This window comes from Dryocola clanedunensis (assembly GCF_038405435.1).
GTDB lineage: Bacteria > Pseudomonadota > Gammaproteobacteria > Enterobacterales > Enterobacteriaceae > Dryocola > Dryocola clanedunensis_A.
In genome coordinates, this window is record NZ_JBBYHZ010000004.1 from 224,281 (window position 1) to 281,951 (window position 57,671).

General features: G+C 52.1%; 52 protein-coding genes and 1 other annotated feature (2 of these 53 only partly in view). Of the genes, 10 read left to right on the forward strand and 42 right to left on the reverse strand.

Annotated features, from left to right (window positions below; all coding sequences use genetic code 11):
- From gabT to AAE045_RS11665, 3 genes are all read right to left on the reverse strand, one after another.
- Positions 1 to 422 carry the start of a 4-aminobutyrate--2-oxoglutarate transaminase gene (gene gabT, locus AAE045_RS11655; RefSeq protein ID WP_455547855.1) on the reverse strand. It extends 877 nt beyond the left edge of the window, so only the first 422 of its 1,299 coding nucleotides appear in the window; the start codon lies at positions 420 to 422; the stop codon falls past the left edge of the window.
- Positions 423 to 547: 125 nt separating this feature from the next.
- On the reverse strand, positions 548 to 1,474 hold the full coding sequence (locus tag AAE045_RS11660; RefSeq protein ID WP_455547856.1) for a LysR substrate-binding domain-containing protein: 927 nt from the start codon (positions 1,472 to 1,474) through the stop codon (positions 548 to 550).
- 38 nt (positions 1,475 to 1,512) lie between these two features.
- Complete coding sequence (locus AAE045_RS11665) at positions 1,513 to 2,340, reverse strand: SDR family oxidoreductase (RefSeq protein WP_455547857.1); 828 nt, start codon at positions 2,338 to 2,340, stop codon at positions 1,513 to 1,515.
- Positions 2,341 to 2,537: 197 nt separating this feature from the next.
- Between AAE045_RS11665 and hisL the strand changes: the two genes are divergently transcribed.
- The 9 genes from hisL to hisIE all read left to right on the forward strand — a co-directional run bounded on the left by hisL (position 2,538) and on the right by hisIE (position 9,787).
- Complete coding sequence (hisL, locus tag AAE045_RS11670; protein WP_202304721.1) at positions 2,538 to 2,588, forward strand: his operon leader peptide; 51 nt, start codon at positions 2,538 to 2,540, stop codon at positions 2,586 to 2,588.
- Positions 2,564 to 2,686 (forward strand) — a sequence feature (His leader region). (Overlaps the previous gene by 25 nt.)
- A gap of 35 nt (positions 2,687 to 2,721) precedes the next feature.
- Entirely contained in the window at positions 2,722 to 3,621 is a 900-nt protein-coding gene (hisG, locus tag AAE045_RS11675; protein ID WP_202304542.1) for an ATP phosphoribosyltransferase, read from the forward strand.
- A 4-nt stretch (positions 3,622 to 3,625) separates the two neighbouring features.
- Positions 3,626 to 4,948 (forward strand): histidinol dehydrogenase, encoded by a 1,323-nt coding sequence (hisD, locus tag AAE045_RS11680; RefSeq protein ID WP_455547858.1) that lies wholly within the window; start codon positions 3,626 to 3,628, stop codon positions 4,946 to 4,948.
- On the forward strand, positions 4,945 to 6,027 hold the full coding sequence (gene hisC, locus AAE045_RS11685; RefSeq protein WP_455547859.1) for a histidinol-phosphate transaminase: 1,083 nt from the start codon (positions 4,945 to 4,947) through the stop codon (positions 6,025 to 6,027). The genes hisD and hisC overlap by 4 nt, the downstream gene beginning before the upstream one ends.
- Positions 6,024 to 7,091: a bifunctional histidinol-phosphatase/imidazoleglycerol-phosphate dehydratase HisB gene (hisB, locus tag AAE045_RS11690; RefSeq protein WP_455547860.1), complete on the forward strand. Its 1,068-nt coding sequence runs from the start codon at positions 6,024 to 6,026 to the stop codon at positions 7,089 to 7,091. Before hisC ends, hisB begins: the two co-directional genes overlap by 4 nt.
- The gene (gene hisH, locus AAE045_RS11695) at positions 7,091 to 7,681 is read left to right on the forward strand and encodes an imidazole glycerol phosphate synthase subunit HisH (protein ID WP_455547861.1); all 591 of its coding nucleotides are present in this window, start codon (positions 7,091 to 7,093) and stop codon (positions 7,679 to 7,681) included. Before hisB ends, hisH begins: the two co-directional genes overlap by 1 nt.
- A gap of 5 nt (positions 7,682 to 7,686) precedes the next feature.
- On the forward strand, positions 7,687 to 8,424 hold the full coding sequence (gene hisA / locus AAE045_RS11700) for a 1-(5-phosphoribosyl)-5-[(5-phosphoribosylamino)methylideneamino]imidazole-4-carboxamide isomerase (RefSeq protein WP_455547862.1): 738 nt from the start codon (positions 7,687 to 7,689) through the stop codon (positions 8,422 to 8,424).
- Positions 8,406 to 9,182 carry an imidazole glycerol phosphate synthase subunit HisF gene (gene hisF / locus AAE045_RS11705; protein ID WP_455547863.1) on the forward strand — a complete coding sequence of 259 codons (777 nt, stop codon included), beginning with the start codon at positions 8,406 to 8,408 and terminating at the stop codon, positions 9,180 to 9,182. Before hisA ends, hisF begins: the two co-directional genes overlap by 19 nt.
- On the forward strand, positions 9,176 to 9,787 hold the full coding sequence (gene hisIE, locus AAE045_RS11710; protein WP_455547864.1) for a bifunctional phosphoribosyl-AMP cyclohydrolase/phosphoribosyl-ATP diphosphatase HisIE: 612 nt from the start codon (positions 9,176 to 9,178) through the stop codon (positions 9,785 to 9,787). Before hisF ends, hisIE begins: the two co-directional genes overlap by 7 nt.
- Positions 9,788 to 9,847: 60 nt before the next feature.
- On the opposite strand, the gene wzzB is transcribed toward hisIE, so the two are convergent.
- From wzzB to AAE045_RS11880, 34 genes are all read right to left on the reverse strand, one after another.
- Positions 9,848 to 10,834, reverse strand: coding sequence for an LPS O-antigen chain length determinant protein WzzB (gene wzzB / locus AAE045_RS11715; protein ID WP_455547865.1), 987 nt, complete (start codon positions 10,832 to 10,834; stop codon positions 9,848 to 9,850).
- Positions 10,835 to 11,113: 279 nt separating this feature from the next.
- Positions 11,114 to 12,526, reverse strand: coding sequence for an NADP-dependent phosphogluconate dehydrogenase (gene gndA / locus AAE045_RS11720; protein WP_455547866.1), 1,413 nt, complete (start codon positions 12,524 to 12,526; stop codon positions 11,114 to 11,116).
- Positions 12,527 to 12,854: 328 nt separating this feature from the next.
- Positions 12,855 to 13,664, reverse strand: coding sequence for a glycosyltransferase (locus tag AAE045_RS11725; RefSeq protein ID WP_455547867.1), 810 nt, complete (start codon positions 13,662 to 13,664; stop codon positions 12,855 to 12,857).
- Positions 13,661 to 14,731, reverse strand: a complete 1,071-nt coding sequence (locus AAE045_RS11730; RefSeq protein ID WP_455547868.1) for a glycosyltransferase family 4 protein — start codon at positions 14,729 to 14,731, stop codon at positions 13,661 to 13,663. The genes AAE045_RS11725 and AAE045_RS11730 overlap by 4 nt, the downstream gene beginning before the upstream one ends.
- Positions 14,732 to 14,733: 2 nt before the next feature.
- Entirely contained in the window at positions 14,734 to 15,909 is a 1,176-nt protein-coding gene (locus AAE045_RS11735) for an EpsG family protein (protein ID WP_455547869.1), read from the reverse strand.
- Between the two features lie 2 nt (positions 15,910 to 15,911).
- Positions 15,912 to 16,781, reverse strand: a complete 870-nt coding sequence (locus AAE045_RS11740) for a glycosyltransferase family 2 protein (RefSeq protein WP_455547870.1) — start codon at positions 16,779 to 16,781, stop codon at positions 15,912 to 15,914.
- Complete coding sequence (locus tag AAE045_RS11745) at positions 16,778 to 17,785, reverse strand: glycosyltransferase family A protein (protein WP_455547871.1); 1,008 nt, start codon at positions 17,783 to 17,785, stop codon at positions 16,778 to 16,780. The genes AAE045_RS11740 and AAE045_RS11745 overlap by 4 nt, the downstream gene beginning before the upstream one ends.
- Complete coding sequence (locus AAE045_RS11750; RefSeq protein ID WP_455547872.1) at positions 17,782 to 19,044, reverse strand: O-antigen translocase; 1,263 nt, start codon at positions 19,042 to 19,044, stop codon at positions 17,782 to 17,784. The genes AAE045_RS11745 and AAE045_RS11750 overlap by 4 nt, the downstream gene beginning before the upstream one ends.
- Positions 19,041 to 20,147 (reverse strand): DegT/DnrJ/EryC1/StrS family aminotransferase, encoded by a 1,107-nt coding sequence (locus tag AAE045_RS11755; RefSeq protein ID WP_455547873.1) that lies wholly within the window; start codon positions 20,145 to 20,147, stop codon positions 19,041 to 19,043. The genes AAE045_RS11750 and AAE045_RS11755 overlap by 4 nt, the downstream gene beginning before the upstream one ends.
- A gap of 3 nt (positions 20,148 to 20,150) precedes the next feature.
- Positions 20,151 to 20,690 carry a GNAT family N-acetyltransferase gene (locus AAE045_RS11760; RefSeq protein ID WP_455547874.1) on the reverse strand — a complete coding sequence of 180 codons (540 nt, stop codon included), beginning with the start codon at positions 20,688 to 20,690 and terminating at the stop codon, positions 20,151 to 20,153.
- A complete protein-coding gene (locus tag AAE045_RS11765) occupies positions 20,683 to 21,084 on the reverse strand; it encodes a sugar 3,4-ketoisomerase (RefSeq protein WP_455547875.1) in 402 nt (133 codons plus the stop codon). Before AAE045_RS11765 ends, AAE045_RS11760 begins: the two co-directional genes overlap by 8 nt.
- Positions 21,085 to 21,094: 10 nt before the next feature.
- Positions 21,095 to 21,958: a glucose-1-phosphate thymidylyltransferase RfbA gene (rfbA, locus tag AAE045_RS11770; protein WP_455547876.1), complete on the reverse strand. Its 864-nt coding sequence runs from the start codon at positions 21,956 to 21,958 to the stop codon at positions 21,095 to 21,097.
- Between the two features lies 1 nt (position 21,959).
- Entirely contained in the window at positions 21,960 to 23,036 is a 1,077-nt protein-coding gene (gene rfbB / locus AAE045_RS11775) for a dTDP-glucose 4,6-dehydratase (RefSeq protein WP_455547877.1), read from the reverse strand.
- A gap of 383 nt (positions 23,037 to 23,419) precedes the next feature.
- Complete coding sequence (gene galF / locus AAE045_RS11780) at positions 23,420 to 24,316, reverse strand: UTP--glucose-1-phosphate uridylyltransferase GalF (RefSeq protein ID WP_455547878.1); 897 nt, start codon at positions 24,314 to 24,316, stop codon at positions 23,420 to 23,422.
- A 177-nt stretch (positions 24,317 to 24,493) separates the two neighbouring features.
- Positions 24,494 to 25,864 carry a colanic acid biosynthesis protein WcaM gene (gene wcaM / locus AAE045_RS11785; protein WP_455548060.1) on the reverse strand — a complete coding sequence of 457 codons (1,371 nt, stop codon included), beginning with the start codon at positions 25,862 to 25,864 and terminating at the stop codon, positions 24,494 to 24,496.
- An 83-nt stretch (positions 25,865 to 25,947) separates the two neighbouring features.
- Positions 25,948 to 27,168, reverse strand: a complete 1,221-nt coding sequence (gene wcaL / locus AAE045_RS11790) for a colanic acid biosynthesis glycosyltransferase WcaL (RefSeq protein WP_455547879.1) — start codon at positions 27,166 to 27,168, stop codon at positions 25,948 to 25,950.
- On the reverse strand, positions 27,165 to 28,445 hold the full coding sequence (gene wcaK, locus AAE045_RS11795; RefSeq protein WP_455547880.1) for a colanic acid biosynthesis pyruvyl transferase WcaK: 1,281 nt from the start codon (positions 28,443 to 28,445) through the stop codon (positions 27,165 to 27,167). Before wcaK ends, wcaL begins: the two co-directional genes overlap by 4 nt.
- Positions 28,446 to 28,528: 83 nt before the next feature.
- A complete protein-coding gene (locus tag AAE045_RS11800; RefSeq protein ID WP_455547881.1) occupies positions 28,529 to 30,007 on the reverse strand; it encodes an MOP flippase family protein in 1,479 nt (492 codons plus the stop codon).
- A gap of 11 nt (positions 30,008 to 30,018) precedes the next feature.
- Positions 30,019 to 31,413, reverse strand: a complete 1,395-nt coding sequence (gene wcaJ / locus AAE045_RS11805) for an undecaprenyl-phosphate glucose phosphotransferase (protein WP_455547882.1) — start codon at positions 31,411 to 31,413, stop codon at positions 30,019 to 30,021.
- Positions 31,414 to 31,562: 149 nt separating this feature from the next.
- Positions 31,563 to 32,933, reverse strand: a complete 1,371-nt coding sequence (gene cpsG / locus AAE045_RS11810) for a colanic acid biosynthesis phosphomannomutase CpsG (RefSeq protein WP_455547883.1) — start codon at positions 32,931 to 32,933, stop codon at positions 31,563 to 31,565.
- A 73-nt stretch (positions 32,934 to 33,006) separates the two neighbouring features.
- Positions 33,007 to 34,443 carry a mannose-1-phosphate guanyltransferase gene (gene cpsB / locus AAE045_RS11815; protein WP_455547884.1) on the reverse strand — a complete coding sequence of 479 codons (1,437 nt, stop codon included), beginning with the start codon at positions 34,441 to 34,443 and terminating at the stop codon, positions 33,007 to 33,009.
- Positions 34,440 to 35,681, reverse strand: coding sequence for a colanic acid biosynthesis fucosyltransferase WcaI (wcaI, locus tag AAE045_RS11820; protein ID WP_455547885.1), 1,242 nt, complete (start codon positions 35,679 to 35,681; stop codon positions 34,440 to 34,442). Before wcaI ends, cpsB begins: the two co-directional genes overlap by 4 nt.
- On the reverse strand, positions 35,678 to 36,157 hold the full coding sequence (locus AAE045_RS11825) for a GDP-mannose mannosyl hydrolase (protein WP_455547886.1): 480 nt from the start codon (positions 36,155 to 36,157) through the stop codon (positions 35,678 to 35,680). The genes wcaI and AAE045_RS11825 overlap by 4 nt, the downstream gene beginning before the upstream one ends.
- 2 nt (positions 36,158 to 36,159) lie before the next feature.
- The gene (gene fcl / locus AAE045_RS11830; RefSeq protein ID WP_455547887.1) at positions 36,160 to 37,125 is read right to left on the reverse strand and encodes a GDP-L-fucose synthase; all 966 of its coding nucleotides are present in this window, start codon (positions 37,123 to 37,125) and stop codon (positions 36,160 to 36,162) included.
- A 2-nt stretch (positions 37,126 to 37,127) separates the two neighbouring features.
- Positions 37,128 to 38,249: a GDP-mannose 4,6-dehydratase gene (gene gmd / locus AAE045_RS11835; RefSeq protein WP_455547888.1), complete on the reverse strand. Its 1,122-nt coding sequence runs from the start codon at positions 38,247 to 38,249 to the stop codon at positions 37,128 to 37,130.
- A 119-nt stretch (positions 38,250 to 38,368) separates the two neighbouring features.
- On the reverse strand, positions 38,369 to 38,911 hold the full coding sequence (wcaF, locus tag AAE045_RS11840; RefSeq protein ID WP_455548061.1) for a colanic acid biosynthesis acetyltransferase WcaF: 543 nt from the start codon (positions 38,909 to 38,911) through the stop codon (positions 38,369 to 38,371).
- An 88-nt stretch (positions 38,912 to 38,999) separates the two neighbouring features.
- Positions 39,000 to 39,752, reverse strand: coding sequence for a colanic acid biosynthesis glycosyltransferase WcaE (gene wcaE, locus AAE045_RS11845; protein WP_455547889.1), 753 nt, complete (start codon positions 39,750 to 39,752; stop codon positions 39,000 to 39,002).
- Between the two features lie 18 nt (positions 39,753 to 39,770).
- Complete coding sequence (gene wcaD, locus AAE045_RS11850; RefSeq protein WP_455547890.1) at positions 39,771 to 40,991, reverse strand: colanic acid polymerase WcaD; 1,221 nt, start codon at positions 40,989 to 40,991, stop codon at positions 39,771 to 39,773.
- The gene (locus AAE045_RS11855) at positions 40,966 to 42,183 is read right to left on the reverse strand and encodes a glycosyltransferase (RefSeq protein ID WP_455547891.1); all 1,218 of its coding nucleotides are present in this window, start codon (positions 42,181 to 42,183) and stop codon (positions 40,966 to 40,968) included. Before AAE045_RS11855 ends, wcaD begins: the two co-directional genes overlap by 26 nt.
- A complete protein-coding gene (gene wcaB / locus AAE045_RS11860; RefSeq protein ID WP_455548062.1) occupies positions 42,180 to 42,665 on the reverse strand; it encodes a colanic acid biosynthesis acetyltransferase WcaB in 486 nt (161 codons plus the stop codon). The genes AAE045_RS11855 and wcaB overlap by 4 nt, the downstream gene beginning before the upstream one ends.
- 2 nt (positions 42,666 to 42,667) lie before the next feature.
- On the reverse strand, positions 42,668 to 43,516 hold the full coding sequence (wcaA, locus tag AAE045_RS11865; RefSeq protein ID WP_455547892.1) for a colanic acid biosynthesis glycosyltransferase WcaA: 849 nt from the start codon (positions 43,514 to 43,516) through the stop codon (positions 42,668 to 42,670).
- A 139-nt stretch (positions 43,517 to 43,655) separates the two neighbouring features.
- Positions 43,656 to 45,824 (reverse strand): tyrosine-protein kinase Wzc, encoded by a 2,169-nt coding sequence (wzc, locus tag AAE045_RS11870; RefSeq protein WP_455547893.1) that lies wholly within the window; start codon positions 45,822 to 45,824, stop codon positions 43,656 to 43,658.
- Between the two features lie 2 nt (positions 45,825 to 45,826).
- Entirely contained in the window at positions 45,827 to 46,270 is a 444-nt protein-coding gene (wzb, locus tag AAE045_RS11875; RefSeq protein ID WP_455547894.1) for a low molecular weight protein-tyrosine-phosphatase Wzb, read from the reverse strand.
- Between the two features lie 6 nt (positions 46,271 to 46,276).
- Positions 46,277 to 47,410 carry a polysaccharide export protein gene (locus AAE045_RS11880; protein ID WP_202304621.1) on the reverse strand — a complete coding sequence of 378 codons (1,134 nt, stop codon included), beginning with the start codon at positions 47,408 to 47,410 and terminating at the stop codon, positions 46,277 to 46,279.
- 769 nt (positions 47,411 to 48,179) lie between these two features.
- On the opposite strand from AAE045_RS11880, the gene AAE045_RS11885 reads away from it, so the two are divergent.
- Complete coding sequence (locus AAE045_RS11885; RefSeq protein WP_455547895.1) at positions 48,180 to 49,760, forward strand: TerC family protein; 1,581 nt, start codon at positions 48,180 to 48,182, stop codon at positions 49,758 to 49,760.
- A gap of 16 nt (positions 49,761 to 49,776) precedes the next feature.
- On the opposite strand, the gene AAE045_RS11890 is transcribed toward AAE045_RS11885, so the two are convergent.
- The 5 genes from AAE045_RS11890 to asmA form a co-directional block, all read right to left on the reverse strand.
- Positions 49,777 to 51,105: a TolC family protein gene (locus AAE045_RS11890; protein WP_455547896.1), complete on the reverse strand. Its 1,329-nt coding sequence runs from the start codon at positions 51,103 to 51,105 to the stop codon at positions 49,777 to 49,779.
- A gap of 2 nt (positions 51,106 to 51,107) precedes the next feature.
- A complete protein-coding gene (locus tag AAE045_RS11895) occupies positions 51,108 to 52,340 on the reverse strand; it encodes an HlyD family efflux transporter periplasmic adaptor subunit (protein ID WP_455547897.1) in 1,233 nt (410 codons plus the stop codon).
- Complete coding sequence (locus tag AAE045_RS11900) at positions 52,327 to 54,549, reverse strand: type I secretion system permease/ATPase (protein WP_455547898.1); 2,223 nt, start codon at positions 54,547 to 54,549, stop codon at positions 52,327 to 52,329. Before AAE045_RS11900 ends, AAE045_RS11895 begins: the two co-directional genes overlap by 14 nt.
- Before the next feature lie 106 nt (positions 54,550 to 54,655).
- Positions 54,656 to 55,921, reverse strand: coding sequence for a hypothetical protein (locus AAE045_RS11905; protein ID WP_455547899.1), 1,266 nt, complete (start codon positions 55,919 to 55,921; stop codon positions 54,656 to 54,658).
- A gap of 334 nt (positions 55,922 to 56,255) precedes the next feature.
- Positions 56,256 to 57,671, reverse strand: the 3' portion of a protein-coding gene (gene asmA, locus AAE045_RS11910) for an outer membrane assembly protein AsmA (protein WP_455547900.1). The gene runs 423 nt beyond the window's last position; only the last 1,416 of its 1,839 coding nucleotides appear in the window; its start codon lies off the right edge, out of view; the stop codon is at positions 56,256 to 56,258.

Here is a 57,671-nt window from a genome sequence, read left to right on the forward strand (position 1 = left end):
CCGTGGAACGCACCGCGAAACGCAATCACCGCCGAACGCCCGGTGGCAATGCGCGCCACCTTGATCGCATTTTCTACGGCTTCCGCCCCGGTAGTCAGAAATAGCGTCTGGCAGGGCTCGCTGATGGGCGCCAGTTCGTTCAGACGTTCCGCCAGCTCGATATAATTCCCGTAAGGCGTGACCTGGAAACAAGGATGGGTAAACTGCTCCAGCTGCTGGCGAACCGCTTCGATGACCGCCGGATGGTTATGTCCGGTATTCAGAACGGCGATGCCCGACGCAAAATCGATGTAACGCTTTCCCTCGACGTCCCACAGTTCAGCGTTCTTTGCTTTCTCTATATAGACAGGCAGTGAGTTACCGACGCCGTGCGGGACGGCCTGCTCACGCCGCAACTGCCACTGCTGATTGGTTTGCTTCATACGGACTCCTTGCGCACAAAAAACCTCTGCAAAACAACGCAGAGGAGAAAATTAAACGCGAAGACATTGTCAGAAGATATATCGATCCACTTTTAACAATAGATGTCCGTCCAGGGGTCCGCCACTCACCCGGAAGCATTATTTTGCGCGGTGCCGTAGACGGTGGCGATCTCCGGGCTGGCAACGATTTGCTCCCGCCACCACTCGCTGGCAAGCCCGGCTGTTTGTTCGTTCCAGCCTATCCAGACCGGTACAAACGGCACGTGGGAGACAATCTGTTTTTCCACCAGCACGCCGCTCTCGATAAACCGCTGCGCCATGTAGCGAGGCATGTAGCCGCAGCCGATCCCGCTGATTTGCAGCTCAAGTTTGGTTTTGAAATCAAAGACCGTTATGGCTTCCTGGTCTTCGAGCAGGTGCATCGCGCGGGAAGGTTCAAGACGAGAAGTGTCGCCCACAACCACAGCCCTGCTGCGTTTGATTATTCGGCGGGTGAGCGGCTCTTCCGCTTCGGCGAGAGGGTGATGAGGAGCGACGACAAAGACAATTTCCAGCTGACCCAGCAGCGTAAAGCCAAAGCCGCTTAACGAGGGCGGGTCGCTCATTGCGCCGACGATAATATCGGCCCTCCCCTCGGTCAGCGCTTCCCAGGAGCCGCCCAGCACGCCGTTAATGAATTTCAGCCGCGTCACGCTGTAGCTTTTATAAAACGCCTCGATAAGCGGCGTCAGCAGCGAAAACGGAAAGGAGTCATCGACGCCGATCACCAGCTCGTTTTCCCAGCCCTGATGAAGCTTAATCGCCTGCTGCTCCAGCTCGCGAACGGTATGCAGCACTTCACGGCCCTTTTCCAGCAGCAGTTGTCCGGTGCGGGTGAAGCGGGCGCGGTGCCCCGTCCGGTCGAGGATTTGAATGTTGAGATCGTTTTCGAGCTTCTGAACGGTGTAGCTGAGCGCGGAGGGTGTTTTAAAGAGCTTCGTTGCCGCCGCAGCAAAGCTCCCTTCTTTATCCAGGGCGTCGAGAATAATCAGTACATCCAGCAATGGTTTCATACTCGCCTCGACGATAACGAGCAATGCCCCCCGCTGCGCTATTGCATAGGCATCACTAAAGGATTTGGATACTGGTATTCAAATCCGAGTTCATTGCAAATTCGGCTGCCGTCCACCAGCTTTCCGCGTCCTGAAGCCTGCTGCGGGCGGAAACCTGGTACGGCCAGACCCAGCTGGCGCGCCATCTGCGAATAAAATTCTTCGCGTGACGGATGATCGGGTGCACATAAATTATAGATGTGTCCGCCCTTCGGAGCCTGCAACAACAGCGTAATTGCTGAAATTACGTCCTCCAGGTGGACCAGGTTGACGCCGTGACCGCCGTTGGCCACGTCGGCTTTGCCAGCCAGGAAACGACCCGGGTGGCGTTCAGGCCCCACCAGCCCCGCCAGGCGCAGAATATCAACAGAGGTGCCGGGCAGATCGTGCAGCCACTGTTCCAGCTCTTTAAGCACGCGGCCGCTGGCGGTAACCGGGTTAAGAGGAGAGCTCTCTTTTACCGTTCCTTCTTCATCGCCGTAGACCGACGTTGAGCTGGTAAAGATAATGCGCGGGATCTGGTGCGCCAGCGCGCTGTCCACGATTTCCTGCACGGCCTGACGATAATAATCGTCGCCCTCTCCGGTCCGGCGGGCAGGAAGCGTAATCACCAGCGCATCGGCGTTCAGTAACGCATCCAGATCGTCGCTTTCGCAGACCAGCTCCGGAGTCAGCTCAAGCTGATAACCGTCGATGCCGCACATGCGGGCGGCCTCCACGCCGTCCAGCGTCGTTTTGCTGCCGGTAACCTGCCAGCCCCGCGCTGATAATGACAGCCCTAACGGCATTCCCAGCCATCCCAACCCGACAATCGCAACCTTTTTCATGCCTTATCTCCTGGCGTGCAGCATATTCATCTGCGCTATTTTTCTGCCCTTGATTAAGGCTACGCCAGGATAGCGGAACTGACAATTACCATGGCTAAACATAATATTAACCCAGAAGGAAAAAAGCCCTTGCGCTCGGTGCTGCATCTGGTTTACGTTAAAAGCACACCATGAATAACCATTCATACGAGAATTTTATGACACGCGTTCAGACTGCAAGCCACCATCATCACCATCATCCTGACTAGTCTTTCAGGCGATGTGTGCTGGAAGATGAAAAGATCTTCCAGTGGCGCATAAACGTGTGAATAAGCCCCCGGAAGATTTCTTCCGGGGGCTTTTTTTTGGACGTCAGACAGGAATTGATAAGGGGTATCACCAATGTTAGATAACAAACGTTTACGCATAGCTATGCAGAAATCTGGCCGTTTAAGCGATGATTCACGCGAATTACTGGCGCGCTGCGGCATTAAAATCAACCTGCACACCCAGCGCCTTATCGCCCTGGCCGAGAACATGCCGATTGATATTCTGCGCGTGCGTGATGACGATATTCCGGGCCTGGTGATGGACGGCGTTGTCGACCTGGGCATTATTGGTGAAAACGTCCTTGAAGAAGAGCTGCTGAACCGTCGCGCTCAGGGCGAAGACCCGCGCTATTTCACCCTGCGTCGTCTGGACTTCGGCGGCTGCCGCTTCTCGCTGGCGGTATCCGTTGACGAACCCTGGGATGGCCCTGCCTCCCTTAACGGCAAACGTATCGCTACCTCTTACCCGCACATTCTGAAGCGCTACCTTGATGAGAAAGGCGTGCAGTTCAAATCCTGCCTGCTGAACGGCTCCGTTGAAGTTGCGCCGCGCGCTGGCCTTGCCGACGCGATCTGCGATCTGGTCTCTACGGGTGCCACGCTTGAAGCCAACGGCCTGCGCGAAGTGGAAGTTATCTACCGTTCTAAAGCCTGCCTTATTCAGCGCGACGGCGAAATGTCGACTGAAAAACAGCAGCTTATCGACAAGCTGATGACCCGCATCCAGGGCGTCATTCAGGCCCGCGAATCCAAATACATCATGATGCACGCGCCGAGCGAGCGTCTGGACGAAATTATCTCCCTGCTGCCCGGCGCCGAGCGCCCGACCATTCTGCCGCTGGCGGGTGACCAGCAGCGGGTTGCCATGCACATGGTGAGCAGCGAAACGCTGTTCTGGGAAACCATGGAGAAGCTGAAAGCGCTGGGCGCGAGCTCCATCCTGGTGCTGCCAATTGAGAAGATGATGGAGTAAGCCCATGTCGACCTTCAACACGGTAATTAACTGGAACGAATGCGATAAGGCCGGGCAGCAGGCGCTGCTGACCCGCCCGGCGATTTCGGCCTCTGAAAGCATCACGCGCACGGTGGCTGACATTCTCGATAATGTCAAAAGCAACGGTGACCAGGCGCTGCGCGAATACAGCGCGAAGTTTGATAAAACTGAAGTCCAGCAGCTGAAGGTAACGGCTCAGGAAATCGCCGCCGCCGTGGCGCGCCTCGGGCCAGAAATTAAAGAAGCGATGGCGGTTGCCGTCGCCAACATCGAAAAATTTCACGTTGCCCAGCAGCTCGCCCCCGTCGACATTGAAACCATGCCCGGCGTGCGCTGCCAGCAGGTGACCCGTCCGGTTGCCTCCGTTGGTCTGTATATCCCCGGCGGTTCCGCACCGCTGTTTTCTACCGTGTTGATGCTCGCGACTCCTGCCCGTATTGCAGGCTGCAAAAAAGTCGTGCTTTGCTCTCCACCGCCGATTGCCGATGAAATCCTTTATGCCGCGCAGCTTTGCGGCGTGCAGGAAGTGTTCCAGGTTGGCGGCGCGCAGGCCATTGCCGCCTTGGCGCTTGGCACTGAAAGCATCCCGAAAGTAGATAAGATCTTCGGGCCGGGCAATGCCTTCGTGACCGAGGCCAAACGCCAGGTGAGCCAGCGTCTGGACGGAGCCGCGATCGACATGCCAGCGGGCCCATCTGAGGTGCTGGTGATTGCCGACGGCGGCGCAACGCCAGATTTCGTGGCCTCTGACCTGCTTTCCCAGGCGGAACACGGACCGGATTCCCAGGTCATTCTGCTTACGCCGGATGCCGCCATGGCGCAGGCCGTCGCCGAAGCTGTAGAACGTCAGCTCGCCGCCCTGCCTCGTGCGGAAACGGCCCGTAAAGCGCTGGAAAGCAGCCGCCTGATTGTTGCCAGCTCGCTGGAACAGTGTATTGAGATCTCTAACCAGTACGGTCCTGAGCACCTGATTATTCAGACCCGCAACGCCCGAGACCTGGTTGAGAGCATCACCAGCGCCGGTTCCGTGTTCCTGGGCGACTGGTCGCCGGAATCTGCCGGAGACTATGCTTCAGGGACCAACCACGTCTTGCCGACCTACGGCTATACCGACACCTGTTCCAGCCTGGGCCTGGCGGATTTCCAGAAGCGCATGACCGTGCAGGAGCTGACGCCCCAGGGTTTTGCAAGCCTGGCGAAAACGATTGAAACCCTGGCCGCCGCCGAGCTGCTGGACGCCCACAAAAACGCCGTGACCCTGCGCGTTGCCGCACTGAACCGTAATAAAAACGAGGAGATGCAATGAGCATTGAAGAGTTAGCCCGCGAGAACGTTCGCGCCCTGACCCCTTACCAGTCGGCCCGCCGCCTGGGCGGCAACGGCGACGTCTGGCTGAACGCCAACGAATACCCGACGGCGGTTGAATTCGAACTGACCCAGCAAACGCTGAACCGTTACCCGGAGTGCCAGCCAAAACTGGTGATTGAGCGCTATGCCGAATACGCGGGCGTGAAACCGGAGCAGGTCCTGGTCAGCCGTGGCGCAGACGAAGGCATCGAACTGCTGATCCGCGCCTTCTGCGAACCGGGTAAAGATGCCGTGCTGTATTGCCCGCCAACCTACGGCATGTACAGCGTCAGCTCCGAAGCGTTCAACGTTGAATGCCGCACGGTGCCGACGCTCGAAAACTGGCAGCTGGATTTACCCGGCATTGCGGAAAATATCGAAGGCGTCAAAGTCATTTACGTTTGCAGCCCGAATAACCCAACCGGGCAGCTCATCAACCCGCAGGACTTCCGTGTACTACTGGAGATGGCGCGTGGCAAGGCGCTGGTCGTTGCCGACGAAGCCTATATTGAGTTTTGCCCGCAGGCGACGCTGACGGGCTGGCTGGAAGAATATCCGCATTTAGTCGTGCTGCGCACGCTCTCGAAAGCGTTCGCGCTTGCTGGTCTGCGCTGCGGCTTTACCCTTGCCAATGAAGAAGTCATCAATCTGCTGATGAAAGTTATCGCGCCTTATCCCTTGTCCACACCGGTTGCGGACATAGCCGCTCAGGCGTTAAGCCCTCAGGGGATCAACGCAATGCGCGAGCGCGTGGCGGAAGTGCTGCTCAACCGTCAGTATCTGATTGCCGGACTGCGAGAAACCGCCTGCGTTGAGCAAGTTTTCGACTCAGAGACCAATTACGTGCTGGCGAGAATAACCGCCTCCAGCGCGGTATTTAAATCTTTGTGGGATCGGGGCATTATCTTACGCGACCAGAATAAACAACCCTCGTTAAGCGGCTGCCTGCGGATCACCGTTGGCACCCGTACCGAGTGCGAGCGCGCCCTCACCGCGCTGCGCCAACAACCCGGCCTGACGGCCACGGAGGCTGTGTGAGCCAGAAAATTTTATTTATCGACCGCGACGGCACCTTAATTTCCGAACCACCTTCTGATTTCCAGGTGGATCGCATGGACAAACTGGCCTTTGAGCCTGCCGTGATCCCGGCCCTGCTGCAATTGCAAAAGGCTGGCTACAGGCTGGTGATGATCACTAATCAGGACGGTCTGGGCACGGCAAGTTTCCCGCAGGCCGATTTTGACGGCCCGCATAACCTGATGATGCAGGTGTTCACCTCGCAGGGCGTGACGTTTGACGACGTGCTGATCTGCCCGCATCTGCCTGCGGATGAGTGCGACTGCCGCAAGCCGAAAATTGCCATGGTGAAGGGTTATCTGGAAGAAGGCGTGCTGGATAAACCGAACAGCTACGTGATTGGCGATCGCGCCACGGACATTGAGCTGGCGGAGAATATGGGCATTCAGGGGCTGCGTTATAACGCTGAGACGCTGAACTGGCCAATGATTAGCGAACGACTGACCAAACGCGACCGCTACGCGCACGTCGAACGCGCCACCAAAGAAACGCAGATTGACGTGCAGGTCTGGCTGGATCGTGAAGGCGGCAGCAAGATTAACACTGGCGTCGGCTTCTTCGACCATATGCTTGATCAGATCTCCACGCACGGCGGCTTCCGTATGGAGATCAGCGTTAAAGGCGATCTGTATATTGACGATCACCACACCGTGGAAGATACCGGCCTGGCGCTGGGAGAGGCGCTGAAAATCGCGCTTGGCGATAAGCGCGGCATTACCCGCTTTGGCTTCACCCTGCCGATGGACGAATGCCTGGCGCGCTGCGCGCTGGATATCTCCGGCCGTCCGCACCTGGAGTACAAAGCCGAGTACAACTTCCAGCGCGTGGGCGACCTGAGCACCGAGATGGTCGAACACTTCTTCCGCTCGCTCTCTTACACCATGGGCGTCACGCTGCACCTGAAGACCAAGGGCAAAAACGACCACCACCGCGTCGAAAGCCTGTTCAAAGTCTTTGGCCGCACGCTGCGCCAGGCCATTCGCGTTGAGGGCGATACGCTGCCCTCCTCGAAAGGAGTGCTGTGATGAACGTGGTGATCCTTGATACAGGCTGCGCAAACCTGCTGTCGGTAAAATCATCCATTAAGCGCCTTGGCTACGATCCCGTCGTCAGCCGCGATGCGGATGTTGTGCTGCGTGCCGACAAATTGTTTTTGCCGGGCGTGGGCACGGCACAGGCAGCGATGGACCAGATCCGCGAGCGTGATTTAATCGAGCTGATTCAGGCCTGTACACAGCCGGTGCTGGGCATCTGCCTCGGCATGCAGATTCTGGGCAGCCACAGCGACGAAAACCAGGGCGTAAAAACCCTGGGCATCATCGATGAACCGGTGCTGAAAATGACCGACCACGGCCTGCCGCTGCCGCACATGGGCTGGAACCGCGTCTACCCGAAAGCGGGCGACCGCCTGTTCCGCGACATTGAAGACGGGTCATATTTTTATTTTGTTCACAGCTATGCGATGCCGGTTTGCTCAAGCACTATCGCACAGGCCAGCTACGGCGAACCGTTCACCGCGGCGGTACAGAAAGACAATTTCTACGGCGTGCAGTTCCACCCGGAACGCTCGGGCGCGGCCGGTGCGAAATTGCTCAAGAACTTCCTGGAGATGTAAGCACGATGATTATTCCCGCTCTCGATTTAATTGACGGCAAAGTGGTGCGTCTCCATCAGGGGGATTACGGCCAGCAGCGCGACTACGGCAGCGATCCGCTCCCTCGTTTACAGGACTATCAGGCCCAGGGTGCCGAAGTGCTGCACCTTGTAGATTTAACCGGTGCCAAAGATCCGGCTAAGCGCCAGATCCCATTAATCAAAACGCTGGTTGCCGGAGTGACAATCCCCGTGCAGGTTGGCGGCGGTGTACGTACCGAAGAAGATGTTGCTGCGTTATTAGAAGCTGGCGTTGCGCGTGTAGTTGTTGGCTCAACGGCGGTGAAATCCCCCGAAATCGTCAAAGGCTGGTTTGAACGCTTCGGCGCAGACGCGCTGGTGCTGGCTTTAGATGTCCGTATCGACGAGCAAGGCAATAAGCAGGTGGCGGTAAGCGGATGGCAGGAAAACTCCGGCGTGTCGCTGGAAGAGCTGGTGGAAACTTATCTGCCGGTCGGCCTGAAACACGTGCTGTGCACGGATATTTCCCGCGACGGCACGCTGGCTGGCTCTAACGTCTCATTATATGAAGAAGTTTGTGCGCGTTATCCACAGGTGGCGTTTCAGTCATCCGGCGGCATTGGCGATATTAATGACGTAGCCGCACTGCGCGGAACCGGCGTGCGCGGCGTGATTGTCGGGCGGGCTTTGCTGGAAGGTAAATTCAACGTAGCGGAGGCGATTTCATGCTGGCAAAACGGATAATCCCCTGCCTGGACGTGCGTGACGGCCAGGTCGTAAAAGGCGTGCAGTTTCGCAATCACGAAATCATCGGCGACATCGTGCCGCTGGCAAGCCGCTACGCGCAGGAAGGTGCAGACGAATTAGTCTTCTACGATATCACTGCATCCAGCGACGGCCGCGTAGTCGACAAGAGCTGGGTATCCCGAGTGGCGGAAGTAATCGATATTCCTTTCTGCGTGGCGGGCGGTATCAAATCGGTGGACGATGCGGCAAAAATCCTGTCGTTTGGCGCGGACAAAATCTCAATCAACTCCCCTGCCCTGGCAGACCCTGAGCTGATCACCCGCCTGGCCGACCGCTTTGGCGTGCAGTGTATTGTAGTAGGCATTGATACCTGGTTTGACAGCGAGACCGGCAAGTATCACGTTAACCAGTATACTGGCGACGAAAGCCGTACGCGTGTGACGCAGTGGGAAACTCTGGACTGGGTGCAGGAAGTCCAGAAGCGCGGCGCCGGGGAAATCGTGCTGAATATGATGAACCAGGACGGCGTGCGGAACGGTTACGACCTCGAACAGCTGCGTAGAGTACGTGAAGTATGCCATGTGCCGCTTATCGCATCCGGTGGCGCGGGAACAATGGAGCATTTCCACCAGGCATTCCGCGACGCGGACGTTGACGGTGCGCTGGCAGCTTCCGTGTTCCATAAACAGATTATCAATATTGCTGAACTGAAGGCCTACCTGGTTCAGCAGGGAGTGGAGATTCGAGTGTGTTAACAGAACAACAGCGTAACCAGCTGGACTGGGAAAAAACGGATAACCTGATGCCGGTCATCGTCCAGCACGCCGTATCCGGCGAAGTTTTAATGCTGGGCTATATGAACCAGGACGCGCTGGCGCAGACGGAACAGAGCGGCAAAGTCACCTTCTTTTCGCGCACTAAGCAGCGCCTGTGGACAAAAGGCGAGACCTCCGGCAACTTCCTGAACGTTGTCAGCATCACGCCCGACTGTGATAACGATACGTTGCTGGTGCTCGCAAACCCGATCGGCCCGACGTGCCATCTGGGCACATCCAGCTGCTTCGCTCCCGCTAAGCATGACTGGCATTTCCTGTATGAACTGGAACAGCTTCTGGCCTCGCGTAAAACCGCCGATCCGGAAAGCTCATACACGGCAAAATTGTACGCCAGCGGCACCAAGCGTATCGCCCAGAAAGTGGGTGAAGAAGGCGTTGAAACCGCACTGGCTGCAACAGTGAATGACAGGTTTGAACTGAAGAATGAAGCGTCTGACCTGGTCTATCACCTGCTGGTACTGCTGCAGGATCAGGATCTGGATTTAAGCGCGGTGATTGAGAATTTGAAGCAGCGGCATAAATAGCTGTTTGATAGATGCAAAAAAGGCCGCTGATGCGGCCTTTTTTCTGTTCTTACAGAATAGTTAAACGTTCTGCTTGTAGTTGCGGAGAGCGTTGCGGCCCAGCACAACGCCTGCACCAATCATCCCACCGAGCAGTGCCGCGAGAATCAGCGTTAAGCTCTTTTTCGGAGCATCACGGCGAATAGGCAAAGTCGGTTTCATGACGTAGCGGTAGGCATGAATGGTTTTAGGGTCGATTTTCAAAGCCTGAATCTGAATAAGATTTTTTCGGGTTTGATAATAATCGCTGGCGAAAACCAGCGGGCGCGTCGCTTCATTTTTAACCATAGAGGAGAGCGCTTCCGCACCAAGCAAAACTAACGTGTCCTGTGTCACATCAGATCCCTGCTGCATTTGCGGAGACGTGATGTTCGCCTCTTTGGCAAATTTCAAAGCCTCTTCAATTTGCTTAATGCGCAGTTCCTTCTGCTCCTGCGCGACTTTTTCCTGAGTCTGCAGCGAGTCAGTAAGGATTGTGGTTTGTAGTTTGACGTTATCTACCAGGTCAACGGCTAACTCTTCACCGATTTCAACATCAATCTTTTGAATATATTGAGCAAGTTTTGTCTGCGCGTTTTTTGCACTGTCGCCAACATAGGTAACCTGCAACGGCAACGCCTGCCCTTTTACGGAGGAATCAATTGTCAGTTTTTCTGGTTCTTCCTGATTATTGAGAGTCTCAGAAAGAGCAGCAAAAGACGAGTTAAAGCGCCCAATCACGCGTTGTTGAACATCAGAAATGTTCGGCGCAGCAGCACCATATATCATATTTAATGCGTTGTTGTAGGTTGCAATTTGCGCAGCATCTGGCTGCGTAATCACGGCTGTAGAGGTCCATTTCTCTTTAGCTACCAAAAGGTAAACACCTGCAAGGATTATCATCACAACGGTAACGGAGATGATAGTCATCTTACCTTTCCACAACTGAATAATAATATCAATTAAATCAATAGATTCAGGTGTACTTCCAATATGATTGCGCATCATATTATTGTTATCTTGGTTCATGGTTACCCTAAGAAAAATGTTGCACAGAAAGCGAGGTTTCACGCAGCATTAGTATAATCGGATAATCAGGAAAATGCCTGAGAGGAATTGCTTATTTTTTTCAGAATTGACTGAAAAGACAGGAAAAAACAAGGGGATTGAAGGCTAAAAATTGAGCATGAATTTATTAAGACCGGGGGGAAAGCGACGAAGTATTAAAGGAAGAATTTACAAAAGGAAAAAAACCAATGATATTCATATCACTGGTTTTTTCAATTAATTATAACTTATTGAAAGATTTTACTTTTCCATCCACTCGGTATGGAATACACCTTCTTTATCTGTGCGCTTGTAGGTATGCGCACCAAAGTAGTCACGCTGCGCCTGGATCAGGTTGGCAGGGAGAACCGCAGAGCGATAGCTGTCGTAGTAAGAGATAGCAGCGGAGAAGGTTGGCGTAGGGATACCGTTTTGAACCGCATAGGAAACTACGTCACGCAGTGCCTGCTGGTATTCATCAGCAATTTTCTTGAAGTAAGGTGCCAACAGCAGGTTAGCAATTGCTGGGTTCTCAGCATACGCATCGGTAATTTTCTGCAGGAATTGGGCACGGATGATGCAACCTGCACGGAAAATTTTAGCGATTTCACCGTAGTTGAGATCCCAGTTATTTTCTTCAGATGCGGCACGAAGCTGTGAGAAACCCTGAGCATAGGAGACAATTTTACCCAGATAAAGCGCGCGGCGTACCTTCTCACCGAACTCAGCTTTATCGCCTGTGAAAGGCTTAGCCTGTGGTCCGCTCAGCACTTTAGAAGCGGCAACACGCTGCTCCTTAAGGGAAGAGATATAACGCGCGAACACTGATTCAGTGATCAGTGACAGCGGCTCACCGAGATCCAGTGAGCTCTGGCTGGTCCACTTACCGGTACCTTTATTCGCTGCTTCATCAAGAATAACGTCAACCAGGTAGTTACCGGCTTCATCTTTCTTGGTGAAAATGTCTTTCGTGATATCGATAAGGTAGCTGCTCAGTTCACCTTTATTCCACTCGGTAAAGGTAGTTGCCAGCTCTTCGTTAGACAGATTCAGACCGTGCTTCAGCAGGGAATAGGCTTCCGCGATAAGCTGCATATCACCGTATTCGATGCCATTGTGAACCATCTTCACGTAGTGACCAGCACCATCCGCACCAATATAAGCTACGCAAGGCGCACCGTCTTCCGCAACTGCGGCGATTTGCTTAAGGATAGGAGCTACCAGCTCATATGCCTCTTTCTGGCCGCCAGGCATAATGGATGGCCCTTTCAGCGCCCCCTCTTCCCCACCGGAAACGCCTGTACCGATGAAGTTGAAGCCTTCAGCAGACAGTTCACGGTTGCGACGAATGGTATCCAGGAAGAAGGTGTTACCACCATCGATTAGAATGTCACCTTTATCCAGGTAAGGCTTGAGAGACTCGATGGTTTTATCCGTGGCCTCACCGGCCTTCACCATCAACAGAATACGACGAGGCGTTTCCAGGGATTCCACAAACTCTTGCACTGTGTAGTAAGGAACCAGCTTCTTGCCCGGGTTCTCGGCGATAACTTCTTCAGTCTTGTCGCCAGAGCGGTTGAACACGGAAACGGTATAGCCACGGCTTTCGATGTTGAGCGCCAGGTTGCGCCCCATCACTGCCATACCAACAACGCCGATTTGTTGCTTGGACATTACATACTCCTGTCTAAAATAGATGTTAAAATTTCAACCCCCACTGTCTGAGTTAAATATTATCCTAAACTAAAATAATTTTATAGCGTAGAAGAAAATCATCAGATTAAAGAGTATCCATCAAAATGCAATTTTTTGCTCATCAGTGTTATTGAGCCATTTCATCTAACTTTCCGCAGAAAATTTTATGAGCATATCGAAAATATCAATTTCTAGTAGAAATAACGTTAATGAACAAAAAATACACAAAGATTAAAAAACGATAAACTGCCAAGGTATGTAGCCATTGAGAGCGTATTCCCCTGACGATTACAAGCCATCACTGAAATTATTTTCGAGAGTATTTATATATGTAAAAGAGAATTTTGGCTGGCATTATTCTTGGTAATGAACGGATAATACCAACATAAGCAGCTTGAAAAATATTTTGAATTCCGAGACTATATTTCAACCTAGCTAATTGATATTCGCTTTTGATGTATGTCAACCCCTTCCGCCTCAGAATCATGGCATTACCAGTCCTGGCTAATAGCAAAACCTCCTGCAAATTCTTCGTTTTATAACCATTTGATATAATTCTTAACCAGAGATTGTAATCTTCCATAAAATGATGATGTTTATATCCACCAACTTTTTGTACTACAGATTTCTTAAAAATCACGGTCATATGGTTAAAAGGGTTTTTATACTTTGCAAAATTTAAAATTTCACTAGGCGATTCAGGTACAGCACGAGTACCGACAATATTATTTATATCACCATCAAACTCTTGTATTGCAGTACCAATTAAAGCAAGCGAATCATCATAAATAAATTCTTGGATCTGTTTTTCAAATCTTGTAGTCAAGCAAATATCATCAGTATCCATTCTGGCAACTAAATCATAATTACAAAAACCCAAGCCATAATTAAGAGCTCGACCTAAGCCAACATTTTTATCAATTTGAACTGATATGATATTCAATACATCTATCCATAATTCAATGACTTTTTTTAGCGACTCTCCAATGGGGCCATCTAAAACTAAAATTATTTCTGTCGGCCTCAGTGTTTGGCGATTTAAGCTTTCTAGACTTGCCATTAAATTGTTTGGACTTTCGTTTTTATACAACGACATCAGAACGCTAAATTTGGTCATTTGGATATGAGCTCATTATATAAACTATAGTATTTTTTACTTATAATCGAAACATCATAATTCAGGAGTAAATAATCAAATGCGCGACGTTCCCGCTTATTATTGTTGCTCCTAAGTACTTTTGCAGAAAAATCACTCGGAGAACCATCATAAAAGCAAACTAAATCATCACTTAATAATTCTTCAAATACTGGAATTCTATTACATACTATTGGAACTTGACAAGCTATTGCCTCAAAAAGGCTTAAGCCGAAAGCTTCACTGCTACTTGTCATAGCATATATATCGAAGAATCGCATGAAAAAAATTGGATTTTTTTGGAAGCCCAAAAAAACAACTCGTTCTGATACCCCTAATTCTACACTTAAATTTTGTAGGGATTTTTCGTCAGGCCCACCTCCGACAAAAACAGCGGCATGATCCGTGAGATTAACTAAGCCTTTTATAACGACTTCGAGACCTTTAACTTTAGAAATAACAGATGTTGAACCAATTATTTTTAATCCTTTTGATCTAAAATCAAAGATGGTCTTAATGGATTCAGTTTCATAAGAAGAGGAATCTCTCAAAAGGTTAAGTATTCTATCAACAGGAACTCCACTCCCAACGATATGTAACTTGCCAGGTATTTTTTGTAGATAATAGCGCCTGGCAATTTCAGTAAAAACTATTTTATTTGGTATAAATCGTAAGATGCATAGCCAAAAAGAAGAAAACAACCAGCATTTAAGTGGGGGGTACCGGTTTGCAAAATCTTCAGTAATAAAATTATGTAGTGTAGTTACACGAATGATACGTTTGTGCACGAGTCCAATAATAACATTTATAATATCTGGAAAAAAACCATTCGTATGAACCACATCGAATTTTTCAAGCTGTTTTTTTAACCTTAATGGAACAATTTTTTGACACCTAATTCCTTTTGTGTCGAGGACTACTCCATCGGTGTCCCTGAAATAAAATATCTCAACTTCAGCACCTAACTTTATGAGCCAGGGGATCAAAGTGTTAATTTGAATTCCAGGGCCACTCTGCTGCATGCTTGGTAAAACAAAAGCAATCCTCATATCTATTTTCCCTGTAAATCTTTGTACTCATTTAAGTTTTCGTAATTTTTAAGATAAATATCAGAAACCAATTGTTGATAGTCAAAATCATTACTAAGGAATGAGACTAAATGAGTAGAATATTCATTAAATTTGATAGGTGCGATAGGATTTTTGTAATAAGAAAGAATGTTTGTTGTTATAAACAAAACCACTACACAAACTAAATAGCATTTGGAATAACTGAACTTTGTCGGTGTGTCTACCGTAAATCTCAGAGTACTTATATATAAGAATAAAAAAATCGTGTAGAATATACTGAATCTTGCTGCAAAAGGCACATACAAACCGATCATGAAAATTAACAAACCGATAAATATTTGACGAAATATCAACCAGTCAACTCCAAAGTCAGGCGACATTTTTCTTATGTTCAAAATGAAATAAATCAAAGCGCACGTAGATATAATCAGTGACGGACCAAGATGCAAACCCATAGCAGTAATTTCTAAATACTGATTTAATTTCAACGCTAACTGAGGGACGAACACCAGTATCGAAGTGAGGGCTGAAGGAAAAACAAATAAGATCAATATTAGCGCAGAACACACTAACGAAATAGTCACGAAAATAAAGACGTTTTTTATCCTCGACAGGAAGAAAGACAAAAATAGAATCACAGCAGACGTATGAAAACTCAATGCAAGGAAAAGAAATAATAAATACTTCTTTCTCGAACCAATACTATTTAACAAATAATAATAAATGGAATAAAGAGCAAAAATAATTGCATAGAATTGCCGTAACTGTTCAAGGACAAGAGTATTCCCATAACACATTATCAAAAGCACAAAAAATAATGGAGAATTTGAATAATGCATTTTACTTAGTAAATTCACTAGCAAAACGAAAGCAATCAAATAATATATTAGAATAGCAAAACCAAAATTCCCAAACGAAAAAAAATTCAGCGCTTTAAAAAACAAATAGAATCCTGGTTCAAACCATGAACTGCCTTCACTTGTATAAAAGTTCACATAATAGTTAGCCCAATCTTCTCCATTTGGATAGAACCCAGTATAACTAATTGTTAAATATATAACAATTATAATATTCAGGAAGTATAAACTCCCACTATTAAACCTTCGCCAAAAAATCAAGAGGAAAAAAAAAGGACAACACACTAATAGATTAAACATATTTAAAAAAACCTATTATAGAGTGAGATTAGCCATTGGAATATGTTGATATATTTAAGTTTTGAGATTCTTTTATTAGACAATATATATATTTGAAATCTGTTATGCCAGTAAGGAATAAAATACTTCTTCCTTTTTTCTGATGTGAATTTTAATAAGTCTTTTTTTAGCAATGGACTAATCCCGAAACTAGTTGCTTGCTTAAGATGAATTCTGTAACAAACAGTTATTGACTCACAATGCTTAACTTTGTAATTTTCGGAAAATAACTTGTACCACAAGGGCAGATCTTCTAATAAGTAATAAGACTCATCATACCCCCCCAATGCATGAAAAGCAGAACTACGTATAAAAGCTCCCGGTGCAACGTTAGAAAACCCTAAAAGAAATAGCCATTCTCTTTTTTTGTCCCAACAATTTTCGGCACTCTTAATTAGGTTCCAGGTAAATGAATAAGGAAATATTTCACTATGCCGTATATTTTCTCCAAAGGTTTCAAATTTGGAGAAAACTAAATCTGTGTTCGCATCAGTTGCATTAATCAAATTTTGTATAGCATCTAGCTTCAATATGTCATCTGCACCTAAAAATTTTAACCATTGCCCATTTGCTGCGTTTGCGCCCCGATTACAATTTGCAGGAATTCCTCTTCGCTCATTAGATGTAATAATATTTATATTTTTATTGGTAGCTATATTTTTTTTCCATGCATGGCATAATTCCAATGTATTATCAGTTGAGCCGTCATCACTTATAATAATTTCAATTGGTACATAAGTTTGGTTTAAACAGCTTTCTAAAGTATCGATGACATATTCTGATGAATTATATGTTACTATAATGATTGAAACCAAATCATGTTGGCTACTCATTTGGATCGGCAACCATAAAGTACTTGTAATACGACATATTTCAAAATACTCCAGATAAGCAAAGTTGGTTTTCTATAAGTACTTTTTACTATATTTTGAAAATGAATTTCAGATAAACCCTTCGCTATTCCATCACTCCAATATTCATAATTACAAAGTACACGTCGCCATTTATAATGCTTTAAAGACAAGTTAGTTAGCACTCTTAAAATATATAGATCTACTGCTGGTATGAGGTCATGCAAATTTATATTACTGGAGATCAATCTTTTAAGTACAAGGGCTGTATAGATCATACGATAGAGTTTTTCGTTAACTCTTCTTGTTGTAGATAATGGGTTATCACTATAGTAATATCTGCCAGTTGATAACATAACTTGTTGTGATTTAAGCATGGAACAACGAGCTATTAATTCATCATCATTTATATTATTCTCAGCATTAGAAAGCAATTTAAATGCCTCTAAATAACCATCTAAAATAATTTTTTTCCTATAAATCCCGAAAGCATGTATTCCCCAACAATCAATAGTGTTTTTAAAAGCATCCAGCCCTGATATTGGCCATTCATTAATTGAGTACTTGAATCTCGTGGCCTTATTTGTTCCACCAATAGAGTAATAGTCAAATAAAACCAAATCAATCTCAGGTCTATTTATAAATTCAGAAAGAGCACGTTCTATAGTTTCCTCATCAATTGCATCATCACAATCAACAAAAGCTATAAATTCACTTTTAGCAATTTTAATACCTTCTAATCTTGCCTTTGCCGCCCCTGAGTTCGTTTTTGTAATTAATTCGAAATTTTTAATATCATGCTCAACAATATATCGAGATGTTATTTGAGCTGTATTATCAGTTGAACCATCATCGACAATAATTAGTTGATGATTGCTATTAAGATGTTTACTAAAGCCTATCAAGCAGTCCTTTATATTATGTTCTTCATTATATACAGGAAGCACTACAGTACAATCATAGCTTCCTACGGACATTCTATTCATGTACCAATCCTTAATCTTTTCAAATGGAGAGAATATATTACTACAACACACGCAAAATATGAAACATATGTAATTAAATAAGCCAAGCTTACACCTTTAAAACCTATAGCTTTAATAAACCACATGGTCAGGCATGGAAATAATAATGAGAAAAAAACTTCTAGAAAAGCATTAGTTTTAAAATACCCTTTGGCCAACAATATTGTTGCAAACAACCAGCTGGAAATCCTAAAAAAATCCCCAATGTTTTGGAAAAGAAAAAGTTCTTTTGCTTTGATAAATTCCTGACTGAAAAGTATATGGATTACCATATCTTTCGATAGAAAGATTATACTTGAAAATACTATAGCACACGGTACAACAACCATCGCCCCCACTTTTAATGTAGACAAATACTCATCTATAGTTTTGGCTGCTGCCGTCCTTGGGAAGTAATATACCGTGAGAGCGGTTGTTAGTACGGCTAAATATGCTTCTGAAATTTTAAATACTGCTTGCCAATATCCAGCATAGTCTTGTGATAGTTCACTAGTTACAATACTTCTAACTAAGATCAATGAAATAGGTCCGGTTAAAGCGCCGATTATTCCCATGGCGAAATAATTTCGCATCTCTTTGTTATATTTAGGAGCGACGGAACCAAACCAGTATTTAAATTTAAACCATTCACATCTCCTAACTATTGCTAAAAGCAAGATACCTGAAATCGCGTTGTTAAGCGCTGTGGAAATGAGAGCTCCAACTAAGCCGAAGTAATATACTAATAAAACCATTGACACTACAGAAGATAATATTGTGCAGGCATTAGCAATGAAAAACTTATTATGTTCTCCAAGTCCATTAAGCACTCCTAAAAATATATTATTAATAACATTTAAAGGGACTACGGATAGTGCAAGGATTACTATCCAGAAATACATCTTATTATTAAAAAGATAATTTGAGATAGCTGGTGAACAAACAACTCCAATACAAACAATGAAAAAACAGGCAACTATCGATAGTTTTACAGCAGCTCGCCAATAGTATTTAGCCTCTTCATAATTTTGTTTATACTCCGATGAATATCTATTTATCCCTTGTGAAACTTGAGAGGATACAAACCCATTAATGAATGTAACTAAGTTTTGTAATTGTCCTAAGCTAGCCATCCCAGAGGGGCCAGTAAAAATAGCTACCATTTTAGAAATAAAAAAACCACACAACAATTTTAAAAGAGTAAGCACTCCACTTAGTATTGTGATTTTTGCGAAATTCACCGCCCCCACCTATTTAATATGTCGATTACAAAATTGACAGATTTATCAGTCATAGTTGGATCGATAGGCAATGACAAGACCTCCCTGTGTAGAAGTTCAGAAACAGGGAATACAAGATCTTTAATCTCACAATATGCTTTTTGATGATGAGGTGGTATAGGATAATGAACTAAAGTTTGAATATTATTTTCCAACAAGTATGTTTGCAATTCTTCCCTTGCATGAGACCTAATTACAAACAAATGCCATACATGGTTACTTTCATCGGAAGGCAAAGTTGGTAAAATTACATTTTCATTACTTATATTATGTAAATATTTCAGTGCAATTTCACGCCTTTTTTTATTATCCTCATCTAATGAATTTAGCTTTATTTTTAATATAGCAGCTTGTAACTCATCTAAACGACTATTCGTACCTTTATATTTATTTTCATATTTTTTGTGGGATCCATAGTTTCTTAAAGCCAAAAGTACTTCAGCTAATTCATCATTATTGGTGGTAATAGCTCCAGCATCACCAAGTGCGCCCAGATTTTTTCCCGGATAGAAACTAAAACCCGCCGCATCCCCCCAGCTACCAACTTTTTTACCTTGCACCATTGAACCATGTGCCTGAGCGCAATCTTCTAAAACTAACAAATTATTATCTTTAGCAAAAGACATTATATTATCCATTTCACATGCAGCACCGTAAAGATGAACTGGTAAAATAGCTTTAGTTTTACTACCCACACTTTTTTTAATATTTTTCAAAGATATATTAAATGTTGTCGGATCCGGTTCAACTAATATAGGGATCAAATTATTTTCAGAAATAGCCAAGATTGATGCGATATATGTATTCGAGGGGACGATTACCTCATCTCCATCATTCAAAAGCCCCATTTCTTTCCACGCTCTTAAAACAAGAACTAAAGCATCTAAGCCATTTGCAACACCAATACAGTGTCGAACACCACAGTAACTTGCAAAAGCATTTTCAAAATCCGATAATTCTTTTCCCATGATATACCAACCGGAATCTACAACTCTGGTTATAGCCTCGATGATTTCACTTCGATGGTTTGAATTGATTGCTTTAAGATCAAGAAAGTTTACCATTTATTAGCCCTTAATTAATTTATTATATTTTCTAGTTAATGTTTTATATGCTTCTTGTGAAAATTCATAATTATTGCTCACTTCATCTTCAAATATAAATTTCGCGCCAGTTTTTAGATGAAAAGTGATAACGCTTAAGTTTTTTCTATCGACTTGAAAATATGCCGAAGTTAATTTTTTAATTTCAAAAGCAAATTTATATACTAAGAGAGCGCTTTCAATGGCAGCTGTTACAGTTTTATTGTCATTCAAAATCCAACTACCCCAACAGAATTTTTTATCTTCTGTAATGCCATAAACACGTACGGTACCTATAGCATTATTGGTATCATTCCTTGAAATAATGAAATAAAACTCTTCACCTTTAGATTCTTTTTCTTTATAGTTCAACAGCCATTTTTCTTGGTCTTCCACCGTCCCTTTAATGCTTGAAATATGCTTGTTAAGGGTTTCATTGCGACGTAAAGAATAGATAAAAGCGGCATCATGCTCATTTGCGAGTCGTAGGTTAATCGTTCGGCTCTTTAAAATATTATCACTCATGAGTTACCCTAGCTTTGAAGTCTTCATAGTTTCGGATGTAATCATCTTCATTATAGAAATCGCTTGCCAAAACCATCAACACACAGTCCTCTGAGTAATCAAACATTTCATGCCAAATATATGGTTCAATTATCAAACCACAGGAAGCATTATCTAAAGTTACATTTACTTTCTCTCTGCCATTGTCTAATAAAAACCTACATGACCCTCTCACTGGTATAGCGAGTTGCACTAGTTCCTTATGAGCATGAAAGCCTCGTCTTACTCCCCCCTGAGTATTAAACATATAATAAACTCGTTTTATGGAAAAAGGGACGTTTTTTGTTTCTTCAAGAGCGATTAATGAACCACGTTCATCGCCATGTATTTGAAGAGGTATCATTTCAATTTTCATTTAAATATTCTTATTTGAGGAGTTTTAATAAATACTGTCCATAGTGATTCTTCTTTAAGAAATCACCACGCGATTGTAATTGGCTATCACTGAGCCAGCCATTACGCCAGGCAATTTCTTCTGGGCATGCTACCATCATTCCCTGCCTTTTTTGAACAGTTTCAACAAAGCTTCCCGCTTCAATCAGGCTGTCATGCGTTCCTGTATCAAGCCATGCAAAGCCGCGTCCTAAAAGCTCAACATTTAGTTTGCTGCGTTTCAGGTACTCATCATTAATAGCTGTTATCTCTAATTCCCCTCGAGGAGAAGGCTTAACATTCTTGGCGATTTCGATCACGTCATTATCATAAAAATACAAACCTGTAACTGCCCAATGTGATTTTGGTCTGGAAGGTTTTTCTTCAATCGACAGTGCTTTGTAATTTTCATCAAATTCGACTACACCAAATCGTTCAGGATCCATTACCTGATAGCCAAATACGGTTGCACCATCACTACGTTCCGCAACCGCTTTTAGTCTAGGACTAAATCCTTGGCCGAAGAAAATGTTATCTCCGAGTACAAGGCAAACAGGATCCTTTCCAATAAACTGTTTACCTATAATGAAGGCTTGAGCCAATCCATCTGGAGTTGGTTGAACCTCATATGACAAATTAATGCCTAAAGCACTACCATCACCCAATAATCTCCTGAAACTGTCTTTATCTTCCGGTGTAGTAATAATTAGAATATCCTGAATACCTGCAAGCATTAGTACGGAAAGTGGATAGTAAATCATTGGTTTGTCATAAATAGGAAGAAGCTGTTTAGAAACCCCCATGGTTATAGGATATAACCGCGTTCCTGACCCACCAGCAAGAATAATTCCTTTCATATTATTTCACCAATCCTAAACGTTCACGTTGATAACTTCCGTCTTGCACTCTTTGGTACCATATTTTATTATTCAGGTACCATTGCACCGTCTGACGAATCCCGCTCTCGAAGGTTTCCTGCGGCTTCCAGCCGAGCTCACGACTGATTTTATCTGCGTCAATAGCATAGCGGCGATCGTGGCCTGGGCGGTCGGCCACGTAGGTGATTTGATCGCGATAAGAGTTGGCCTTTGGCACAATTTCATCCAGCAAATCACAAATGGTATGTACGACATCGAGGTTTTTCTTCTCGTTATGCCCACCGATGTTATAGGTTTCGCCAATCGCGCCTTTGGTCACTACGGTGTAAAGCGCACGAGCGTGATCTTCTACGTAGAGCCAGTCGCGAATCTGGTCCCCCTTCCCATATACCGGAAGATTTTTCCCCTCCAGTGCATTAAGGATTACCAGCGGGATTAATTTTTCCGGGAAGTGGTAAGGGCCATAGTTGTTCGAGCAGTTTGTAACAATGGTCGGGAAACCATAAGTACGAAGCCACGCGCGAACCAGATGATCGCTGGAAGCTTTTGAAGCAGAGTATGGGCTGCTCGGCGCGTAGGAAGTCGTTTCTGTGAACAGGGGTAATTCTTCGCCTGCTGGACGTTCATCAGGATGCGGTAAATCACCGTAAACTTCATCGGTGGAAATGTGATGGAAACGGAATGCCGCTTTGCGCTTTTCATCAAGCTGTGACCAGAATGCTCTTGCAGCTTCCAGCAAGGTATAGGTGCCAACAATATTGGTTTCAATAAACTCGGCTGGCCCGGTAATTGAACGATCGACGTGACTTTCTGCCGCCAGGTGCATTACCGCATCGGGCTGATGATCTGCAAAAATCTTATCCAGCGCAGCTCTGTTGCAAATGTCAGCCTGTACAAACGCATAACGCTCGTTCCCAGAAACTTCTATTAGTGATTCCAGATTACCCGCATAGGTTAATTTATCGACGTTAACGACGCTGTCTTGTGTGTTATTAATAATATGTCGAACGACCGCAGAACCGATAAAACCGGCACCACCAGTAACAAGAATTTTCACGAAAAGCTTCTCTCTGTAATTATGAAGTGATTATCGTCTTAAATAAGACTTGAAGTGATAATCATGAAAGGAATTAAATAAGCAACTGGAACAGGTGGGATTACCCACGCTACCGCCCCTGGCTCGACAGCTACCAGAGTACTGATTTTGTACGTTCACAGATTTGGCCTCGGCAGGCTTCCGCCCGAGGGGAACACATTAGGATAAGTTATGTTACCTGTTGCTCATGACCTATTCTAATGGGCTCGAAGAGAATCGGATTATGCTAACTTTTTAGCCAAAAAAAACGGCAGCAAGTCCCAACGAAGCCGCATTTCGCAAGCTTGTCGCCACTATCCACTGCCGTTCTTCTCATTGAGCTTGTTCAGACATTGATGGTTAAATCAACGAGCCAGCATCTTCTGGATGCTTTCCCTGAACTTCTGCCCTTCTTTATGGTTACGCAGGCCGTACTGTACGAACGCCTTCATATACCCCATTTTTTTACCGCAGTCGTAGCTTTCGCCCGTCATTAGCGCGGCTTCTACCGGTTGCTTTTCGTTCAGCGCAGCGATGGCATCCGTTAACTGGATACGGCCCCATGCGCCCGGCTCAGTTTTTTCCAGCTCCGGCCAGATATCCGCGGACAGGACGTAGCGGCCAACGGCTGCCAGGTCGGAGTCGAGCGATTGTGGTTCATCTGGTTTTTCAACAAAGTTTACGATGCGGCTGACCTGCCCGTCGTTGTCCAGCGGCTCCTCGGTGGTAATCACGGAGTAGGCGGAAAGATCTTCATTCGGCATGTGGCGCGCCAGCACCTGGCTGCGGCCGGTCTCGTTAAAACGGGCCACCATCGCTGCTAAATTATAGCGCAGTGGGTCCGCACTCGCGTTATCGAGCACCACGTCCGGCAGTACGACTACAAACGGGTTGTTACCTACTGCCGGTTGAGCACAAAGGATTGAGTGGCCCAGACCAAGCGGCTGCGCCTGGCGAACGTTCATGATGGTGACGCCCGGAGGACAAATGGACTGCACCTCGGCCAGCAGCTGACGCTTAACGCGCTGCTCCAGCAGGGCTTCCAGCTCGTAAGATGTGTCGAAGTGGTTCTCAACGGCGTTCTTGGAGGAGTGGGTTACCAGCACGATCTCTTTGATGCCAGCAGCGACGATTTCATCGACGATATACTGGATCATCGGCTTATCGACAATCGGCAGCATCTCTTTCGGGATCGCCTTTGTGGCAGGCAACATATGCATCCCAAGACCTGCTACTGGAATAACTGCTTTCAAATTAATCATATTCAGTCCCACCTCAAAATGGTTGAAGGATTATAGTCTTTTCGTGCTCTGATGCCAGCATGAATTGATCACCAAAATTTGTACTTCATCTTATCCCCCGCGTCGGGGGATACAAAATGAAAAAGCCCTTATAAGTGGGGCTAAGGGCTCAGAAAACTCGCAAAGTGGCCTGATTGTTTATTTACGCAACGCAGGCAGCGCAAAGTTTAGCTCGCTGGTGTTTACATGGACCTGGTCTACCCTATCGATGTCCACGGAGCTTTGCCCTTTCTCGTTGACCGCATGCACGTTGGCGAGCGACAGCAGCGTGTCATCCTTCGCCATGAAGCGGCCCCGCACGTCTTTGCGCAGGTCGAAGTGCAGCTTCAGCGCCGGGCCAACAGCCGCGCGCTGCATCACGTTTACGTTCCTCAGGAACAAATGCTGAGGCTTGTTGTGCAGCTCAAGCGTCGCGCCTTTTATCGTCACGTTGGTGATGGCCACAAACGAAGTCGCGTTTCCAGAAGAGACCTGAATACCACGAGCTTTATACGTCATGGCCGTATTATCAAGGGTGATATTATTTAGTTTAAAATTTTGTGGGATGGATAAATAGTTGCCCTTAATCGTGCCGTAGCCAATCAAAAATCCCGCGCTGTTGACCATATCGATATTATCAATAACGAAATTATCACAGCCATAAATAGCTACCGTCGCGTTATCAATTCCGGCTTTCTTGCTGAATGTATGGTTAATATTTCTGGCTTTTACATTGCGAATAATAAAGTGCTTGCCGTTTTCAACATGCACCAGCTGCCGACAGTTGCTGCCGGTGATATTCGCCACCACAAAGTTTTTTACCGCCTGGTCTTCAGGGTAGTCGTTATTATAGGTGCTTCCCGCCAGGCCAATGCCGATGCCCCAGTTGATCTTGCCGTTGGTGCAGTCGATGTTATCAATCACATGGTCGGAGATAAGCAGGTCGTGGTCGTTGATCGCCACGTTCCACTCGATGGCATCCCCCTGCAGGTGGCTGAACCGCCCGTTGGTGATGCGAACGTTTTCCATACGGTTATGGAAGCCCTGCCGCAAAATGCCGTAGTTGGCATCGTGCACGGTAATGTCATCGATTACCAGGTTACGCATGGTGCGCTTGTCCCTGCCGCCGATATAGATCTGCATTACCGGCACAAAGCCGCTCATGTCGATACCTTTAATGGTGATATCGGAGCCGCGCACGTCGAGAATAATATTGTTAAACCGCCCGCCCTTCTCGCCGAGGATTTTACAGCCGTCCTGCAAAACGAAGCGGCCTTTACCGTTGCCTTTCAGGCCCCCGGCAACCTTCAGCGTCTTGCCTTCCGGCATAAAAATAGCGGTGTTGATCTTGTCACAAACCAGCCCGACCGGCACAACGACCGTGTCGGCAGAATCAAAGGCTTGTTTGAAAGCGGCGATCCAGTCGCCGCTGTAGAATTTCTGGACGTTTACCTCGCCTTTGCTGGCGGCCAGCACCGCGCGGGGTAACGTTAAAGGCACCGCGGCCAGCACGGAGCTGGCCCATAACATCTTACGGCGGGAGGGGGAAAACGGCAGGATTGTGGATTCAAATCTTTTTCGCATACGTCCTCGTGAAGCTTCACTCGGTGGATTTACAGCGTATGGAGCTGATGGGCTAACTTTTGATAAATAACTTTCTGATTAAATTCGCGTTCTACCTTTTCACGGGCGAGCGTGAGCATCGGCCTGAGCTGCTCTTCTTCTACGCTGGCAAAAGCCTGCAGCTGGTCTGCCAGGGCAACGGCGTCATACTCCGGCACCAGCCAGCCGGACTCACCGGCGTCAATCAGTTCTGGAATGCCGCTGTGAACGGTTGAAACAACGGGAATGCCCACCGCCATCGCCTCCATCAGCGCAACCGGGATACCTTCCATGTCGCCATCTTCGCCGGTTACCGACGGCAGCAGGAACAGGTCGGCCTGGTCGAGCATGGCCTTTACTTCGTGGTTCGGCTTAAAGCCCGGCATAAACACCACATCGTCGAGCTGATTCTGCTCGATAAGTGTACGCAGCCGCGTCTCCCAAGGCCCGATGCCAAGAATGTTGTAACGAAACGGTACGCCGCGCTCTTTCAGCAGGCGGCAGGCTTCAATCGCCACGTGCAGCCCTTTTTTCTCGGTCAGCCGCGCAACGGAGATGATATCCAGCGTTCTGGCGGGCGCTTTTACCGGGCGCACCGAAAAGCGGTCCATGTCCACGCCCATGCGGGAGACGGCAATTTTCTGCGTCGGGCAGCCCATCTTCTCGAGCCGGCTGGCCCAGAGGTTGCTGATTGGCAGCATGAGATCGCCACGCGTGAAAAGCTTCTGATATTCCGGCGTGTAATGGGCCAGCGCCTCGCGCCCTGAAATATCAATGCCGTGGAAAACGGTGGCAATTTTACCCCTCAGCAGGCCCAGCTCGCGCAGCTTGGCGGCGGTAACGCCCGCCGGGCCAAAATGAGCGATATAAACATCAGCCTGTAATGGCCGTGGGTTACGCCCACAGATAGCAGACAGAATAAGATTGCGGGCCTCGTCACCATAGCGCTTCGCGTTTAGTGCTCGCCAGGTGCGTGGCCGCAACGAACCACGCAGTGTGTTCAACGCGCGGGACTGCAGCTTGGCCACCTTCCCTTCCGGTTCGTCCATCAGCCAGGTGGTTTTCTCCGCCAGGCGGTACTCCTTGAACGCCGCGTGGGTATTGGTCAAATCGCCCTTCTGGATAGCGACGATCTCCACCTCGTAGCCCATATCGATAAACGCCACGATCTGATTCAGGACGAAGGTTTCGGAGGCGACCGGGAACTTGAGCAGGAAGAAACCAACCTTCATTTCGCCTCCCTGACCCGCGTGAGTACGGATTCGACCATGTGCAGGCCGGTCTGGCGCTCTGCCTGTACCGCAAGCGAAAGCCGCTCGTTAATCACCGGCAGCTGGCCAAGCACATCTGCCACCACGCCCTGCAGCGACCCGTCCAGCAGCTGGCGGATATCAATCGCCATTTCCGGCATGCCGAGCTGCTGCATGATGCCCGCAGACTTGTGCTCGTAGTTGATGGCGATGGCTGGGGTACCAAAGTTCATGGAGATAATAGCGGAGTGCAGGCGCGTGCCCACGGTCAGCTCGCATTCTGCCAGCAGCTTGCCCATTTCCAGGTCGTTCAGCTCGTCCATCACCACGTGGTACTGGTCCGGCTGATTCACATACTGCCTGAGGTTGAGCGCAATCATGCGGTCATCCTTGTTGTAGCTGTCGATGCCCGTACAGGTTGATAGCGCCAGCACCTGATAGCCCTGCTCAATCACGCGGTTAACCACGGCGGCAAAGGCCTGCTCGTAGGCCTTCTGCGTGGTGCCCAGGCGCTTATCGAACGGCGCAAGCTCGCGCAGAGTGATGGCGACGGTTTTCTTACCCTTGATGATGTCAAACCAGTGGCGCACCGCGTAGCTCGGCACAAACGTTTCGTTGTGATGATCGACCAGCCAGGCCGTATCCACGCCCATCTCCACTTTACTGGTGTCGATGTTGCTCTGCTTCATCAGGTCGAGGCTAACGGATTCGCGCAGGATCAGCGACTTCGCGCTGCCGAACGCGTAGCTCGCCAGCTGGTTAAACTGTGGATCCTGGAATGGCCCCACGCTGTGGCCGATCATATACACCGGCTTCTTCGCCATAAAGCTGCACAGCGCGTGTTCGAACTGGGAAACGCCGTACAGATCGACAAAGAACGAGCCGCCAACCTGGATTATCGCGTCGTATTTATGCAGCGATTTCACGAAGTCGATAAACCCCTGCGGAACGGAGATATTACGCAGGCGGCCGCTGTCGGTCGCCTTCGCCATCAGCACCTGGTGCTGATACTTACGGCGCAGTACTTTCTTAACGCGGCCCATCAGCCCGACTGCGTTGTTGTGCTGTTTCATCTGCTTATAAAGGCCGTCGCCCAGAACCGGGCGGCCCAGCAGCCAGGCGGAGCTGACCGGATAGCGGCTCATCACGTCAACCTGCACGCTGTCGTCAACGGTAGTAATGGCATCAATCAGGCCGCGCAAAATGGCGCTGTCGCCGCGGTTGCCGCAGGTGTGGTTACCCAGAATCAATAATTTCATACAGACCTCTTCTTTAAATTGGGTTCCTTTGTTCCCTCGCCCTTGAGGGAGAGGGTCAGGGTGAGGGGGAAATTAGCCCACCCTCATCCCGGCCTTTTCCCTAAGGGAGAAGGGGAATAACGGATAAACTGGCGCTTAAGCTCCACCACCAGCGCGTTGCGGGACAGTGCGAGCATGACGATAAAAGCGGCGGCACCGGCGGCAATCTGCACGGCAAGCAGAGCGGCGAGGGGTAAATGGCCCTTCAGCGCCACGCCAAGTGCGGCGCTGACCACAAGCGTTGGAATCGAGAGATAAAACGGCAGCCAGATGCTGGCGATATACTCGCGATAGCTCGATCCCAGCACCGGTTTAATCATGATGAAGTAGCTCAGCACCGTGTTGACTACCTGCACAAACAGGAAGCCCAGGGTCACGCCCAGCGCGCCAGCCAGATGCCCGCCGACGATAATCGCCGGGATAAACAGGCAGGTTTTGAAAACGTTAAATTTAAAGCTGATGTCCACGCGCGCCTTCGCCATCAGCAGCGAGCCAATCGGGTTACCGATGGAGCGCAGCAGGCCGACCACGCACAGCAATTGCAGAATGGGCGTGATGAAATGCCACTTCTCACCGAAGACCAGCGGCACGAAGTTATTCGACACCACCAGCAGGCCGAGCAGCGCGGGGAAGTTGATGATGCCGACAATCGACAGCAGCTTGTAGAAGTTGACGCGCAGCTTGTCGGTATCGTCCTGGATCTTGGCAAAAGCCGGGAACAGCACGCGGGTAATGATCGGGTTGAGCTTCATAGGCGGGATCACCGCCACGTTGTAAGCCAGGTTATACCCCCCCGCCACGCCCGCGCCGAGAATACGCGCCAGCACCAGGGTCGACAGGTTGGTATTCACATAGTTAATGATGCTGTCGGCGGTCAGCCAGGCACCAAATTTGAGGTTGGAGCCAACCGACCTGAGCGAGAAGTGAAGCCCAGGACGGTAAATCTTGCGGCCAAAGAAGCCAAACAGAGAGGTACGCACCACGGTATTGACCAGATAGCCAATAATGGCCGTCATGGCGAACGGGTAGAACATCGCTGCACTCACCGTGACCGAAAAGCCCGCCATCACGGAGACTGTTTCAATAGAGCCAATCTTCGCGAACTCCAGCTCCTTTTGCATCAGCGCGCGGAACTGCTGCCCGTGGGGAATAATGATAAACGCGAACGACAGCGTTTTAACGAGCGGCGCCAGCGCGGGCGTATGCAGCACGTCAGCAATAAAATCACTCAATAAAAACACCAGCGCGAACACCACCAGACCAAGGCCGACGTTCAGCCAGTACAGCGTGGTCAGCTCCAGGTGGCTTATCTCTTTGCGCTGGATAATCGAGTTAGCGATGCCGAAATCCGACAGCGTATCCGCCAGCGCGATGATCACCAGCGACACCGTCAGCAGGCCGAACTCATGGTTATCAACAATCCTCGCCAGCACGGTCATCTGTACCAGCCCAAGGCTGATGATAATGACCGTGGCGATAGCAGACCACTTGGCGCCGCTGATGGTTTTTTCTCTAAGGCTCATGGCAGCTATACTCAGTACGCGGCTTTGTTAACAAAGCCTTTGAAAATGGTCAGGAAGACGATTTTGATGTCGAACCACAGGCTCCACTCGCGGATATACTCAAGGTCGAACTCGACGCGCTTCTCCATTTTCTCCAGCGTGTCGGTTTCGCCGCGCCAGCCGTTGATCTGCGCCCAGCCGGTAATGCCTGGCTTGACCTTGTGGCGCAGCATGTAGCCCTCAATCAGCGAACGATACTGTTCGTTATGGGCCACCGCGTGCGGACGCGGGCCAACAATCGACATCCCGCCCAGCAGCACGTTGATAAACTGCGGCAGTTCGTCAAGCGACGTCCGGCGCAGGAAGTTGCCGACCGGCGTAATGCGCTTATCCCCTTTCGTGGCCTGCACGACCACCGCGTCGTTCTCCATCACCTTCATAGAGCGGAATTTCCACACCTTAATCGGCTTGCCGTCCATGCCGTAACGCGTCTGGCGGAAGATAACCGGGCCGGGCGAGGTGGCTTTTACCGCCACGCTGATAGCCAGCAGGACCGGAGAGATCAGCAGCAGGATCAGGGAGGCCAGAACGATATCCTCCACGCGCTTCAGGATGCGGTTAATCCCGTTGAGCGGGGTATCAAACAGCGGCACGACCGGCACGCCGTTCACCTCATCGGTACGGGCATGAAGGATATTGAACGTGAAAACGTCGGGGATCAGCAGCACGGAGCAGGTGGTATCGGTCAGATCGCGCACCAGCTTCTTGATGCGTGACTCTTCGCTCATCGGCATAGCGATATAAACGTTATCGATGCGGCCAGAGCGCGCCTCTTCTACCAGCTCGGCGAAGCTTCCGGCGTAGTCGCCGTCCGCCGTCTCCGGCTGTAAATCATCAAACACGCCGACCACTTCAAAGCCTAACCACGGCTCGCTGCGGAAGCTCGACGCCAGCGTGCGCCCAGCCGGCATGGAACCGGCGATGGCAATGCGGCGGGTGTTGTAGCCCATGTTGCGAAGCATGCCCGCGCCAAAGCGGATGAACGAGCGGCAGACGACCAGGCCGAAGCCGGTTAATACGTACCAGGCCAGATAAACCCAGAACGAGCCGTCAAAATCAGGGTTAAACGCCAGCAGACCGGCGCTGAAGATCAGCGCCAGGGTCCAGTTTTGCAGCAGCAGCGCCAGCTCGCTGGCAATTTTCACCCCGCGCCAGGAGCGATAGAAATCGGTGATGCCGCCAATCATCTGGAACACAGCCAGGGTAAGCAGAGCCATTAACAGATGCATGTAGATAAACGGCAACGCGTTGACTTTGCAGACCACCCACAGCCCGACAAACATGATGGTGATGTCGGAGAAACGCTGCACCATTGAGATTAACGATGCGTTCGTTTTTGGCAGCTCGCGCTTTGTTAGATTTGTCATCGTTTTACCTTTATTGAAAGGATCCCGGCTATCTCTTCGCTCGACGTAGGGTGGATAAGCGACGCGCCATCCACCTCCGTTGTTCCCGAAAGCGGCGGATGGCGCAGGCTTATCCGCCCTACGAAAACCGCGAGATTGCCGATCCCAGATTACTGATTCAGAAGCGCCATGATTTCCTGCGTTCGCGCCTGCATCAGCTGCTCGTTGCTGCGGGACTCCACGTTCAGGCGCACCACCGGCTCGGTGTTCGAGCTTCTCAGGTTGAAGCGCCAGTCGCCGAACGCCATGCTCACGCCGTCCGTGTTGTCGATTTCATCCGCATGCGGGGCAAAATGCTGGTGCACGCGCTCGATGGCGACTTTCGGGTCAGCAAGCTTGCTGTTGATTTCCCCGCTTGCGGGCCACGCCGCCATGCGGTCGCGCACCAGCTCGCCCAGGGTTTTCCCCTTCAGGCACAGCAGCTCCGTCACCAGCAGCCACGGAATCATCCCGCTATCGCAGTAGGCGAAGTCACGGAAATAGTGGTGGGCGCTCATCTCGCCGCCGTAAATCGCGTCTTCCTGACGCATGCGCTCTTTGATAAACGCATGCCCTGTTTTTGACATCACCGGCGTGCCGCCCGCGCGCTCCACGATATCCACCGTGTTCCAGGACAGGCGCGGGTCGTGAATGATTTTTGCGCCCGGCTGTTTTTCAAGGAACGCCGCCGCCAGCAGGCCTACGATGTAGTACCCCTCGATAAACTGCCCTTTCTCGTCGAACAGGAAGCAGCGGTCGAAGTCGCCGTCAAAGGCGATGCCCATGTCCGCGCCGTGTTCGATGACCGCGTTGCGGGTGTCGTCGCGGCACTCCGGAAGCAGCGGGTTAGGAATGCCGTTCGGGAAGTTGCCGTCGGGCGTGTTGTGCACCTTAATAAAGGTCAGCGGCACGTTCATCGCCTTAAAGCGCGCTTCGATGGCATCCACAATTGGGCCAGCCGCGCCGTTGCCGGAGTTAATCACCAGCTTCAGCGGTTTGATGTTCTGCACGTTGATGTAGGAGAACAGGTGGTCGATGTAGGCTTCCACCACGGAAATCTTCTTGTAACTTCCGCGCTGCGCTTCGTTCACCGGCGGGAAGTCGTTCGCTTCCGCCAGGCGCTGCACGTCGCGCAGGCCGGTGTCGCCGCTGATTGGGCGCGCGCCCTCGCGCACCAGCTTCATGCCGTTGTAGTCCATCGGGTTGTGGCTGGCGGTCACTTCGATGCCGCCGTCAACGCCCAGATGCCAGGTGGCAAAGTAAATCTCTTCGGTGCCGGACAGGCCGATATCCAGCACGTCCACGCCCGCATCCTGTAAGCCGCGCGCCAGCGCCAGCTTCAGGGTTTCGCTGGTCAGGCGCACGTCGCCGCCCAGCACGATAGTTTTCGGCTTCAGGTACTCGCCGTAGGCGCGGCCAATGCGCCACGCAATGTCTTCGTTCAGCTCTTCGCCCAGGCGGCCACGGATGTCGTAGGCCTTAAAACAGGTCAGTTTTTGCATCAGTTTCACTCCTTCGGGCAACGGTTACCCAACCCACAGGGCTGGCCTGCGGGGAATATTTATTTAATGAGCGTTAAACGCGCCCGTACCGGTCTTTAAAACGAACGATATCGTCTTCTTCGAGGTAGGTGCCGGAACGCACTTCGATCAGGTCGAGCGGGATCTTGCCGGGGTTTTCCAGGCAGTGGGTCATGCCCAGCGGGATGTAGATGGACTCGTTTTCACCCAGCAGCTTGATCTCGTCGCCCAGCGTCACTTTTGCGGTGCCCGCCACCACGATCCAGTGTTCGGCGCGGTGATGGTGCATCTGCAAAGACAGCCCCTCGCCCGGTTTCACGGTGATGCGCTTCACCTGGTAGCGGTCGCCGGAGTCGATAGAGTCGTATTTGCCCCACGGGCGGTACACTTCGCGGTGGTTGTGGTGCTCGTGACGGCCATCGTGTTTGATCTGCTCGACGACTTTCTTCACGCTCTGCACGTGGTCGCGGTCGGCGATCAGCACGGCATCTTTGGTCTGCACAACGATCAGGTCTTTGACGCCAACCGTGGTCACCAGGCCGGACTCGGCGTAGATATAGCTGTTTTCGGTCTCGTGGCTGATCACGTCGCCGTGGTGCACGTTACCCTCATTCGTTTTAGCGCTGATGTCCCACAGGGAGGACCAGGAGCCCACGTCGCTCCAGCCCGCGTCCATCGGCACAACCACCGCATCGGCGGTTTTTTCCATTACCGCGTAGTCGATGGACTCGTCCGGGCAGGCCAGGAACGCGGCTTCGTCCACGCGCACAAAGTCCAGGTCCGGGTCGACGTTCGCCATCGCGTTTTCGCAGGCCTGGAGAATATCCGGGCGGTATTTGCCCAGCTCTTCCAGATAGCGACCGGCGCGGAACAGGAACATGCCGCTGTTCCAGTAGTATTCGCCGCAGGCCACGTACTCTTCGGCGGTTGCCAGGTCCGGCTTTTCAACGAACTGCGCAACGCTGAACGCCACCGCGTCCACGCCCGCCGATTCGGCCTGCCCACGGCGGATATAGCCGTAGCCGGTTTCCGGCTGGTCAGGCACGATGCCAAAGGTCACCAGCTTGCCCGCCTCGGCGTGCGGCAGCGCGTTACGCACCGCGTCACGGAAGGCATCTTCGTTCTGGATAACGTGGTCGGCGGCGAGGATCAGCATCAGCGGATCGCTGTCCGGCTGGTTGCGTAATGCGGCAAGCGCCGCCAGCGCGATAGCGGGCGCGGTGTTACGACCGGCAGGCTCCAGCACGATATTATCAGTCAGCTTGTTAAGCTGGCGCAGCTGTTCCGCGACGATAAAACGGTGCTGCTCGTTGCAAATCACCACCGGGCTTTCGCACTCCACGCCGTTCAGGCGGTTAATGGTGGTTTGCAGCATGGTCAGCTCCCCTTTCAGGCAGAGGAACTGTTTCGGATAGAGGACGCGGGACAGCGGCCACAGGCGGCTGCCGTTTCCGCCAGCCATAATGACCGGATAAAGCTGGGAATGACTCATGGTTTAACCCCGACATCTGGTGCTGATAAGGCAGCGATAAATTGACTCAGCACGTTCTCTTTCTCGAGCGTGCGTTCGGCGTATTCACGGGCGACGGCGTTGTCAGCCGGCAGCTGCAGGCAGCGGACGATGCCGTCGCTCAGCGCGTCGGCGGATTCAGGCTCGACGCAGACGGCAATTCCTGGATACAGCTCGCAAAGCTGGCCGAGCTCGGTTTCCGGCTCTGCGGTAATCACCGCGTTTCCGCCCACGGCCAGAATGTTGGTCAGTTTGGACGGCAATACCGCATCGGCCGCGCCGCGACGCTGGATAACTAAATGGCAGTCCGCCAGCTTCAGCAGCGCGGGCAGCGCGTCATACGGCTGCAGCGGATGGAACACCACGTTGTGTAGATTGCGATCGGCCACCAGTTTTTCGAGGCGGGTTTTGCCGCCGCCCTGGCCGACAATCACGAACACATAAGGCTGGTCGCTGAAGCGGGCAGCGACCTCAATCACCGTCTCCAGGCCCTGCTTTTCGCCGATGTTGCCGGAATAGAGAATGATTTTTTTGTCGGCTGGCAGCCGCAGGCTTTCACGCACGGCCTGCACGTCCTGCGGCGCGATGTCGCGAAAACGCTCTACTTCCGACCAGTTCGGGAAGAAGATCACGCGCTTTGGATCGACGCCTTTCTCGATGGCTTTGTTCATCATCGAGCGGGAGATGGTCGACACGTTGTCGACGTTGTGCAGGCAGCTTTGTTCAAAGCGCTGGGCGAGCTTCGCCACTTTGCTCGTGCTGCCGCCCGCCATGCCGAGGCCCAGCATGGCGTCAACTTCGTAATCCTGAACGTGCAGCAGCGTGCGCGCGCCGCTCAGTTTTGCCAGCAGGCGCATGCCCGGGACGCAAAAGAGCGTCGGCACCACGCCAATAATTTGGTCCGGCTTCCAGCGGCGCTGCGCCATCAGCGGGAAGAAAGAGCTCAGGGCAAAGCTGCCCAGGTGGATCAGACGCTTTAAAGTTGAAGGCTGCTTTGGAACGTATAGCGGGCAGCGCCAGACGGTAGCCGCGCCCTGCTCTTTTTTGTACTTCCAGCCCGAGTAGTCAGGATGCACTTCCCAGACCGGATAATATGGCGGTGCGGTGATGACCCGCACTTCGTGGCCCTGGCTGGTCATCCATTCCACCATCTCACCCGTGTATTTCCCGATGCCGGTCAGCTCGGGTGAGTAGTTAATGCCGTAGACCAGAATTTTCATAATCCGATTACCTTATCTGCCGGCTCCGCGAGGAAGTAGGCACGGCTGTTGTCGTGCACGTCTTCGCTTTCCAGCAGTTCCGCGGCGCTCTGCCAGCGGTATTCATTGTGCTGTTCCATCGGTAGCTGCAGCTCGTCCGCATTCACCCGCAGGCGGAAGCCCAGCACGACGTAGTGCGTGGAGAAATCCTGCCCGGAGAAGTTGTCGTCGTAGAAATGCTGCCAGACGCCGTAAAACTCGCCGTCCTTTAACGTAAAGCGCTTGCCTAATTCTGCTGCGGTTAAACGCTCAAACGCGTCGGCAAGCCGCTCGTCTTTCTGCACGCGCCCGCCCGGCACGAACCAAAAGCCCTGGGCAGGGCGATTGGTTCGTAAACCAAGCAGGTATTCACCCGCCTGGTTTTCGACGACCAGGTCAATGGAAATCAGCGGCGTAGAACGCACTACGGTGGCGAAATCTTCATGACTCAGGAACATGCTTACCCCCGGAACCGGGACTGGTTTTCGAGGAACCACTGGTAGGTGCTGGCAAGGCCAGGCTCCAGGGCAATCTCGTGATACCAGCCGAGACGGCGCAGGCGGGTAACGTCCAGCAGCTTGCGCGGCGTGCCGTCAGGCTTAGAAGCATCGAACACCACGCGGCCACGGTAGCCCGTCACTTTCGCGATGGTCTGCGCCAGCTCGCGGATGGTGCAGTCAACGCCGGTACCGACGTTGATATGCGACAGCATCGGCTCGGTGTTTTCGCCCCATACTTCCGGGTCCAGCTCCATTACGTGAATGCTGGCCGCGGCCATATCATCCACGTGCAGGAACTCGCGCATCGGCGTACCGCTGCCCCACACCACCACGTCCGGCGTGTTCTGCTCGGTTGCCTCATGGAAGCGACGCAGCAGCGCAGGAATCACGTGCGAGTTGCTCGGGTGGAAGTTGTCGTGCGGCCCGTACAGGTTGGTCGGCATCACCGAGCGGTAATCGCGGCCAAACTGGCGGTTATAGGATTCGCACAGCTTGATCCCGGCGATTTTGGCAATCGCGTACGGCTCGTTAGTTGCTTCAAGCGTGCCCTGCAGCAGTTCGCTTTCGGCAATCGGCTGCTTCGCCATCTTCGGGTAAATGCATGAGGAGCCGAGGAACAGCAGCTTGTTCACGTTGTGCGTGTGCGCGCTGTGAATAATGTTGCTCTCGATCATCATGTTTTCGTAGATGAAGTCCGCCGGGAAGCTGTTGTTCGCCACGATGCCGCCCACCTTGGCGGCGGCCAGGTAAACCTGGTCGATTTCCGCTTCGGCAAAGAAGGCGTTCACCGCCGCCGCGTCCAGCAGGTTCAGTTCATCACGGCTCCGCAGCACAAGCTCAACGTCATCGCGCTGCTCAAGCTGGCGGACGATGGCCGATCCGACCATCCCGCGGTGGCCGGCAACAAAGATACGTTTCTTATTCATGCTCAGGACTCCAGCGCGATGGCGACCTCGTAGCCGTGGGACTTCAGCAGGGAGTGCTTCTTCGCTGCTTCCAGGTCTTTGGCAACCATCTCGCCGACCATCTCCTGCAGGGTGATCTCTGGTTTCCAGCCCAGCTTCTCGTGTGCTTTGGTCGGGTCGCCCAGCAGGGTTTCCACTTCGGCAGGACGGAAGTAGCGCGGGTCAACGGAGACAATCACGTCGCCTGGCGCAACACCCGGTGCATCGTGACCGGTGACGGAAACAACGATACCCTTCTCGTCAACGCCGGTGCCTTCAAAGCGCAGTTTGATACCCAGCTGTGCGGCAGCCATTTCCACGAACTGGCGAACGGAGTACTGCACGCCGGTGGCGATGACGAAATCTTCCGGGTTTTCCTGCTGCAGCATCATCCACTGCATTTTCACGTAGTCTTTGGCATGGCCCCAGTCACGCAGGGAGTCCATGTTGCCGAGGTACAGGCACTTCTCCAGGCCCTGGGCGATGTTGGCAATCGCACGGGTGATTTTGCGGGTCACGAAGGTTTCGCCACGGCGCGGGGATTCGTGGTTGAACAGGATGCCGTTACAGGCATACATGCCGTAGGATTCACGGTAGTTAACGGTGATCCAGTAGGCGTACAGCTTCGCTACCGCATAAGGAGAGCGCGGGTAGAAAGGCGTAGTTTCTTTCTGCGGAGTTTCCTGTACCAGGCCGTAAAGCTCGGAGGTGGACGCCTGATAGAAGCGGGTTTTCTTCTCGAGGCCCAGGAAGCGGATAGCTTCCAGCAGGCGCAGGGTCCCCATCGCATCAACGTCAGCGGTGTATTCCGGGGATTCGAAGGAGACGGCAACGTGGCTCATCGCGCCCAGGTTGTACACTTCGTCCGGCTGCACTTCCTGCAGGATACGGGTCAGGTTGGAGCTGTCCGTCAGGTCACCGTAGTGCAGGTGGAATTTCGGGTTAGTGCTGTGCGGATCCTGGTAGATATGGTCCACACGCTCGGTGTTAAAAGAAGAAGCGCGGCGCTTGATGCCGTGAACTTCATAACCTTTTTCCAGCAGCAGTTCTGCCAGATAGGAGCCGTCTTGCCCGGTTACACCCGTGATGAGAGCTACTTTAGTCATAATGGTTTTTCCTCTGTTAAACCTGGTTCTGATTTGTGGATCTGTAGGTCGGATAAGCCTGCGCCACCCGACGCTGCGGCGGAGGGCACTGCGTTTATCCCCCCTACGCACCTACATACCTACAAAGCTCGATCGCGTATTTTTACAGCTGGGTTACCCCGGCAAACGGCATTCGCCGGTAATGATTTATAAACGCTGCTCCGTGCGCCCACGACGGTGCCATCGCCAATCGACACGCCGGGTGAAACAAATACGTCGGTGGCCAGCCAGCATTTTTCGCCGATAACAACGGGCGCGGCGGTAATATCAAAATGCTTGCTCATATAGTCGTGAGAGCCGGTGCATAAATAACACTTTTGTGACACCACGGAATTTGCGCCGATGGTAATTTCGCCGAGGGTATATAAAACGGCGTCATCGCCGACCCAGGCATAATCACCGAGCGTTAATTTCCATGGATAGGTAATTTTTACCGAGGGGCGAATCACCACGCCCTTCCCTACTCTGGCGCCAAACAGGCGTAATAAAAATGCCCGCCAGCGGTAAAGAACCTGCGGTGACCAGGCAAATAATGTTGCCTGCACCGCCCACCAGAGCTGCACTTTTATTCCGTTTGCGCCGCGAAAACCTTTCGGTACGGAGAAACCACTTAATTCCTGCATAAGCATCTCTTATTTCTTATTGCCGGATGACGCTTGCGCTTATCCGGCCTACAAGTTAATTTGCAGCTGTGGGGATGGATCATTCACCTTACGCTTTGTTATATAACGCTTTGGCTTTACCCGTAGTACGCAAACGGAGCTTATAAGATAATTCCGCAATAAAGCCCGGCACGCCTAATATTTTGCGCTGCACGTTTTTTGCATCGCGGCATAATTCAATATTATTGGAGGTGGACACGCCGCCCATAGAAAATTCAGATACCAGCCCCTTGACGCGTTTAAATGCGTAGCCGCTTTTGTACATTCGGGCAGCGAGCGCATAATCCGAGGAGACTTTGTACTGTAAATCGTAAGGGTATTTGCGAAGGCCAGACACCGGGAAAAATATCGCCTGATGGCTGGCGGGCAGGCTGTGATAAATATACCAGCCCTGCTTTGCCCGGCGCTCGATTTTGGTGCCGTCGCCGAAGTCTAATAAGGCGTCGCCAATAATCATGGCATCGTCTGCGGCGGGCTGAGCGGCCAGCTGGCGCACCACGTTTGCGATATCCTGGTGAAAGATATCACCGGAGTTAAGGAACAGAGCGTAGCGCCCCTGCGCCATCGCAATGCCCTTGTTCATCGCGTCATAGATGCCGTTATCTTTCTCGCTGACAAAGCGTAAGCTGTACTGACCGTTGAGGTTTTCCAGGAACTCGGCGGTACCGTCCTGGGAATTGCCGTCGACCACAATCCACTCGAAGGTGATGTCATTTGCCCGTGCAAGGTGTGCCAGAGAGCGCCAGGTTTTTTCGATGCCGGCTAAGTTTTTCCAGGCTACCGTGATAACGCTTAATAACATGATTGTGGACCTCATCAATCAGGAATGGGTTATCTTGAGTGCCTTGCGCAAAATAAATGGACAAACAATCAAGAAAGCATATTCCGGACTAAAAATTGAACCGGTAAAAAACAGCGATACGGGAGTAAAAAGCCAGAGCTGTACGCGGAAATTTTCATTATTTCCAAATGCCGTACGCATCATTTTAAAGACTTTCCACATGTACCAGACTGTCAATAACACTGCGAACCATGAGAAATAAATAATCAGCAGATACAGACCATTGTCTACTGTTTTACCGACGTCCGCACCGTTAAAGATTCCGAATGATGCAACATATTCATATAAAGATCCGAAGCGCACCACACCATCAATATTGGTCAGAGAATATCCCACCATGGCCAGCGGGCCAATTATACGATAATACGATGACGATCCTTCGGTACCTAAATCGCCGAGGCGCGTGGCGATATAAGGGAAAGCAAAAATCAACCCTACTAAAAACACGGATAAAGAGATAATTGCCAGCGGTAATTTTTTCTTTATTGCATTTTTATTAAGGTACTGGAACGCCCACTCAAGAAGGTAGAACAGGATAAAAGTCATTACCCCGGAGAACGATCCTGAGAGGATAATCCCTAAAAGAATCATACCATCTGTTTTCGGGGTTTTGATACCAAACTGTTTGATGCTGAGCCAAATTGAGATTAGTGCCAAAGCGAAAAACGCAGGTTCAAAATAAAGCGCGGTAGTTCGCCTGCCGCCGAAGCTAATAAAGTTCAGAACATAGCTGTTACTGTAAATCAGAAACTTCGAAATTTTCTCAATCAGGCTGCTGCCACCGGTAAGAATAATCTGAGCCATTTCCGCCGCGGCGAGGGTCACAATTATCCCAACCACGATATAAAATAGCCGTAATATCTTGCGGTGATTGCGCAGCGAGATAGTTTTGAAGCGGCAGCTCCAGGTCATCGCCAGAATCAGAACGATATAAACAAACAGCAAGGTCGAGGTGACGTACTTGCTGGGATCCAGCGACTGGCCAAAGATATAGTTAAACGCCGTCAGCACCGCCCCGATGCCCAGAGCAATCATCAGCTTCTTGACGCTGATGCGCTCGATGTACAAAAACAGAATGGCGGGCAGGAAGGTCACGATGGTTATCGGGAAGCTCTCCCCCAGCGAGGCCAGCTTGACGTTGACCACCAGATAGATAAACGGCAGCAGCAGATAGCTACAGATTCTGATAGAACGAGACATACTCCTCCAGCATCTGTTGTCCACTGTACGATTTGCGGCTTACGGCCTTAAAGGTCTGCAAATCCATGGCGAATACCTGCTGGGCCAGCTCGGCCTTCGGCATTTTCACCAGCTCAAGCACCTGCGCGTCGGTGAAGGTTTTTCCGCCCACCTTGTTCAGCACTTCGTCTGCGGCGTCGCTTCCGGTGGCGATGACCGGTACGCCGATGGACAGCGCCTCGCACAAAATCAGCGGGTAGTTGTCCACCCGTGAACTGAACACCAGCGAATCCATTTCGTTAAGCTCGCTCATCAGCGCTTTTTTATCGGTCATATAGCCGTGGTTAACCACGTTCGGACCGCTGAAAGGCGAGAACTTGCCGAAGGTGTGCAGCTCAATTTCATCGCCCAGGGCCATCATCGCCTCAACCAGCTTCTGATTCGTTTTGCCGTCGTAGCGCAGATCGTGTGCAACCACCGCCACTTTCGGTCGGCTGTTGCTCGGCTGGGTTAACGGCAGCTCGGCGAGAATGGCTTCCGTCGCCACGTCGATGCCGTTATTGATAATTTTGCAGCGCCCTGCCCCGTAAATCAGGTTAAACGCGTCGGCGACGTGCTGGCTCGGGGAGATGAACTGGCATCCCAGGGCGAGCATTTCGCGCAGCAGCTGGCGCTTGGTATCCAGCAGCAGATGCGCCCGATCGACTTTGACCGGCGGATAGTTGTTCAGGGTCGGGCATTTCCCGCAGCCGGTCTTCCAGCCGTCGCAGCCGTCGGTAAACGCGCAGCGGCCGGTGATGCTCCAGTGGTCATGAAGCGTCCAGACGAAGGTGACATCGCTTTTATGCGCTTTTACGCGCTGGCAGAACTCCACCATCTTCTCCAGATTCAGCCAGTAGCTGTGCACCACGTGGAAGTGCAAAACCACGGGGCCAGCCTGACGGGTCACTTTGCGATAGAGATTATTAAGGTTGCCAAACGGATCGCGGTTAAAGAAGCGGAACAGCACGATGTTGGCAATGGAGGTCAGGCGCGGAGTATGTTTTTCGACGCCGTGGAATTTGTCATGGCTGGCGCTTTTTTTACCGCCCTTGCCGTAGCCGTAGATAAAGCGGGAAGCCATACCGGCCTCACGAGCGCGCTGATGGAGATCGAGGGCAACGCCCGCCGCTCCGCCTTCGGCCAGGCGCACGTTGAATTGCATAATGTTCATTTAATTACCTTTACTCGCGCCTTCTCACCTACCACCAGCGCGTTGTCCGGCACGTCATCCAGCACGACGCTGCCCGCGCCGACGGTGACGTTATCGCCAAGCGTAATATCGCCAATAATGACGACGTTGGCGCCCAGCTCGACGCCGTTGCCGATAACCGGGCAGGCGAGGCTCTTGCCACGGTTGCCGATGGTGACCCCGTGGCGGATGGTGAAATCGTCTCCGGCCACCACGAACTTATTGATGACCACCGCGTAACCGTGGTGGATCACAAAGCGCCGCCCGATGGTTGCCGCCGCCTGAATTTCATAGCCAAACAGGCATTCGGTGATAAAGCGATAGGCCAGCAGAACGGGCGCCGCCCAGAGGTTGTTGAGGACATTCTTTTTGCGCCACACCGAGCAAAAATGGGCGATGCGGTAGGCCAGCACCATGCAGCACGGGCGCAGGCTCCAGGAGTTTGCACGCAGATCTTCCAGCACCATTACCTCCCCCGCAGCCCGTCAGCCAGCCGCTTGGTGTTGCGCACGGTCAGCAGCGCCATCAGCGTGCGCAGCGACATGCGCTTGTTGCGGATCTGGTAGAGGGTAAAGAGCTGGTATTTCTTGCTGCCGCGGTCAAATTTATCTTTATGCTTGCGGTAGAAGTGGAAATACCCGGCGAATTTTTTAGGGGATTTGGTGATCTGCATTTCACCGTGGTTGATGTGCAGGATCTGCGTCGCCTCCTCCACTTTCCACGGCTGGCCGAACTCCACCACCATACGCAGGAAAATATCGTAGTCCTGAGCCGCCGCCAGCTGCGTGTCGAACAGGCAGTGCTTAAAACGCCCGGCGCTGGTGAACACCTGGTTGCCGATGATATTGCGCTTATAGAAAAGCTTCAGGGAGTACGGGGATTTAGGGTACAGCGGCAGGCTGGCAGGCTGGGAATAAACCTGGCCTTCGCAGACATAGTCATTGGCATAGAGAAACGCGTGGGTGACCAGCTGGTGCTTGTGCTCAAGGAACACGGACAGGCGGTTTGGCGTCCACTCGTCATCGTCATCAATGCCGGTAATAAACTCCCCGCTCGCCTGGCTAATCGCCTGGTTGCGCACCGAACAGGCGCCGGAGTTAAAATCATTGCGGATGTAGCGTACGCGCCTGTCATCCAGCTCTTCAACAAAGCGCTGAAGCTGCTCGAAGGAAGAGGAGCAGTCGTCAACGATAATCATTTCCCAGTTTTCGAAATCCTGGCGCAGCACCGATTTAATGGCGCGGATCGCCAGCTGCTGACGATTCCAGGTAGGCATATAAATAGAAATTAACGGGCGCGATTCGGTGGTATTCATAACACTCCCCAAAAAAGTCTCGTTGATGAGAAAAGTGCGGTGCAGCTGTCTGATGGTGGATGGCGCTGGCGCTTATCCCCCCTACCCCTGCGAGACGTAGGGCGGATAAGCTGCGCGTCATCCGCCGCGCAGCACGGGCTTATTTAGAATCAGATTTATATTCGTACTCGTAGTAACCGTAATCCTGGTACCCCGTCGCACGACGGAAGATGGAGTTCAGGATCACGCCGCGCACGTGGATACCGTTCTGTTCGAAGCGGCTCATACTGGTTTCTACTTCTTTGAGGGTGTTCACCGCGTAGCGCGCAACCATCAGCGTAGTGCCCGCGTGGCGGCCAACAATGGCTGCGTCGGTAACGGCCAGGATTGGCGGGGTATCGATCAGCACCAGGTCATAGTTCTGGCTCGCCCACTTCACCAGCTCGCCGAAGCGATCGCTCATCAGCAGCTCCGACGGGTTCGCAGGCACCTGGCCGCGTGGGATCAGATCGAAGTTAGGCACCGACGTCTTCTGCGTGCAGCGGCTGATATCGCCCATGCCGGAGAGCACGTCCGACAGCCCGTTGACGTTGGTCGTCCCCAGCAGCTCGTGGGTGTAGCCCTTGCGCATATCACAGTCAATCAGCAGCACGCGCTTGTTGGTCTGGCTTATCACCGCCGCGAGGTTGGCGCAGACGAAGGTCTTACCGATGGACGGGCTGACGCCGGTAAGCATCAGCACGTTATTGGAGGCCTGCATCATGGCAAAGTGCAGGCTGGTACGCAGGCTGCGGATGGCTTCGATAGCCAGGTCCGTCGGATTGCCCACCGCCAGCAGCTGGCTTTGCTTGTTACGTCTGGCCCCTTTGACGCCCAGCACCGTGGCGTTGTCGCGGGATTTCTGCCATTCGGACAGCGGAATGCTGGCGTAAACGCTAAGCCCCGCCTCTTCCAGCACGGCCGGGCTTTCGATGCCGCGGTTAAACAGCGAGCGCAGCAGCACGCCGACAATCGACAGGATCAGGCCCAGAATAATTGACCCCAGCACGATCAGCGCTTTCTGCGGCTTCACGATGCCCGGCTGGGTAATCGCCGAGTCAACAATACGCACGTCGCCGACGGTGCTGGCCTCGGTGATTTTCAGCTCCTGCTGTTTGTTCAGCAGCTGCATGTAAACCTGCTGGCCGGACTCCACGTCACGGGTCAGACGCACGATCTCCTGCTGGGTTTTCGGCATCTGGGTGACGCGCCCGTTCAGGCGTGCTTTCTCATCTTCCAGCGTCTGACGCTTTTCCAGCAGCGTGCGGTAGGCCGGGTGCGCTTTGGTGTAGAGCTTGGAGATTTCGGCCTCTTTGAAGGTCAGCTCGTTGAGCTGGGCATCAATGTTGACCATGGTGTCGAGAACGGATTTGGCCTCAAGGGAGAGATCGACCGAATCCTGCTGCTGGCGGTAGGCGTTCAGCTTGTTCTCCGCGTCGTCAAGACGGGTGCGGACGTCCGGCAGCTGCTCGGCAAGGAACTTAAGGCTCTTCGCCGCCTCTTCGGATTTGCGCTGAACGTTCTGCTCGAGGTAGTTGCGGGTAATGCTGTCGAGGATAGCGCGGATCTGGTCTTTGTCTTCACCGGTATAAGAGAGGCTAAGCACGCCCGTATCTTTGCCGTTTTCAGCCACGGTCAGGTTGCCCTGAAGCTGGTTGATCATACCCAGCGTGGAGTATTTGGTGACGGTAAAGGTGTCACCAACCTGAGCTTTAATGGCGTCAACCGTCATCGAAATGCCCGCTTTTTCCAGCGGCTGGCCAACCTGCCCCTTCGCGCTGAAGCCGTTATCGCTGGTCAGCTGGTACTGGGTCGGGCTAAGCACTTCAAGGGTAAAGGTGTCTTTGCCCATCCCCGCAGGCAGAGCAAAGCTGCTGACCTTTACCGTGTCGTTCTGGCGCCCGTGCAGGCGATCCCAGCCCGCGCCAAACAGCCAGAAGGTGTTTTTGACGACCGAAATATCCAGGTTAAGGTCATCAACGGTTTTGCCCATCACCAGGCGCGACTGGATCAGCTGCATTTCGGCAGCGGAAGCAGGCGGCTTGTTGGAGAGCGCCGAGTTAATGTCGTTAACCAGGGAATTCCCGGCGTTCTGTTCGATCTGCACCAGCGCATCCGCCTTGTAGATAGGCGTGGCGAACAGCACGTAGATTACGGCCAGCAGTGCAAAAACCGCGGTGATGCCCAGCACCCACCAGCGGGCTTCAAGCACGGTGCCGAACAGGCGGCCAATATCAATTTCGTCGTTGCCCTCGGTCGAGGCGCTCGAACGGTGTACTTTGTCAGTCATTGTTATCCCTGATGAGCGTTGAGTGCGTTAGCCCACTTCTGGGCGGAAAGGTCGAGGAGGTCGTAAACCGCTTCGAAAGCTTCGCGGCTTTTGCGATACGGATCGGGAATTTCCCGCTCCGCATCCCAGTGACCAAAGAGCATCACTTTGCCGCGCATCTCCGGCGCAATTTCGCAAATGGCGGAGATATGGCGCTTTTCCATCGTAAGGATCAGGTCATAGTCACGGCACATACGGCCTGAAACCTGACGAGCACAGTGTCCTTCCAGGGAGAGGTTATGCTGCTGCGCGACGCGAATCGCGCTGGCATCCGCCCCCTTTCCGACCAGCGCCCCCAGCCCCGCCGACTCCACGGTCAGTCCGGGCTGGTAGGTTCTTAGCAGCCGCTCCCCCGTGGGCGAACGGCAAATGTTCCCCACGCACACCACAAGAATTTTGTTAAACATAGCGCGTTACCATGTATGAAGATCGCTGGCGGTATCCGTCATATAACGAACGCCACTGATGGTTGGCAGCAGCTGGTTGATCAGACGGTTCCAGCGGGTGACCGGTGCGGTAGTGACGTACACCACATCGTATGGCTGCAGCTGGAATTCGGTGCCCATCACCAGCGAGGTGGCGTCGGACATATCCAACTGGTAGATGTTGGCGATTTTGCCGCCCTGCTTCTCTTTGAGCGGTCGAATCACGAAGATGCCGCTGGCGTTCGAGGCGGTCATGTCCAGCCCTTCCGCCTGGCCCAGCGCTTCGGTCAGCGTCATGCCGCTGAAGTCCATCTTCAGGGTGGTCTGCTTCTTCACTTCGCCCATCACAAAGACTTTCAGATCGTCGTTGCGCGGCACAAACAGGATGTCCCCCGGATACAGCAGATGGTTCTGGCTCAGATCGCCGTTCTGCATCAGGGCCTGCAGGGAAATACGCTTTTCCTGCCCGTTGTGCGTCAGGACGACGTTGCGCCAGTCGGCCAGATCGGTGAGGCCGCCCGCGGCGTTGATCGCATCCAGGACGGTTAACGGCACGTTGGTGATCGGCTGCTGGCCGGATTTATTCACCTGGCCTGAGACGTACGCTTTCTGCGAGCGGAAGGCGGCGATATTAACGTCCACCTGCGGGTCAGCAATGTACTGCGCAAGGCGGCCGGTAATATCACTACGGATCTCGGCAAGGGTTTTGCCGGTCACTTTTATTTTGCCCACGTACGGATAGAACACGGTGCCGTCTGACTGCACCCAGTTACCGGCATCGCTTGAGCTGCGGTACTGGCCCGCTGGCGTGGTTAACTCAGGGTGGTCCCACACGGTGACGCTCAATACGTCCCCAGGCCCGACGCGATATTGATACTGGGAGATCTCCTGGTCCAGAGACATATTTGGCTGCGCAACGGCAGGACGCACGCGTAATTGCTCAACCAGACGCGGCGTTAATGGATAAACGTTGACCATGCGATCCAGATCGAAGTCTGCATCCTGTTGCTTGATAACATCTTTTCCCATCGTAGACATATTGCTACCGGGAAGTACTGTGCAACCGCTCATCAGGGTTACGGATACCAATAAAGGCATCAATTTAAGTTTGTATTTTATCATTGAGTATTTATCACTATGGCAGAGTAATTATCCTGAGCGAATAAAATAAGCGACCGGATATCATGAGGACGCACCAGAAAATTGAACATACTGACCGCCAGAAATTAACTGGCATCAGTCCTAAAATTCGCTTATTTCCCGACATCTTATTGACAGAATAATTGAGGCTTAAACTCTTGCTTTCAGGCATGCTACCGCCCTTGGCTTACAGTCACCAACCCACTGAAAAGAAAGCAGATAATAAGAGGACTCCGAACTTAAGATAAATCTGTAGTATTTATCTTTTATGAGGAGTTACGAGTAATGAAGCGCTAAAGTGCCACACCAATCAATTATAAAAAAATACATTCCTTGCCAGACACTGGTATCGATTGTTACAGCTAACCCAGGCGCAGGCAAGGCACCAAATGATAAGAAATAGACTTTTAAGAATAATATTAAGCACACAAAACCCGTGCTTTAGGATTTTCTTTATATTGACAACATTGAATATCAAACGGCAGGGTGAGTGTTACAGATATATCTCATATATATAATGTCATATTTATTTCTTATTCCTGCCTGAAGGCGTTCTTTTCTTAATTGTTTACCCTGGTTATTGCAGGGATATATAAAAAACAAAGTTTTTTAACCTTAATAGATAAGATTAATCTCAGGGTGTTATTGCATTTTGGCTAAGGGTTATCCATTCTTTTCATGTGGCATAACTTATATCAGGCTTCGCTGCCGCAGGATTTTCACCCACTGCTAAGAGGAAAGACAACGCCGTATGGAATGGATCGCCGATCCCTCAATCTGGGCTGGACTGGTCACGCTGGTGGTTATCGAGCTGGTGCTCGGCATTGATAATCTGGTCTTCATCGCCATCCTGGCCGAGAAGCTCCCCCCTACGCTGCGCGACAGGGCCAGAATTACGGGCCTGATCCTTGCCATGCTGATGCGCCTGCTGCTGCTGGCGTCTATCTCCTGGCTCGTCACGCTGACGAAACCGCTGTTTACCCTGGGCAGCTTCGGCTTCAGCGCCAGGGATTTAATTATGCTCGGCGGCGGGCTGTTCCTGCTGTTTAAGGCAACGGTGGAGCTGAACGAGCGGCTGGAGGGCAAGGACAGCGAAACGCAAACCCAGCGTAAAGGGGCGCGCTTCTGGCCGGTAGTGGCGCAGATCGTTATTCTGGACGCCGTTTTCTCCCTGGATTCGGTGATTACGGCGGTGGGGATGGTCGACCATCTGGCGGTCATGATGGCGGCGGTGATTATCGCCATCGGCCTGATGCTGCTCGCCAGCAAACCGCTCACCCGCTTTGTGAACGGCCACCCGACCATCGTCATTCTCTGCCTGAGCTTCCTGCTGATGATAGGCTTTAGCCTTATTGCGGACGGCTTCGGCTACCAGATCCCAAAAGGCTATCTGTACGCCGCGATTGGCTTCTCGGTGATGATTGAATCCCTCAACCAGCTGGCGATATTCAACCGCCGCCGCTTTCTGTCGGCGAACCAGTCCCTGCGCCAGCGAACTGCGGAGGCCGTGCTGAGGCTGCTGAACGGGAAAAAAGAGGAGGCGGAGCTGGATGCGCAGACGGCCTCGCTGATCGCCGACCACGACCCGCAGGCCGATATCTTCAATCCGCAGGAAAGGCTGATGATTGAACGCGTGCTCAATCTTAATCAGCGCACCGTCAGCAGTATTATGACCTCACGCCACGACGTCGAGCACCTGAAGCTAAGCGAGAGCGAAACGCACACGCGGGAGATCCTTGATAAAAATCAGCACACCCGCATTGTGATTACCGATGATAACGATGAGATCCTTGGCGTAGTCCACGTTATCGATTTGCTCACCCAGTCGCTAAAAGGCGAACCTCTTAATATAGAAACCCTGATCCGCCAGCCGCTGGTTTTCCCGGAAACTCTGCCGCTGCTGCAGGCGCTGGAGCAGTTCCGCAACGCGCGTACGCACTTTGCGTTCGTGGTGGATGAGTTTGGTTCTGTGGAAGGCGTGGTGACGTTAAGCGACGTCATGGAGACCATCGCCGGCAACCTGCCAAACGAAGTTGAAGAGATAGACGCCCGCCACGATATTCAGAAAAATGCCGACGGCAGCTGGACGGCCAACGGCCATATGCCGCTGGAAGATCTGGTGCAGTACATTCCCCTGCCCCTTGACGAAAAGCGCAGCTACCACACCATCGCGGGCCTGCTGATGGAGTACCTGCAGCGCATTCCGGGCGCCGGAGAGACGGTGAAAATCGGCGGCTACGAGCTGAAAACGCTGGAAGTTGAAAGCCACCGGGTGCAGAAAGTGCAGATTATCCCGCAGGGAGAGGATGAAGACGAATGGGAATATCCGTAACCTCCGCCATCGCCGCTCAATGAGCCCTGTCGGCGCCGTCCAGCCAGGGCAGCAGCAAACCGGCGTCTTTGCGGATCGACAGAATGCTGTACCAGGCGTCAAAGCGGCTTGAAATCGCGTTCACCTGGTTGTTGTAGTGGTCGGTCTCGGCGATCAGCACGTCCAGCAGGCTGCGCTTGCCCAGGTGATACCACTGCTGATAGAACATCCAGCGGATCCTGTCGCTCTCTACGGCAAGGTTCGCATAGCTCGCAGCGCGCCTGTTATATTTCTCCACTTCCTTGAACTGGGTCCGGATACGGTAAGTCACGCGGCGCATCAGATCTTCCCGCGCCTGCCTGTAGGCTTCGGCGCTGTGTACCGCGGAAGAGACTTTTGCCATCCCGGAAAACCCCTCGAAGATGTCCCAGCTGATGGACAGCCCGACCTGCAGATCGCTTTCCTCGCCATAGTTTGCGGCGGCAAAGCCTTTGTAGGCCACCAGATCGAGCCGGGGGAGCTGCTTCGCCTGCTCTTCTTTCGCGCTGGCGAGCCACGCCCGGTACTGCGCCTGCGCCTCGCGCATCATCGGTGTTGCCTGTAAATTCCCGAGCGCCGCTTCGGCGTCCGGCATCTGCATGTCCCACAGGCTGTCTACGGGTAAGGGATCGCGCGGTTCGTCACCGAGCCACTCGTTCAGCGTCACGGTCAGCGTCTCTATTTCTGCTGCCGCGTCGTCCCGCGCCTCTTCGGCCTGCAGCAGCCGGGCCTGCGCCTGCACCAGCTCGCTCCTGCGTCCGCCATCGCTCTGTACAATACGCCCGAGCATGGTCACCAGCTCCTGCATCCGGGCGGCGTAAACCCGCGCGGTCTGCAGAATGGCCCGCTGCTTCCCGAGTCTGACCTCCGTCCCGGTCACGTTAAAAGCGAGTTCATCAAGCTGAGAAAGGTATTTCTGCGCGGCGGCCACGTCACGGTACTCACGATTTTTAATGGCGTTCGCCAGCCTGCCCCAGTCGAAGACCGGCATGGTCAGCGACGCGCTGAAATCGCCGTCGTTTGCGTAGCGCTTATAGCGCCCGCTGCCTTCGGTGACGGGCATGACGGCGGCGTTAACGTGCAGCTGCGGCCAGCGCTCCCCTTTGGTGACATCGATATCGTCCGTCGCTGACCGCCACTGTTCGTAGAGCTGGCGCAGCTGGTAGTCCCTGGCGACGGCAATGTTTACTTCGTGATTAAAGACGCTCTTCACGGCAATCGTCTTATTTGAGGCAGCCCGCAATGAAAATGCAGAGCAGGCTAAAACGCTGCAAAGCAGCATGGCCGCAACGCCTTTCAGCCTTAGCACATCCCTGACTGGCTTCATGTTCATCTTTCCCTGAACGCTTCCCGCGATTTCAGCACCGGCTTGAGCAGGTAGCTGAGGATGGTTTTCTTCCCTGTTTTAATTTCCACGGCGGCGGTCATCCCTGGAATTATGGGGTGATCCTGCCCGCCCGCCGTCAGCACGCTGCGCTTCGCATGCACCCGAATGCGGTAATAGGTGGTTTCTTTCTGCGCCCCGCCGCGCGGGTTTTCTTCCAGCGTGTCGGCGCTGATGTAGGTGAGCGTTCCGGCTAACCCACCATAAATAGCGTAATCATAAGCGGTGAGCTTCACCGTGACGGGCAGGCCGGGATGCAGGAAAGCCACATCCTCAGGACGCACCTTCGCCTCCACGATAAGCTCGTCCTCCAGCGGGATAAGCGACATGATATCCGTTCCCTGAGGGATCACCCCGCCGGGCGTGGTCAGGCGAATGTTTTTCACTACCCCGCGCGTGGGGGCGACGAGGGTCGTGCGCTGGAAGAGATCCTCTTTGGCCTGGGTATTCTTCTTAGTCTGCGCCAGCTCCGATTCAAGCTTCACCAGCTCCGCATTGGCTTCCGACCGGTAGCGGTTTTGCCGCTCGGTGATTTGCAGCCGCAAATCGTTTGCCTGCCGCCTCATACGCAGCAGCTCCACCTCCGACATCAGCCCCTGCGCCACCAGAGGCGCTGACATCCCGATCTCTTTCTCCGACAGCTGAAGGCTGCGCCTGAGCACCGCAACCCCGTCATCCACCGCTTTTTTCCTGGCCTGATACGCTTTGGTTTCATCGCGAATAATAGACGGCCAGGCTTTCAGCGATTCAGGAAAAACCAGCGCCGTGGCATAGGCTTCCGCGTGCAGTCGCGCAACAGAGCCTTCCAGACCGGCAACTTTTGACGACGTTTCCTGCCAGGCGGAGCGCGCCTGGGTGGCATCGAGCCTGAGCAGCACCTGTCCTTTCTCAACAATCTCGCCTTCGTGAACGTTCAGCGCGCCCAGGATGCCGCCGTCGAGGCTCTGGATCACCTGCTCGCGGCCGGCGGGAATAACCTTGCCCTCGGCTTTGACAATCTCCTCCACCTGGGCAAGCGACGCCCAGACGCCGCCCGCTACCAGCACGGTGAGGATAAGCCAGAGCACCAGCAGCGTGCCGGGGGTGGACTGGTTGAGCAGGGCGGCACGGGCGTCCGCCATAAATTCGCGGTCAACGGCCCTGATGCGTACCTCACCGCGTGAATTACGCCTCGCCATGCTGTCCTCCGTTTACGACTGGCTCTGCGCCCTGCTTCTCCTGCGCGCCGTTTTTACTCAGCCTTGCCAGCACCTCCGCCTTCGGCCCGTCGAGCACCACCCTTCCCTCCTCCATCACGATGATGCGGTCAACCTGGTTGAGCAGCGAAAAGCGGTGGGTGACGACAACCAGCGTCTGCCTGCGGGTGGCCGCGGCGAGGCGTTTAAGAAAGGCCGTTTCCGTCTGGGTATCCATCGCGCTGGTCGGCTCGTCCATCAGCAGGAGCTTTGGCTGCGACAGCAGGCAGCGCGCCAGCACCACCAGCTGCTGCTGCCCGCCCGAAAGCCCCTGCCCATGCTCGCCAATCGGCATTTCATAGCCAAGCGGATGACGCCGGGCCATCTGATCCAGGCCGGTCAGCCGACAGACGGACAGGAAGGCCTCCGTCGTGCAGCCGGGGCTGCCAATCTGCACGTTCTCTTTCAGGGTGCCGTAGAAAAGCCTTGCGTCCTGCCCGACAAACCCCACTTCGGCGCGCCAGTCCGCCGGATCTATCTGCAGTGCGTCCAGCCCGTCCATCAGGATCTGGCCCTGGCCCGGCTGATAAAGCCCGGCCATCAGCCGCAGCAGCGTTGATTTACCGCTGCCGATGCGGCCAAGAATGGCGATGCGCTCGCCGGGCGTGATGCTCAGGCTTACCCCCGCCACCGCCGCAGGACGGGGCAGACCATCGTGGGACGGCCAGCTAAAAGAGATATTTTTGAGGTTAAGCGTTCCCGTGAGCCGGGGAGCAGCAAGATATTTTCTGCCGGGGTCGCGGTCGACTGGCCTGCTCATTAAGGCCGAAATGGATTTCATGGCCGCGCGAGCCTGCTGGAAACGGACGGCGAGGCCAACGATCTGCCCCAGAGGCGCGGTGATCCTGCCGGCAAGAATGACGGTGCCGATAAGCCCGCCCATCGACAGCTCGCCGTCGCTAATCAGATAGACGCCCCAGCAGACCAGCGCTACCGTTTGCAGCTGCTGGACGGTGCCGACAAAATTGGAGGCCAGCCCGGACAGCAGGCGTGATTTCATGCCGGTGGCGGAAAGCAGCGCGCTGTATTCGTCCCAGCGCCGCTGCATAAAGCCTTCGCCACCCGCGGCTTTTAATGACTCCAGCCCTTCGACTGATTCGATCAGGATCCCCTGCCTGATCGATCCCTCGCGCAGATTCTCCTTCATCAGCCGCGCCAGCGGCCACTGTATAAACAGGCTGACAATGATTATCAGCGGAATAGCCACCACGGGGATAAAGGCCAGCGGCCCGCCAATCGCGGCGATAATAATGACAAATAGCAGCACAAAAGGGAGATCGCTCAGGGTGACCAGCGTGGCGGAGCTGACAAAATCACGCACCGTTTCATACTCGCGCAGCTGGTTGGCAAACGAGCCTGCGGAGGCGGGCTTGTGCTCCAGGCGCAGCGACATCGCATGGCGGAACAGGCGGGAGCCGATAACCAAATCCGCTTTCTTCCCGGCCATATCAAGCAGCCAGGCGCGGATGTTACGGGCGACAAACTCAAAAACGATAGCCAGCATGACGCCTGCGGCCAGCGACCACAGCGTGACAAAGGCCTGATTTGGCACCACGCGGTCGTAGACGTTCATGGTAAAAAAGGTACCCGCCAGCGCCAGCACGTTGATCAACATGGCGGCGAGCACGGCGTTGCCGTAATAGCGTCGAAAATGCCACAGCGTGCCCCAGAGCCAGTGCCCCACGGGAACCCGCTCTTCTTCCCCTGAACGGCGATCTGCCTGCGGGCGGGGCTTAACCAGCAGCGCATAGCCGCTGTATTCCTGCTCCAGATCTTCCGCAGAGAGTTCTATTTTTCCGTTGCCCGCTTCGGGAGCCAGCAGCGTATAAACCTGCTCGTTGCTCTCGTTACTCCTCGAGTCGGTAAGGATAAATGCCCCGCCGGTACGGCGCAGCAGGATTACGGGAAATAGCCATGAGCTAATAGCGTCGATATCGCGCTGAATTATCGTCGAGGCAATAGCCACCCTTTCCAGCGCTTCGCAGGCTATTTGTGGCGTCAGCCGCGGCGCTTTTGGCAAACCGGAAAGTAATACCCTGCGGCTGACCGAATGACCATGGTACTGGGCTATCCACAGCAGCGCGTCAGCCAGCGTATCCTGCTGCTGAGTTCCGCTATTTTCAGCGGTGGCATTTTGGTTTACTGCATCCATACTTTTGCTTTACCGTCCCAGGCGTGCTGCGTGACTATTTATTCTCAGACTGCACCAAAATAAAAAACTCCCCGGCCTGACCGGGGAGAATATTAAACGTCGCTAATTAAATAATATTAACGTGGACGTTATCTTCTACCAGAACGGCGGCACCCTGATTATTACAATACGTCTGGTAATTATGCCCTTCGTACTGCAAAGCAATACCGGAATCACTCCAGCCGTGTTGAGTATCAACCAGGTTCAGCACGTCGCCCTCATTCCCGTTCACCAAAACTTTTTCCTGGAACATATTGGTCGCCAGATCTTTACTGCCCAGCTCAACGACATCTTCCAGAGATAACGTTAGCGACTGATGGCCCCCGGCGGAAAGGTCGAAGACTTCAATAGAGTGCAGCGCATGATTCGTTTCGCTAACGTTCAGCGCGGTGCCTTCGCCGGTCAGCGAGACTTTATCAAAGGCATAGTCGGAGCCAATGATATTGCCGTCGTGGCCCAGTGCGGCAACGTCATGCTCTGAAAGGGTAAATTCCTGATGCAAAGGCTCCAGCGGCATGTCCGGGTTCAGCGAAAACTTGGAGACCTGCAGGGAAAACTCGTCGCTCATGGCGCTTAATTCGCCGCTGCTGCTTTCGGACTGTACGGTCAGATGGTGTTCCATCAGCAGGTCTGATGAGTCCATTGCCGGTGCCGCCAGCGCTTTTTCCGGAGTAAATGACCAGCTCCCGTACTGGTCAGCATGGGTTTCGCCAATCAGCACGCCGTTGTCGTATACGTGAACCAGGCTGTTGGCTTCCGCCACGCCCTGCAGCGTAGGCCTGCTGTCATCAGTTTTCTGATGGTTGTAGACCCGCACGTCATCGCCGTGGGCGTTGTTGACGTTATCCATCGCAAAATAGATCGCCGGCCGGTTGTCCTGCTCCGGCTGAGGTTCGGGCTGAGGTTTTGGCTCTGGCTCAGGCTGCGGTTCCGGCTGAGGTTCCGGCTGTGGGTGAGGCTGGATGTCCTGCTCCGCAGGCTGGGTTTCCGTATCCAGATTGAAGGTAAAATGGACCGGTTCCGGCGTTATCTCGTTAGCGTGTAGCGACTGCAGAGTAATATTGTGCTGACCATTTGCCAGCTCAGGCATCTGGAAATTCCAGATGCCATGGGATGAAACGGAAACGTCACCGATGTGAACGCCATTATCGAAGATATAAACCGTACTGCCCGCCGCTGCGGTGCCGTTAAGCCAGGTATGCTGAGAATGTACGGTATCCTGCGGGTTCGCCGTTTGCTTGTTAGCCCCATCGTAAATGGAAACAACCGCAAGGCTTTGAGAATCTATTGCGTCGTTGATATTGCTGTTAACAGAATTATTTACCTTTTCCATCATATTCTTCCATGTTCAATATATTAAATAATCATTAAAGCCTGGCTAATCGCTTTCTTTAGCGCTTAAACAGAACTTATTTTTCACTTCGCAGCGAAAAATAAGTGGAATGCTAAACGCAAAAAAACAATCCAACAATATGTTATTGGGACCGTCAGCATAATTAAGAAAGTGGCCGTAAACATATAATGAATGAATAAATAAGGCTGGAGATATATTATTTATCTATATAAAATTATGCCGTGAAAATATAAAAAACTCATTCAGACGGGGGAAATAAAAGAGGAGCTTCAATACTTATCAGCAGGTTGCCGATAAGTATTGAAGAAACGCGTTAATCAAGGAGCTTTTTCAGATCGTCCGCTTTACTGCTGTTCGGGTGCTTATCCAGCCACTGCTGAAGGCGTCGCTTCGCTTCATCCTGCACCTGATTGCGCAGCACCGCGTCGACCTGCAGGCTGTAGTTCAGCTTCTGCCACGGCCCGTAAACGCGCAGCGGGATCGGAGTATTTTTCAGCATTGAAATAAGCTTATCATTGCCTTCCCAGCCGTCGGTCACCGTGACGCCAAAGCGGGTATCACAAACCTCCTTCACCAGGTCCATGGTGCCTTCACCGGTCAGGTTCAGCACGGCGGAGTTCCCGACCATATTATTCAGCGCCAGCTGGCCGTTATTCAGCGTGGCCGCCGCGCTGAAGCTTTCCAGCACGGTCACGTTGTCATAATCCTGCTTAGCTTTAACGCTGCCGTTGCTGCGCTCAACGGCCTGGGCAATCATCTGCTGGAAGTTCATGCCCTGCAAATGGGAGTCAGCCATGGAGACGCTGGCCTTGCCCTGCCATGAGCGACGGAACGCGTCGGCATTAAGCTTGTCGCCGGTAAACGTCCCCTGCATGGAGAAGCGGCCGGACAGGGAAATGGGATAATCAAAGGCGGTCAGTATCGGGCCAATCTGAATATTGTCTATCTGCGGCTGGAAGCTCAGCCGCGGCTCATCCTTACGCGCATCAAGTATTCCCGGAAGCGACATTTTCCCTTCACCGAACTGCCCCGTCAGCGTGGAAATCTTCAGCAAACCGAAGTCGTTGGTAATGTCTGACTGCACGTCCGAGAAGGCGAGACCGCGCCAGCGAACCGCTTTCGCAGCCAGCTTCACCTCAGCGCTAAAGCCCCGCAGGCTGCGGTAGGTGGTATCTTCAAGCCCTGTAGCAATAACCGGGCGAGGCAGGCTGCTCTGCTGCTGCCCACGCTGCGCCGCTGCGGTATCAGTCACCGCGGAGGCAACAACCAGGTGATCAAGGTTAAGGTTGCTGGACTGCAGATTGGCCACCCACTGCGGTTTATCCAGCAGGGTGACGCTCGCCGAACCCCGGATGTCGCTCTCGTTAGCGGTAAGCTGCATCTGGTTCAGCTCGAGCTTATGGCCCGGCTGCAGCCAGCTGATTTGCAGCGTGCCGTTACCGGTAATCCCCTGCTTCGGCAGGTCTGCACCGATTAACTTGTAGTCCAGCTTCGAAAAGGTGGCATCCAGCTTCTGCGGATAGTCACGGGTATTCAGGTCCGCGACAAAAGATAAAGAGAGGTCGCGCTGATCGCGATTGATACGGCTGCTGAATTCAATGTGCGCCTGTTTGTTGTCGTCCTGCTCCATCTGCAGGTTGATATTGCGCACCGTAACCTGCTCGTCGTCGTCGTGCTGGAAAACCAGTACGCTGTCAGCGACTTTGAGCCGGGCGATATCAAAAGACCA

Coding starts and splice junctions, on each gene's coding strand:
- wcaJ (WP_455547882.1), bottom strand. CDS start 31,413: ATGACAAATCTAACAAAGCGCGAGCTGCCAAAAACGAACGCATCGTTA.
- AAE045_RS11855 (WP_455547891.1), bottom strand. CDS start 42,183: ATGAACATTATGCAATTCAACGTGCGCCTGGCCGAAGGCGGAGCGGCG.
- wcaD (WP_455547890.1), bottom strand. CDS start 40,991: ATGTCTCGTTCTATCAGAATCTGTAGCTATCTGCTGCTGCCGTTTATC.
- AAE045_RS11745 (WP_455547871.1), bottom strand. CDS start 17,785: ATGAATAGAATGTCCGTAGGAAGCTATGATTGTACTGTAGTGCTTCCT.
- AAE045_RS11895 (WP_455547897.1), bottom strand. CDS start 52,340: ATGGCGAGGCGTAATTCACGCGGTGAGGTACGCATCAGGGCCGTTGAC.
- AAE045_RS11890 (WP_455547896.1), bottom strand. CDS start 51,105: ATGAAGCCAGTCAGGGATGTGCTAAGGCTGAAAGGCGTTGCGGCCATG.
- hisH (WP_455547861.1), top strand. CDS start 7,091: ATGAACGTGGTGATCCTTGATACAGGCTGCGCAAACCTGCTGTCGGTA.
- hisD (WP_455547858.1), top strand. CDS start 3,626: ATGTCGACCTTCAACACGGTAATTAACTGGAACGAATGCGATAAGGCC.
- hisF (WP_455547863.1), top strand. CDS start 8,406: ATGCTGGCAAAACGGATAATCCCCTGCCTGGACGTGCGTGACGGCCAG.
- hisA (WP_455547862.1), top strand. CDS start 7,687: ATGATTATTCCCGCTCTCGATTTAATTGACGGCAAAGTGGTGCGTCTC.
- wzc (WP_455547893.1), bottom strand. CDS start 45,824: ATGACTGACAAAGTACACCGTTCGAGCGCCTCGACCGAGGGCAACGAC.
- rfbA (WP_455547876.1), bottom strand. CDS start 21,958: ATGAAAGGAATTATTCTTGCTGGTGGGTCAGGAACGCGGTTATATCCT.
- AAE045_RS11760 (WP_455547874.1), bottom strand. CDS start 20,690: ATGAGTGATAATATTTTAAAGAGCCGAACGATTAACCTACGACTCGCA.
- AAE045_RS11725 (WP_455547867.1), bottom strand. CDS start 13,664: ATGACCAAATTTAGCGTTCTGATGTCGTTGTATAAAAACGAAAGTCCA.
- AAE045_RS11900 (WP_455547898.1), bottom strand. CDS start 54,549: ATGGATGCAGTAAACCAAAATGCCACCGCTGAAAATAGCGGAACTCAG.
- wzb (WP_455547894.1), bottom strand. CDS start 46,270: ATGTTTAACAAAATTCTTGTGGTGTGCGTGGGGAACATTTGCCGTTCG.
- gmd (WP_455547888.1), bottom strand. CDS start 38,249: ATGACTAAAGTAGCTCTCATCACGGGTGTAACCGGGCAAGACGGCTCC.
- wcaA (WP_455547892.1), bottom strand. CDS start 43,516: ATGAATACCACCGAATCGCGCCCGTTAATTTCTATTTATATGCCTACC.
- cpsG (WP_455547883.1), bottom strand. CDS start 32,933: ATGCAAAAACTGACCTGTTTTAAGGCCTACGACATCCGTGGCCGCCTG.
- galF (WP_455547878.1), bottom strand. CDS start 24,316: ATGATTAATTTGAAAGCAGTTATTCCAGTAGCAGGTCTTGGGATGCAT.
- wcaI (WP_455547885.1), bottom strand. CDS start 35,681: ATGAAAATTCTGGTCTACGGCATTAACTACTCACCCGAGCTGACCGGC.
- AAE045_RS11880 (WP_202304621.1), bottom strand. CDS start 47,410: ATGATAAAATACAAACTTAAATTGATGCCTTTATTGGTATCCGTAACC.
- AAE045_RS11730 (WP_455547868.1), bottom strand. CDS start 14,731: ATGAGGATTGCTTTTGTTTTACCAAGCATGCAGCAGAGTGGCCCTGGA.
- AAE045_RS11885 (WP_455547895.1), top strand. CDS start 48,180: ATGGAATGGATCGCCGATCCCTCAATCTGGGCTGGACTGGTCACGCTG.
- AAE045_RS11735 (WP_455547869.1), bottom strand. CDS start 15,909: ATGTTTAATCTATTAGTGTGTTGTCCTTTTTTTTTCCTCTTGATTTTT.
- hisC (WP_455547859.1), top strand. CDS start 4,945: ATGAGCATTGAAGAGTTAGCCCGCGAGAACGTTCGCGCCCTGACCCCT.
- fcl (WP_455547887.1), bottom strand. CDS start 37,125: ATGAATAAGAAACGTATCTTTGTTGCCGGCCACCGCGGGATGGTCGGA.
- AAE045_RS11800 (WP_455547881.1), bottom strand. CDS start 30,007: ATGAGCCTTAGAGAAAAAACCATCAGCGGCGCCAAGTGGTCTGCTATC.
- gndA (WP_455547866.1), bottom strand. CDS start 12,526: ATGTCCAAGCAACAAATCGGCGTTGTTGGTATGGCAGTGATGGGGCGC.
- AAE045_RS11665 (WP_455547857.1), bottom strand. CDS start 2,340: ATGAAAAAGGTTGCGATTGTCGGGTTGGGATGGCTGGGAATGCCGTTA.
- AAE045_RS11905 (WP_455547899.1), bottom strand. CDS start 55,921: ATGGAAAAGGTAAATAATTCTGTTAACAGCAATATCAACGACGCAATA.
- AAE045_RS11755 (WP_455547873.1), bottom strand. CDS start 20,147: ATGGTAAACTTTCTTGATCTTAAAGCAATCAATTCAAACCATCGAAGT.
- wcaK (WP_455547880.1), bottom strand. CDS start 28,445: ATGAAATTATTGATTCTGGGTAACCACACCTGCGGCAACCGCGGCGAC.
- AAE045_RS11660 (WP_455547856.1), bottom strand. CDS start 1,474: ATGAAACCATTGCTGGATGTACTGATTATTCTCGACGCCCTGGATAAA.
- wcaL (WP_455547879.1), bottom strand. CDS start 27,168: ATGAAGGTTGGTTTCTTCCTGCTCAAGTTCCCGGTCGCCTCCGAAACC.
- wcaE (WP_455547889.1), bottom strand. CDS start 39,752: ATGTTATTAAGCGTTATCACGGTAGCCTGGAAAAACTTAGCCGGCATC.
- AAE045_RS11825 (WP_455547886.1), bottom strand. CDS start 36,157: ATGTTCCTGAGTCATGAAGATTTCGCCACCGTAGTGCGTTCTACGCCG.
- AAE045_RS11765 (WP_455547875.1), bottom strand. CDS start 21,084: ATGAAAATTGAAATGATACCTCTTCAAATACATGGCGATGAACGTGGT.
- wcaM (WP_455548060.1), bottom strand. CDS start 25,864: ATGTTATGGGCCAGCTCCGTGCTGGCCGCGGTGCCTTTAACGTTACCC.
- wzzB (WP_455547865.1), bottom strand. CDS start 10,834: ATGAACCAAGATAACAATAATATGATGCGCAATCATATTGGAAGTACA.
- AAE045_RS11740 (WP_455547870.1), bottom strand. CDS start 16,781: ATGAGTAGCCAACATGATTTGGTTTCAATCATTATAGTAACATATAAT.
- hisG (WP_202304542.1), top strand. CDS start 2,722: ATGTTAGATAACAAACGTTTACGCATAGCTATGCAGAAATCTGGCCGT.
- wcaF (WP_455548061.1), bottom strand. CDS start 38,911: ATGCAGGAATTAAGTGGTTTCTCCGTACCGAAAGGTTTTCGCGGCGCA.
- cpsB (WP_455547884.1), bottom strand. CDS start 34,443: ATGAGTCATTCCCAGCTTTATCCGGTCATTATGGCTGGCGGAAACGGC.